35 protein-coding genes and 2 pseudogenes (1 of these 37 only partly in view) are annotated in these 44406 nt (G+C 61.3%); 17 read left to right on the top strand and 20 right to left on the bottom strand.

Features of this window, described 5'->3' with window-relative positions:
- The 7 genes from JMV15_RS22470 to JMV15_RS22500 form a co-directional block, all read left to right on the top strand.
- Positions 1–980, top strand: the final stretch of a protein-coding gene (locus tag JMV15_RS22470) for an ATP-binding protein (protein WP_038452124.1). It extends 1366 nt beyond the left edge of the window; the window shows 980 of its 2346 coding nt (coding positions 1367–2346); its start codon lies beyond the left edge, outside the window; the stop codon is at positions 978–980.
- On the top strand, positions 980–3313 hold the full coding sequence (locus JMV15_RS22475) for an ATP-binding protein (protein ID WP_038449769.1): 2334 nt from the start codon (positions 980–982) through the stop codon (positions 3311–3313). The genes JMV15_RS22470 and JMV15_RS22475 overlap by 1 nt, the downstream gene beginning before the upstream one ends.
- A gap of 277 nt (positions 3314–3590) precedes the next feature.
- Positions 3591–4139, top strand: a complete 549-nt coding sequence (locus JMV15_RS22480) for a fimbrial protein (protein WP_038449771.1) — start codon at positions 3591–3593, stop codon at positions 4137–4139.
- 73 nt (positions 4140–4212) lie between these two features.
- Positions 4213–4959, top strand: a complete 747-nt coding sequence (locus tag JMV15_RS22485; RefSeq protein WP_038449772.1) for a fimbrial biogenesis chaperone — start codon at positions 4213–4215, stop codon at positions 4957–4959.
- Between the two features lie 33 nt (positions 4960–4992).
- On the top strand, positions 4993–7590 hold the full coding sequence (locus JMV15_RS22490) for a fimbria/pilus outer membrane usher protein (protein ID WP_201491921.1): 2598 nt from the start codon (positions 4993–4995) through the stop codon (positions 7588–7590).
- Positions 7587–8711 (top strand): fimbrial protein, encoded by a 1125-nt coding sequence (locus JMV15_RS22495; RefSeq protein ID WP_038449774.1) that lies wholly within the window; start codon positions 7587–7589, stop codon positions 8709–8711. Before JMV15_RS22490 ends, JMV15_RS22495 begins: the two co-directional genes overlap by 4 nt.
- Positions 8712–8722: 11 nt before the next feature.
- Entirely contained in the window at positions 8723–9169 is a 447-nt protein-coding gene (locus JMV15_RS22500) for an ANTAR domain-containing protein (RefSeq protein ID WP_038449776.1), read from the top strand.
- A 233-nt stretch (positions 9170–9402) separates the two neighbouring features.
- Here JMV15_RS22500 and JMV15_RS22505 read toward each other — a convergent pair whose 3' ends face one another.
- Entirely contained in the window at positions 9403–10095 is a 693-nt protein-coding gene (locus JMV15_RS22505) for an alpha/beta hydrolase (protein WP_038449779.1), read from the bottom strand.
- Between the two features lie 232 nt (positions 10096–10327).
- On the opposite strand from JMV15_RS22505, the gene JMV15_RS22510 reads away from it, so the two are divergent.
- Complete coding sequence (locus JMV15_RS22510; protein ID WP_038449781.1) at positions 10328–11167, top strand: DNA/RNA non-specific endonuclease; 840 nt, start codon at positions 10328–10330, stop codon at positions 11165–11167.
- 3 nt (positions 11168–11170) lie between these two features.
- Here JMV15_RS22510 and JMV15_RS22515 read toward each other — a convergent pair whose 3' ends face one another.
- Positions 11171–11389, bottom strand: coding sequence for a hypothetical protein (locus tag JMV15_RS22515; protein ID WP_038449783.1), 219 nt, complete (start codon positions 11387–11389; stop codon positions 11171–11173).
- A 234-nt stretch (positions 11390–11623) separates the two neighbouring features.
- Between JMV15_RS22515 and JMV15_RS22520 the strand changes: the two genes are divergently transcribed.
- Together JMV15_RS22520 and JMV15_RS22525 are read left to right on the top strand one after the other, a co-directional pair.
- A complete protein-coding gene (locus tag JMV15_RS22520; RefSeq protein ID WP_014718042.1) occupies positions 11624–12067 on the top strand; it encodes a DUF421 domain-containing protein in 444 nt (147 codons plus the stop codon).
- A 134-nt stretch (positions 12068–12201) separates the two neighbouring features.
- Positions 12202–12351, top strand: a complete 150-nt coding sequence (locus tag JMV15_RS22525; RefSeq protein ID WP_019821498.1) for a hypothetical protein — start codon at positions 12202–12204, stop codon at positions 12349–12351.
- A 282-nt stretch (positions 12352–12633) separates the two neighbouring features.
- Here JMV15_RS22525 and JMV15_RS22530 read toward each other — a convergent pair whose 3' ends face one another.
- The 4 genes from JMV15_RS22530 to JMV15_RS22545 form a co-directional block, all read right to left on the bottom strand.
- A complete protein-coding gene (locus JMV15_RS22530; RefSeq protein ID WP_038449785.1) occupies positions 12634–13974 on the bottom strand; it encodes a c-type cytochrome in 1341 nt (446 codons plus the stop codon).
- Between the two features lie 16 nt (positions 13975–13990).
- On the bottom strand, positions 13991–16228 hold the full coding sequence (locus JMV15_RS22535) for a xanthine dehydrogenase family protein molybdopterin-binding subunit (protein ID WP_032903499.1): 2238 nt from the start codon (positions 16226–16228) through the stop codon (positions 13991–13993).
- Positions 16228–16686 (bottom strand): (2Fe-2S)-binding protein, encoded by a 459-nt coding sequence (locus tag JMV15_RS22540; protein ID WP_038449786.1) that lies wholly within the window; start codon positions 16684–16686, stop codon positions 16228–16230. Before JMV15_RS22540 ends, JMV15_RS22535 begins: the two co-directional genes overlap by 1 nt.
- Before the next feature lie 172 nt (positions 16687–16858).
- Positions 16859–17788 carry a LysR family transcriptional regulator gene (locus tag JMV15_RS22545; RefSeq protein WP_038449788.1) on the bottom strand — a complete coding sequence of 310 codons (930 nt, stop codon included), beginning with the start codon at positions 17786–17788 and terminating at the stop codon, positions 16859–16861.
- Positions 17789–17896: 108 nt separating this feature from the next.
- On the opposite strand from JMV15_RS22545, the gene JMV15_RS22550 reads away from it, so the two are divergent.
- Entirely contained in the window at positions 17897–19396 is a 1500-nt protein-coding gene (locus tag JMV15_RS22550) for a CoA-acylating methylmalonate-semialdehyde dehydrogenase (protein WP_020303231.1), read from the top strand.
- Between the two features lie 174 nt (positions 19397–19570).
- The gene (locus tag JMV15_RS22555) at positions 19571–20347 is read left to right on the top strand and encodes an ABC transporter substrate-binding protein (protein ID WP_014718054.1); all 777 of its coding nucleotides are present in this window, start codon (positions 19571–19573) and stop codon (positions 20345–20347) included.
- 155 nt (positions 20348–20502) lie between these two features.
- On the opposite strand, the gene JMV15_RS22560 is transcribed toward JMV15_RS22555, so the two are convergent.
- From JMV15_RS22560 to xylA, 8 genes are all read right to left on the bottom strand, one after another.
- A complete protein-coding gene (locus JMV15_RS22560) occupies positions 20503–21129 on the bottom strand; it encodes a helix-turn-helix transcriptional regulator (RefSeq protein ID WP_003190517.1) in 627 nt (208 codons plus the stop codon).
- Complete coding sequence (locus JMV15_RS22565) at positions 21129–22262, bottom strand: NAD(P)/FAD-dependent oxidoreductase (protein WP_038449790.1); 1134 nt, start codon at positions 22260–22262, stop codon at positions 21129–21131. The genes JMV15_RS22560 and JMV15_RS22565 overlap by 1 nt, the downstream gene beginning before the upstream one ends.
- Before the next feature lie 117 nt (positions 22263–22379).
- Complete coding sequence (locus JMV15_RS22570; protein WP_038449792.1) at positions 22380–23321, bottom strand: ornithine cyclodeaminase family protein; 942 nt, start codon at positions 23319–23321, stop codon at positions 22380–22382.
- Positions 23322–23526: 205 nt separating this feature from the next.
- Entirely contained in the window at positions 23527–23835 is a 309-nt protein-coding gene (locus JMV15_RS22575) for a DUF6124 family protein (RefSeq protein ID WP_003190524.1), read from the bottom strand.
- An 838-nt stretch (positions 23836–24673) separates the two neighbouring features.
- Positions 24674–25810 (bottom strand): sugar ABC transporter permease, encoded by a 1137-nt coding sequence (locus JMV15_RS22580; RefSeq protein WP_014718057.1) that lies wholly within the window; start codon positions 25808–25810, stop codon positions 24674–24676.
- A complete protein-coding gene (xylG, locus tag JMV15_RS22585) occupies positions 25811–27364 on the bottom strand; it encodes a D-xylose ABC transporter ATP-binding protein (RefSeq protein ID WP_038449795.1) in 1554 nt (517 codons plus the stop codon). It lies immediately after the preceding gene.
- Entirely contained in the window at positions 27361–28362 is a 1002-nt protein-coding gene (xylF, locus tag JMV15_RS22590) for a D-xylose ABC transporter substrate-binding protein (RefSeq protein WP_019817280.1), read from the bottom strand. The genes xylG and xylF overlap by 4 nt, the downstream gene beginning before the upstream one ends.
- Before the next feature lie 101 nt (positions 28363–28463).
- The gene (xylA, locus tag JMV15_RS22595) at positions 28464–29780 is read right to left on the bottom strand and encodes a xylose isomerase (protein WP_014718060.1); all 1317 of its coding nucleotides are present in this window, start codon (positions 29778–29780) and stop codon (positions 28464–28466) included.
- Between the two features lie 139 nt (positions 29781–29919).
- Between xylA and JMV15_RS22600 the strand changes: the two genes are divergently transcribed.
- A complete protein-coding gene (locus JMV15_RS22600; protein WP_020302070.1) occupies positions 29920–31095 on the top strand; it encodes a XylR family transcriptional regulator in 1176 nt (391 codons plus the stop codon).
- Here the strand turns inward: JMV15_RS22600 and JMV15_RS22605 are convergent.
- The 5 genes and pseudogenes from JMV15_RS22605 to JMV15_RS22620 form a co-directional block, all read right to left on the bottom strand.
- The gene (locus tag JMV15_RS22605; protein WP_038449799.1) at positions 31092–32354 is read right to left on the bottom strand and encodes a carbohydrate porin; all 1263 of its coding nucleotides are present in this window, start codon (positions 32352–32354) and stop codon (positions 31092–31094) included. The two genes, JMV15_RS22600 and JMV15_RS22605, sit on opposite strands and share 4 nt — an antisense overlap.
- Positions 32355–32411: 57 nt before the next feature.
- Entirely contained in the window at positions 32412–34820 is a 2409-nt protein-coding gene (locus JMV15_RS22610) for a glucose/quinate/shikimate family membrane-bound PQQ-dependent dehydrogenase (protein ID WP_019817284.1), read from the bottom strand.
- Positions 34821–35015: 195 nt separating this feature from the next.
- Positions 35016–35552 (bottom strand): annotated as a pseudogene (locus JMV15_RS28795) (methyl-accepting chemotaxis protein); the annotation flags it as partial.
- 327 nt (positions 35553–35879) lie between these two features.
- A pseudogene (locus tag JMV15_RS28800) lies at positions 35880–36959 on the bottom strand (HAMP domain-containing protein); the annotation flags it as partial.
- Positions 36960–37097: 138 nt separating this feature from the next.
- Positions 37098–37988, bottom strand: a complete 891-nt coding sequence (locus tag JMV15_RS22620) for a bestrophin family protein (protein WP_003190542.1) — start codon at positions 37986–37988, stop codon at positions 37098–37100.
- Positions 37989–38317: 329 nt separating this feature from the next.
- On the opposite strand from JMV15_RS22620, the gene JMV15_RS22625 reads away from it, so the two are divergent.
- Both JMV15_RS22625 and JMV15_RS22630 read left to right on the top strand, forming a co-directional pair.
- Positions 38318–39169, top strand: a complete 852-nt coding sequence (locus JMV15_RS22625; protein ID WP_201491922.1) for a hypothetical protein — start codon at positions 38318–38320, stop codon at positions 39167–39169.
- Positions 39170–39171: 2 nt separating this feature from the next.
- Positions 39172–40200 carry a GGDEF domain-containing protein gene (locus JMV15_RS22630; RefSeq protein WP_014718066.1) on the top strand — a complete coding sequence of 343 codons (1029 nt, stop codon included), beginning with the start codon at positions 39172–39174 and terminating at the stop codon, positions 40198–40200.
- A gap of 10 nt (positions 40201–40210) precedes the next feature.
- Here the strand turns inward: JMV15_RS22630 and JMV15_RS22635 are convergent, their stop codons facing one another.
- Positions 40211–40510 (bottom strand): ArsR/SmtB family transcription factor, encoded by a 300-nt coding sequence (locus tag JMV15_RS22635; protein WP_003190545.1) that lies wholly within the window; start codon positions 40508–40510, stop codon positions 40211–40213.
- A gap of 90 nt (positions 40511–40600) precedes the next feature.
- Here JMV15_RS22635 and JMV15_RS22640 point away from each other — a divergent pair, with 90 nt between their 5' ends.
- Together JMV15_RS22640 and JMV15_RS22645 are read left to right on the top strand one after the other, a co-directional pair.
- On the top strand, positions 40601–41692 hold the full coding sequence (locus JMV15_RS22640; RefSeq protein ID WP_014718067.1) for an NADH:flavin oxidoreductase/NADH oxidase: 1092 nt from the start codon (positions 40601–40603) through the stop codon (positions 41690–41692).
- Positions 41693–41881: 189 nt separating this feature from the next.
- Positions 41882–44011 (top strand): TonB-dependent siderophore receptor, encoded by a 2130-nt coding sequence (locus tag JMV15_RS22645; protein WP_032903511.1) that lies wholly within the window; start codon positions 41882–41884, stop codon positions 44009–44011.
- The last annotated feature ends 395 nt before the right edge of the window (positions 44012–44406 follow it).

Below are 44406 nucleotides of genomic sequence, written 5' to 3' on the forward strand. Positions count from 1 at the left end.
GCGTCGGCATTTCAGAGGCAGTGCAGGCCGCTCTGTTTCAGCCCTATGCCCAGGCCCGCGAGTCTTCCAGGCGCACAGGGGGTACCGGGTTGGGCCTGATGATTTGTCGACAGTTGGTGGATTTGATGCACGGGGCATTGACGCTGACCAGCGAGCAGGGCACGGGCACCACAGTGACTATCCGCTTACCGGTGAGCATCGGCGAGGAACCACCTGTCTTGCTGGCGCAAGCTGCACCCTCAACCCAGCCAACCTCGAGCGGGCTGCGAATTCTGGTGGTGGAAGATACTTATGCCAACCAGGAGGTATTGCGCGCGCAAATCAGTGCGCTTGACTGTCAACCAGTGATTGCTGCCAACGCTGCGCAAGCCTGGCCCCTGTTCAGGGAAACCGTCTATGACCTGGTGCTGATGGACTGCGATTTGCCCGATGAGGATGGCTATGGGCTGGTGCGCAGATTACGCGCCCTGGAAATACAATTGGGGCGCATACGCAGCCCGATTATCGCCATCTCTGCCCTGACCGGCGACCGTCATCTGCAACGCTGTATCGAGGCGGGCATGGACGCGACGTTGAGCAAGCCCATACGTCTTGGGCAGTTATCCGAGGTCATTGAGCGCTGGTGTGGGGTCAAGCTGGCTGCGCCGAGCACCAGCTTGATGGCGCCTTTGCTGGATCAAGCCTCAATCTACCGTGAAATGGCCGGCGACCTGGCAAACCTGATCAAAGCCGTCGCCCTGTGTGATCGCGCATCGGCGCAGCACGTGGCTCATCGATTGCACGGCGCGGCGTTGATCATGGAGTGGGCGGCACTGGCGCAGGCCGCTGAATACATGGAGCGTCTGCTGTACGGCGAACATGAGTGGGGGCCGGTGCACGCCCAAGCCTTGCAGCCGTTGCTGCTGCATTGGGCCGCTTTGAGCGGCGATACTGCGCTCGACGTGCTGCCGGCGACACCGGTGCAACGGACGGCACGCTGATGCGGCGCCTGCTGGTGGTACTGGCGTTAGTGTGCCTTCCGGCGTCGGTTGGCGTGTACGCCAGTTCGCCACCCATGGCGTTGACGCAACAGGAGGTGGCCTGGATCGCTGCCAATCCGGTGCTGCGTGTGGGTGTGTTTGAGGACTTGCTGCCTTTCGAATACATGAGCAGCGGCCAATTGCGCGGTCTTTCGGCCAAATACCTGAGGCTGATCGGCCTGCGTACCGGCCTGCATTTCGAACCGGTGCTGACCACCACGCGCAGTGCCCGCAAGGACATGCTGATCAGCGGTGAGGTCGACATCTTGTCCACTCGACGCCGCTCCGACGACCCGGCCCAGGATCGTGGGATGCTTTACACCCTGCCTTACAACACCAGCTCGACGATCCTTGTCAGTCGTTTCGGCGATCAGCCCCTGGCAGGTCTGCAACAGCTCGCTCACAAACGGTTAGTCATGTTGGGACGCGAAGTCTATGGCGCATTCCTGCGCCACGAGGCCCCGGGAGTCACGATCATCACCGCGCAGAACGCCGTAGACATGATGGCCATGGTCAAGGACGGCAAGGCAGACGCCGCAATCGCTTCGGAGTGGTTGTTGATCCCGTATCTTTCCCGCCAGTACCAGGGCGTATTGCTGATATCCGGCGTGGTGCCCCAATTGCACACGGGTGTCAGCATGGCGGTGCGCGACAGCGATGAAATCCTGCTGTCGATCCTGGAGAAGGCATTGACCTCGATCACCGGCGATGAGCGCAAGGCGATCTTCGACGCCTGGTTTGCCGACATGAACCTGGATATCCCGACCATCAGGTCCATCGCCGCACATTACGCGGGTGAGTTGTGGCTGTTACTGGCCATTGTGCTGTTACTTATCATCCTGGTGTGGCAAAGCCGGTTGCAGCGACGGCGCGCGGTGCAGCGCGAGCGCGAGAAAGCGATGTTCCTGGCGGTCATGAGCCATGAAATCCGCTCGCCGATGAACGCAGTGCTGGCGGCAGTTGAGCTGCTTGAGCACACACCGCTGGACGAACAACAGCGGCACTTCACGGGCCTGGCCAATACCGGCGCCAACACCTTGTTGCGCCTGGTAGACGATGTGCTGGATATCTCCAAAATGGAGGCCGGGCAATTGCGGCTCAACCTTGAGCCGGTGGACCTGTGGTCACTGCTGCAAGAGCAGGTGGATGATTACCGAGGCTATGCCGAGGAAAAGAGGCTGACGTTGACATTGACCGGTCAGCGTCCCGTTGTTTCAGCACTGCTCGATGACCAACGGGTGGCCCAGGTGCTACGTAATCTGATTTCCAACGCCATCAAGTTCACCGAGCACGGCGGGGTTGAGGTTCAACTGCTGCTGCCCGACGCACAGCCGGGGGCAACATCGCAGGCGTTGATACGCGTGGTCGACACCGGCATTGGCTTGTCCGACCAGGCGCAAGCTGCGCTGTTTCGGCCCTATGCCCGCGCCAGGCAGTCATTCAAGCGCAGTGGCGGCACCGGTTTGGGGCTGGTGATCTGTCGCCGGTTGGTGAGGTTGATGCAGGGCGAGCTGACGTTGAGCAGCGTGCCGGGGAGCGGCACCCAAGTCGAAGTGAGGTTGCCCGTCGAGTGGGCTGGCGCGCTTGAGTCGCCAGTGCGGGCGGCAGATTCTGTCGCAGCGCCTATAGAGGTTTCATTCTGGGTACTGGTGTTGGAGGCGGAGTACGCCGATCAGCAAGCAGTGAAAGCCCTGCTTCAAGGTTTTGGCCTGGGCGTGTTGTCGGCGGACGATGATGAAGAGGCGCTGGCGCTCTTCAATAAGCACAGGGTTGCTCTGGTACTGATCGATGAGCATCACGCGTTCAACCTGAGCCGCGCTTTGCGCGACGTGGAGCGCCAACAACAGTACGGGCATTGCCCAATCATTGCGATGTCGCAGGTGACCGGCAATGCCTATCTCGAACGCTGTTTTGCGGCTGGCCTGGACGGCGTTCTGAGCAAGCCGGTGCGTCAGGACAAATTGCAGCAAATGATTGAGTTGTGGTGCGATCAGGTGCCGGTAGCCGCGACGCAGGTGCACGGTGCCTCCAGGCATGAGCGGGAAGGGCCGCAGGAAGCGTTGCGCCCGGATATGAACCGTCTGTTCAGCGCTGTTGCCCTGCGTGACCGCCCGGTTGCCATGCAGGCTGCGCATCGCCTCCAGGGCGCTGCGCAGACGGCAGGTTGGGCGGCGATTGCGGCCGGCGCCGAAAAGGTCGAGTTGTTGTTGCACGATGAAGTGAGCTGGCCAACGGTGGCGGTCGCGCGTCAATTGAGTCTCATGATGGATGACTGGACTGCAGCGAGTTATTAAATAGTCTGCGTTGCGTCGATAGCCAGCTTTTTAGGACCACTCCTATAGACGAAGTAATGAGCAGCCCAATAAAAAAACATAAGTTGAAGGGGTAAGTTTACACCGAGGGAAAGAGGCGTTAATTGTTTGAAATATTGAGTGGCTTAGTTGTTTTTAGGAGCACTCCTATATTGGGTTTTGCGTGGACTCCCTACACTTCACTGCGCAACAACACAGAAGTTCTCCAGCACCGGAAACTTCTTCACTTACCTGGTATATCGCTCTCTCGGAGTTACTCATGAATTACAAAGCTCGCGTCCTCGCTGCACTGGTCGCCGCCACCGCCACCTCCGCTGCCATGGCGTCGGACGGCACCATCAATTTCAACGGCGAACTGAAGGCCGAGACCTGCCAGGTTGCAGTGAATGGGGCGGCCGGCTCGGCAGGCACTACCGTCACGCTGCCGACTATCTCCACTGCCTCGTTGACCTCGTCTGGCCAAGTGGCCGGCCAGACCGGTTTCAGCATTCAGTTGAGCAAATGCTCGGCAGCGCTGAAAACCGCAGCTGCGTTCTTTGAAGCCGGCGGTTCGGTTGATCCGGCCAGCGGCAACTTGAAGAACATCGGCGGCGGTGCTACCAAGGTTCAACTGCAACTGATCGACGCATCCAATGGCAAGTCCATCAAAGCCGGTGACACCGCACAAGTGGCTTCCACCAGCCGTATCGCCATCGACGCCACCGCACTCAGCGCAGACCTGCCGTACGCTGTTCAATACTACGCCCAAGCCGCGACCACGCCGGGCACCGTTATCAGCAACGTGACTTACTCCATCAATTATCAGTAAGTCGCCGGTAATGACTACACGCCCTGTTGAATAGTTAAAGGGCGTGTTTTCGGGGCGGCATTGGGACTACGTCATGCCTTGCATACTTCCATTTAAACAAATGCTTCTGGCAAGTCTTGTGGCAATTGGGTGTTCCCAGGCGCTGGCAGGTGTGGTGATCACCGGCACCCGCGTGATCTACCCGGCAGACCAGAAAGAAGTCACAGTAAAACTCAATAACAACGGTACTCAACCCGCGTTGATGCAAGCGTGGATTGATACCGGCAGTGTGGAGTCCACGCCCACCAGCTCCAAGGCGCCGTTTCTGCTTTCGCCTCCGGTGGCGCGTATCGACCCGACCAAGGGCCAAAGCCTGCGCGTATTGTTTACCGGGGCAGCGCTGCCCCAGGACAAGGAGTCGGTGTTCTGGCTCAACGTGCTGGAAATACCACCCAAACCTGAGGCCGGGGCAGACCTGAATACTCTGCAAATGGCCTTCCGTTCGCGGATCAAATTGTTCTACCGCCCGACGGGCCTTGCAGGCACCGCCAGCGAAGCGATCGAGCAGGTGCAATGGCAACTGGTGACGGCCCGCGATGGCCAGGGCCTGGCTCTGCGAGCGTTCAATCCATCGGCTTTTCACGTATCGCTGGTTGAGCTGGACTTGGTGTCTGGCAGTCAGCGCGCGCGCAGTGAGGACGGCATGGTGGGCCCGGGTCAAACCCGGCAATTCCCGCTGCCGACGCTTAAAACCCGACCAGCCCCAGGCGCACAGGTGGAGTTCAGCGCAATCAACGATTACGGCGCGCTGATCCCGACTCGGACAGCACTCAAGCCCTGAACCATTCCTGACGTCTTTACCCGCGAGTCATTTATGCAGACCTCTTCCCGCTCCAGGCCGCCCCTGGGGGCGCAGCCTCGCTTCGCCCTGAATCCGCTCACCCGCTTGATACTCAAGGTATTGGCCGCCGCGCCATGCGCCTGGGGGGGCCACGCCGCGTTGGCGCAAGAGGTGCAGTTCAACGATGCATTCCTGCCGGAAGACTCACGCAATCTTGACCTCGGCAAATACCAGGCCGGCAACCCGGTGACCCCGGGGCAGTACCGTGCGGACGTTATGCTCAACGGCCAGTTGAACAGTCGCCAGGACATTCGTATCGAGGCTCAGCCCGACGGCAGCAAGCCGGTGGTGTGCATGGATCATGGCCTGCTTGAGCGCCAGGGCGTGAACATCGCCAAACTGTCACCCGAAGCCAGCCTGGCGCTTGAGGGTCCAGGCTGCACGGCGTTGGGCAGTTTGATTCAGGGCGCCAGTGCGAACTTCTCCCCGGAGAACCAGGCACTTGACCTCAGCATCCCTCAGGCGGCCTTGAAGCGTAACTCGCGTGGCTATGTCAGCCCTGAACTGTGGGACCGTGGCGTCACTGCAGGGATGCTCAGTTATAACTTCAATGCCAATCGCAACCGCACCCGCAGCGGCACCAATGACTCGGCGTTCCTGGGGCTCAATGCAGGCCTCAATCTGGGCGACTGGCGCTTGCGTCACAATGCCTCGATGAGCTGGCAATCGCGCAACGGTAGCCAGTACCAGGCGTTGGACAGCTACGCGCAACGCGATATCACTGCGCTGAAAAGCCAGCTGACTGTAGGTGAGTCCAACACCAGCGGTGAGATCTTCGACACCTTGTCTTATCGCGGCGTACAGTTGGCCAGTGATGACCGCATGTTGCCCGACTCCATGCGCGGATATGCGCCGGTTATCCGTGGCATCGCCCGCACCAATGCGCGTGTCACCATTCGCCAGGCCGGCAACGTGCTGCTGGAAACCACGGTCGCCCCCGGCGCCTTCGTCATCGACGACCTGTACTCCACCGGCTACGGAGGCGACCTCAACGTGAGCGTGGCCGAGGCGGACGGTACCGAACAAAACTTTATCGTGCCCTACGCCTCGGTCAGCCAGTTGCTGCGCCCTGGCACCTCGCGTTTCAGTGTCACCGCCGGGGAAACCCGCAACAACTTCGTTGACGAGCAGACGCGCCTTTTGCAAGGCACGCTGCAATATGGTCTGAACAACACCTTCACCGGGTTTGGCGGTGTGCAATCAAGCGATGACTACGCGGCCATCCTCACAGGCGTAGCGTTCGGCACGCCGATTGGCGCGATGGCGGTGGACGTGACGCACGCCCAGACCGATCTGGCTGCCGGCCGGGCGAAGGGGCAGAGCATGCGCCTGTCCTACAGCAAGAACATCCTCAGTACCGGCAGTAACTTTTCGGTAGCGGCCTATCGTTTTTCTACCCGTGACTACCTGGACTTCAGCAATGCCGTGCAGCTGCTCGATGCCGAGAAAAACGGTTGGGACACCAGCGAGTTCGGCCGCCCGCGCAGCCGCTTGTCAGTCACCGCCGACCAAAGCTTCGGGCCCTGGGGTCAGGTGTCGATCAGCGGCTATGCCCAGAACTACTGGAACCAGCAGGGCAGCGACGTGCAGTACCAGTTCAGCTACAGCAAGCAGTTCAACCGGGTGAGTTTCAGCCTGAACGCTAACCGCAGCCGGATGGGCCTGGGCGATATGGAAAACAGTTTTCTGCTGACCATGAGCATGCCCCTGGAATTCGGCGGCCCGGGCTATGGGCCGCAAGTGACGGCACAGCTGGGCCGGGACCCCCGAGGCCATTACAGCGAGCAGGCGGGTATCAGCGGCACCGCCGGCGAGGACCGCCAGTACGGCTACGGCGCCACCTTCGGCCATGACGGTGGCAGCAATACCAAGAGCGCAGCCCTCAACGGCCAGTATACCGGCGCCCGCGCCATGCTCAGTACCGCCCTGGGCCGGGGCGATGGCTATACCAGCGCGTCGGTGGGCGCCAGCGGCACGGTGGTAGCCCATGTCGACGGGGTGACCATGACGCCTTATCGCGGTGAAACCATGGCCGTGGTCAGCGCCCCAGGCGCCGAGGGCGCGAAGGTCTCCGGCTACCCGGGCCTGAGGCTCGACGGCAGCGGCAACGCCGTGGTGCCCTACCTGCGCCCGTACGAATTGAACGAGGTGGCGATCGACCCGATCGGCAGCTCCCTGGACGTAGAGCTAAGTGAAACCAGCCAACAGACCGCGCCGCGTGCCGGTGCCGTTGTGCACCTCAAATACGCCACCAACCAGGGCCGCGCGGTGCTGCTCAATGTGCGCCTGGACGACGGCAGCAGCCTGCCGTTCGGCGCGGGCGTGACCGATGGCGAGGGTGCCACCGTGGGCGTGGTCGGGCAGGGCGGTCAACTGTATGCGCGGATCAAACCCGAAACGCGCCGTTTGCTGGTCAACTGGGGCAGCCAGGCGCAGCAGCAGTGCGCCCTGACGATCCCGCCGGGCCCCGGCGATGGGCAACAGCTGCAACAAGTAGACGCCGTGTGTGCGGCCGGCAAACAGGTCGCTGACAGCGTGCGGCCCAACACCCAGCAAAAGGTAGCGTTATGAACATCGGCTCTTTGATCAAACTGGGGGGGCTGGGCTTGGCCTTGTGGGCGTCGGCCGGCACGGCCATGGCAGTCACCTGTTCCTATATGGACGGTACCCGGCCTGCCGTGGGCTCAATGCCGTTGCAGATCTCGGCGATCACCGTCGGGCGGGATGTGCCGGTGGGCACTGAGGTCTACCGTCAAAAGTTCAGCATGGCCTCAGGTCAGGCGGTGAAGTTGGAGTGCCTTGTCGCGCCGTTTCAGCAGTGGACCGACCTTATCGTTGAATCCAGCCAGGCTCTGGCCAATGTAACCAGTGGCACCTATGCCAATAAAGTCTACAGAACCAGCATCCCCGGATTGGGCGTTGCTTTCAACAGCAACGGTGGCCTGCTGCCCAGGCAAAGCGCCAAGGCATGGACCTCGTGTTCGGCGGGTTTCAGATGCATCGTGCCTTTTGACGGGCCTTCGAACTTTGAACTGATCTTGATTAAGATCGGCGAGGTGACGCCAGGTGTGCTGGTGGGCAGTACATTGCCGATCGTGAGCCTGTTCGGCAATTTCGGCGACGCCAGAATGAGCGGCTTCAGGATGGGCATTTCCGGGAGCATCCAGATTGTCTCGCGCACCTGCAGCACACCGGATGTCTCGGTACCGATGGGCACCCACCTGGTCAACAAATTCACTGGCCTCAACAGTTCCACCGGCTGGACGGACTTCTCCATTGCGCTAAATGACTGCCCGGCGTTCAACGGCATATTCTCCGCCGCGGGTCCCGGCTGGATTTCGCAAGGTGGTAACTCACCCTCAGGCACCGGCACCAGCGGAACCCGCGTCAACAACACACTGCAATACCGCATCGACCCGGCTCGGACTGCCATCAATGCAAGCAACGGCATCCTGAGCCTCGACCCGAGCACCGCCGGCAACGCGCCTGCTGCGACTGGCGTCGGCATTCAGGTCGCCACCAGTAACGGCGTTGCCCTGCCGCTGGCAAGCAACCAAAACACGGGCCTGACCCTCAGGAGCACCGAAAGCAGTTATGCCATCCCACTGCGAGCGCGCTACCTGCAAACCGGGGCCAAGGTCACGCCGGGGCCGGCGAATGCGTCGGCAACCTTCACGATCATTTATCAGTGAGCGGTGGGAACATGACCAATAAAGCGCTACGCATTCTGATTGCCGATGGGCAGCATTTCTACCGCTTGAAAATCGAACGGGCGTTGAACCAGCTGGGCTATTACCGCATCGCGCCGATACACCGGCTGGATGAAGTATTGAGTGCAGTGGATTTCGGCGATACGCCGCTGGATGTGCTGATCATCAATGCCGCCCTGGCGCACAGCGTCAAATTCGATTTGCTCTGGTTCATCAGGGACAACCCACAGATTCGTCATGTGTTGATCTATGGCCAGAGCGAACGCGCTTCGCCCGCGCTTGCGTGGTGCCATGCGCCCAACGTGCTGACCAGCACGGCGCCGTTGCCTGATCTGCAAGCGCTGGAGGCGTTTATGAGAAAGGTTGATGGCAAGGCTGGTTGGGATAATCAGGGCAATGGGTCAAATAAGCCATCGGGCGCTAAGCACATCACTTTTTGAAGGTGACCTGTGTGTTCGTCCCGATGCTCTCTGAGTACGATAAAGCTGTGCTTTTTGTTGATGCTCTGGTGCGACAAACAGCGCCGCCAGAGTGTCTTCATATACGCAACTGAAACCCAGTGTTGAGAGTGCTCAGAAGGGTGACCGGCAATGTTGTGGGAAAGGGATACGGCGCGTTCAATTGGAGGCAACGCTGAACGCGCCATTGGGGACAGCCATGTCTGATCACACCATCACGACAACGAACGCGCCGCCCTATCGATAAACGCAGCGACCTCTACCGGCCTGGACGCCAGGGAGGCGTGGCTGGCATCCAGGGTGATGGTTTCCCGGGTGCCTAGGCGTTTGGCCATGCGCACCTGGTTATCGGGATGGATCATGCGGTCCTGGCTCGAAATCTGGTACCAGGACGGTTTGTTCTTCCACGCCGGGTTGCTGATCACATCGCCAAAGGTGCTCGCTAGCGGAGCCTTTTGGGTGACGCCCATGACTTGACCTTCTTGCTGGGGCAGGTCCTGGCAGAAGCTGTCGTGGAACTGTTCAGGCTTGACCCACAGATAACCGTCGCTATCAGGCGCCAGGTTGGGGGCGGCTTCTGGCAGATGTTCCTGGGTGATGCCGCCTGGGCTTTCGCCGTCATCCGGGGCGAATGCCGCGATGTACACCAGGCCTGCGACATTCGGTTCATTACCCGCCTGAGTGATGACGGCGCCGCCATAGGAATGCCCCACCAACAACACCGGGCCTTTGATTTGCGCAACCATCTTGCGGGTACGCTCGGCATCGTCGGCCAGCGAGGTCAGCGGCATCTCCACCGCATGCAAATCGGTATAGCCCTTTTTGTGCAGCTCGATAATCACCCGGTTCCAGTGCGCCGCACCGCCCCAAAAACCATGGACCAAGACAATTGCCGGTTTCCCACTCATGTGTAAGTTCCTTGTGCGTTGATGAGGTGATGCTATCGCCCGCCAAAGGGCGGCGTTATGGATAACACAGTTATGGGTGCGATGGCGCGCGCGGGGGGTACGTTCGTCGGCCTGATTGCTGTCGTTGTTTAGAAATGTTTATGTGATTCAATGGTCATCTCGGCTTGCGCAGGAAGCGCATCAGCCGAGGCCATTTTGATCTTTCAAGAAATTCATCCCAAGGAGTAACACCATGCAAGGAAGCACATCGTTCAAGTACCTGGCGTTTTCGTTGATCCCATTGATGGCCGCCTGTACCACACCCTCGCGTCAGTCCGCCGTCCTCCCTGCGCCACCTTTGTCGTTCGATAACTGTGCGGTTGGTTGCCCCACCGGTGGCAGCCCGGTGACGTTGAACCGCCAGGCCTACACGTTGAACAACAACGGCTCGACCAAGTTTGCCAACTGGGTCTCCTACAAGATCACTAAGACCACTGCCGCCAGCGGGCGCGCCCGTGACTGGCGCACCGACCCGGATATTCCAGCCGGGGAAACCCTGGACCCGGTGGATTACAACGGCGCCAACGTCGCGCTCAAAATCGACCGTGGGCATCAGGCCAACCTGGCTTCGATGGCCGGGGTGGCCGATTGGCAAACGCTCAACTACTTGTCGAACATCACCCCGCAAAAGGCCGAGCTCAACCAGGGGCCGTGGGCGCGCCTGGAAGACCAGGAGCGCAACCTCAGCAAGGAACCAGGCGTCGATCAGGTGTATGTGGCTACCGGCCCGTTGTATGAACATTTTGTCGGCTCGTTGCCGGGCACGAACAAAGTGCACACCATCCCCAGCGGCTATTGGAAAATCATTGTGGTCGGCAGTTCGCCGGAAACGGGCCTGTACGCCTCATTCGTGATGAACCAGGAAACCCCCAAGGGCGCAGACTTCTGCGATTACCAGGTCACCGTGGATCACATCGAAGAGCGCTCCGGGCTGACGTTCTGGAGCACCTTGCCGCAAGCGCTGCAGGCCACGCTGAAGGCCAGACAGGGTCAGTTGCCGAGTCGGATCGGCTGTAGCCGAACCAAAGCCTGACGCCTAGTCGGCACACACCAACGAGGGCCTGCGGCTGTTGTTCTTGCCCAGGCGCTCATGCGTGGCGACGTCTGTGGCCTGTTCACGCAGTGCTTCTTCGAGCGCGTGCAGATGCTTGGAAAGGATTTTCACCGACCCACTCGGGTTGGCGGGGTCGAAGGGGATCCGGCCATTGGCAATCAGCACCATAGCCAGTTCCCAGGCGCGTTGTGAGTCGTTCATGACAGGGGTTCCTTCTTCAGCGTGATCGATATAGAGCTGTGACCCGCTGCCAACGCCCCGGTATCAACTGGGTTACTGCCGAAATTTCGATCATTTCAACGATTCAGTTGCGCTGAAACCATCATCTTTTTAGATGGTGGTCGAGACGTGTCGAAAGAATGAACCACCGCGGCGCGGTGGTCACCTAATCCGTATGAATCGGTCGTTTCCCATTCAATGATCCGAGGGGCAACCATGGACTCTGTACTGCGGGCTGTGGCGATTTACCTGGTGCTGCTGGTGCTGTTCAAAGTTGCCGGCAGGCGCACGCTGGCGGAGCTCACCACCTTTGACCTGGTGTTGTTGATGGTCATCGGCGAAGCCACCCAACAGGCGTTGCTGGGCGAAGATTTCTCGATGACCAACGCCGTGCTGGTCATCGCCACCCTCATTGCCATCGACATTGGCTTCTCGCTGGCCAAGCAGCGTTCAGCCTGGTTCGCACGGGTGCTCGATGGCGGGCCGACGGTGCTGGTCGAGCAAGGCCAGGTGCTGCATAAAAGGCTCAAGCATGCGCGCCTGGACGAGGGCGACATTCTTGAGGCGGCCCGGTCTACCCAAGGGCTTGTCGAACTCAAGCAGATCCGCTTCGCGATTCTTGAGCGCAACGGCAAGATTTCGGTGATCCCGTTTGAATAAAACGCGGCCCCATTCGTCAGCCAAGGGGCTATTTTTTGAACGCCAGCGCTTCTGTTCCAGACAGATAGATCATGGGCGGACGAATTCTGCTTTCGTCACGCCGATAACACACACTTGCCAACAGGTGAACGATCATGAAGAAGCTTTATATGTGCGTGGGCCTGTGCAGCGCGTTCCTGCTGCACGGCTGTTTTGACAACGCCGACAACGCCACTAAAGACAACAACAGTGGCACCCAGTCGTCGGTGCAGATGCAGGAAGGCAAGGCGGACGAGAGCAAATAGAGCGGCCTGCCAGCCGCCGCTTATATCATTGATGCTCATTGCCGAATGTGGGAGCTAGCTTGCCTGCGATAGCGGTGGTTCAGTTAACGATGCAGTGACTGACAGTCCGCCTTCGCGGGCAAGCCCGCTCCCACAGGGGACCTGTGCCAGGCGCTGATTTTGTGGGCAATGCATGGCCAGCGTGGGAGCTGGCTGGCCTGCGAATGGATCGACTCGGTTTACCTGATGAACCGAGGTGCTTGCATCGCAGGCAAGCCAGCTCCCACCGTTGATCGCGACCTATCAACGCATATGCAAAATAATCGGGCTACTGCTCGCCGGGTCGGTATGCCCACGCAACTTGCCCACGGCCTTTGCATCGACCGCGCCGCCGTGGTTGCCCCAGGTGCCGCGCACGTAGCTCAGCACGTCGGCGATTTCCGAGTCGGACAATTGTTCCCGGAACGCTGGCATGCGGTAGGCATCCGGCAGGCCGGCGGTGACCACGCGTTGTGAGCCGTTGAGGGTGATGTTGATCGCGGAGGCGTTTTCCGTGGCCAGGGCCGAGGTGGCGCCGGCCAGGGGCGGCATCCAGTCGGGCTGGCCTTTGCCGTCGAGCCCATGGCAGGAGGCGCAGCGGGTCGCGTAAATATGGGCGCCAGGAGCATCCTGGCGCGCTGTTGCCACTTGATACTGCCAAGGGCTGCCGTCACGCTGCGGGTCGCCGGGCAGTGACTTGAGGTAGCGAGCGATCGCGGCCAGGTCATCGTCCTGCATGAACTGCGTGGAGTTGTTGAAGGCTTCGGTCATCGAGCCATAGACCACGGCATGCTGGTTGCGACCGGTCTTGAGGAACTGCACGATCTGTTCCTCACTCCAGCGCCCCAGGCCGGTGTTGTGGTCCTGGCGCAAGCTAGGGGCGTACCAGCCGTCGAGCAGAGCACCGGCCAGGAACGGCGCGCCGGATTCGTCCAGGGCCTTTTCGTTGAACGCCAGCCCCCGTGGCGTGTGGCAACTGCCGCAGTGGCCGGGACCTTGGACGATATAGGCGCCCCGGTTCCATAGTGCGTCCTGGCCGGGCTTGGCGGCATAGGTCGCGGTCGGTGCAAACACACCGTTCCACAGGGCGATGGGCCAACGCAGATTGAGCGGCCACGGAATGTCGCTGGGGATATTAGGCTGGTTGGCCGGTTGCACGCCTTTCATGAAAAACGCGTACAGCGCCTGGATGTCATCGTCGCTGAGCTTCACATAAGACGGGTAGGGCATGGCCGGGTAGAGTCGTCGCCCACCCGGTGCTACGCCGTGGCGTACGGCGCGGTCGAAGTCGGCCAGGCTATAGGCACCGATGCCATGCTCGCGGTCGGGGGTGACGTTCGTGGCGTGGATCGCCCCCAGCGGCGTGGCCATTTCCAGGCCCCCGGCGAAGGGCGTCTTGCCTGGCAGGCTATGGCAGGCCACGCAGTCACTCACGCGCGCGACGTATTCGCCGCGACTGACCAACGCGGGGTCGAAGCTCGTGGCCTGTTGCTGTTCAAAAGGCGAGGCAGGCTCGCGGGTGACATACCAGGCCAGCAGGCCGGCGGCGACCACGCAGGGCAGCACCAGCCACCCTGCGGTTCTTGCGAATCGGCGGTTATTCATGGGCATTCCCTGTCGGTTAGCTGAAGGTGTAACGGCTCAAAGGCAGACTGCGGATGCGTTGGCCGGTCAGCTGCGCCACGGCATTCGCCACGGCCGGGGCCACAGCCGGCAACGGCGGTTCGCCGATACCGCCCATTTTTTCTCCGCTCTCCACGATCTTCACGTGGACCTGCGCCATACGCGAAGGCGGCAGCACCGGATAAAGGTCGTAGTTGCGCGCCCGTGGCTTGCCATCCACGTACACCGCTTCCTCCAACAAGGTTTGCGACAGGCCCAAGGCCACGGCACCGTTGACCTGCGCCTCTACAATCGCCGGGTTGACGATGCTGCCCGGGTCAATCGCTTCCCAGATGTGATGAACCTTGACCTGACCGTTCTCGATCGACACCTCGGCCACCACCGCTGCATGGGAGCCAAACGGCGAGGCCATGGCCACGCCGCGTGCACGGCGGGTGCCGTCTTCGGCGGTGTAGGGCCCACGCTTCCAACCGCCAGACAGCTCGGCGGCCGCTTGCAGCAGGGTGGTCAGGCGCGGGTTGTCGCGCAGCAGGTGCAGGCGCAGTTCATAGGGATCATGGCCGCCTTTGTCGGCCAGTTCGTCCAGGAAGGCTTCGTAGAAAAAGTCATTGAGCGAGTTACCCACCGAGCGCCAGTAACCGAGCATAGCCGGACCTTTGACGTAGATCTGCGCAATGCGTTTGTTGGGGATCGCATAGCTCTTGCCCGACAAGCCTTCCAGGGCAGTAGGGTCGATAGCGTCGCCCTGTTTGCCGGCGATGGCTTCGGTGGGGCCTTCGGTGGCGCTGACCGCTTCGATGGCTACGGGCAGGCCTTTGTCATCCAGTGCGGCGCGGAACTTGACCACGGCGACGGGGCGCAATACATCGCGCACGAATTCTTCTTCACGGCTCCAGATCAGCTTGATCGGCCGGCCCACCGCCTTGGCCAACGCAATGGCTTGCGGGTAAGGGTTTGCCGAGTCATACAGGAAATGCCGGCCGAAAAAGCCGCCCAGCAGCGGTGAGTGCAGGGTGATTTGCTCAGTGCTCAGGCCGGTGCGCTTGGCGATGTCGGCACGGAACATATCCGGCGCCTGGTTAGGCAGCCACACCTCCAGCGTGCCGTCGGGGTTAAAGCGTGCCAGGGCTGAAGGCGGTTCCAGCTGGGCATGGTTGAGGTACTGGTTGTGGTAGGTGGCTTCGACGCGGGTTTTGGCGCTGGCCAGTGCGCCGGCCACATCGCCTTCGTTTTCGTCATCGCGGGCCGGGCCTTGCTGGGCGGCGAGGAAGTCGCGGTACTTGTCGCTGGAAAAATCCGCCGGCATCGCCCGCACGGTGGAGTCGGCGGCGGCTTCAAGCCACTCCACCTGGATGGCTTCGACGGCCCGCTTGGCATGCCACCAACGCTCGGCTACCACGGCTACGGCGCCGGGCAGGGTGTGAACCGAATGCACGCCTTTCATGGCTTGCACCTGCGCCTGGTTGCGCAGGCTGCCCACGGTCATGCCCAGGCGTGGCGCATGCTGGACGGCGGCATGGAGCATGCCGTCGATTTTCAGGTCGATGGTGTACTGCGCCTTGCCGGTGGATTTGTCATAGGCATCCAGGCGCTTGACCGGCTTGCCGATCCAGCGGAACTGGCTCGGGTCGCGCAGGGTGATGCTGGCCGGGTCGGGCACCGGCATATCCAGGGCGGCACCTGCCAGTTCGCCGTAGCCCAGGGAGCGGCCGGAAGCGGCGTGCACCACGCGACCGGGCTGGGTGGTCAGCTCGCTGAGCGGTACGCGCAGTTGCTCGGCGCCGGCTTGCATCAGCATCGCGCGGGCGAGGGCGCCGAGGCGGCGCATGGTCGGGTAGCTCATGCGCACCGACATGCTGCCGCCGGTGATGCGCAGGCCATTTTCCATCACCACATAGGCTTCGCCGGGCGGGGCCGCTTCGACAATGAACGTGGCCGGGTCGGCATCCAATTCTTCACCGACGATCTGCGCCATGGCGGTGTGAGTGCCTTGGCCGCCTTCCATGAAGGGGCTGAGCAGGCGCACGCTGCCGTCGGGGCGAATTTCCAGGAAGGCGGGTACTTGAGTGCCGCGTTCAGCGGCGGCGCCGGTCGCGGCTTGCACGCGGGAGGTGCCCAGTGGCAAGCCGAAACCGATCACCAGCGCGCCCACCGCGGTGCTGGCCAGGAAGCGGCGACGGGACAGGTTGATCGGTTCGCCCAGGGTCACGCCGGGAATGATCTCGTTGGTGTTCATCAGGCGGTCTCCTTCCCGGCGGCCAAGGCATCCATGGCGGCATGGATGGCGTTGTAGGTGCCGCAACGGCAGAGGTTGACCATCGCCGCGTCGATCTGCACCTTGGTTGGCGCGGGGGTGTGCTTGAGCAGCGCCGTGGCCGCCATCACCTGCCCGGACTGGCAGTAACCGCATTGCGCTACTTGATGTTCGACCCAGGCCGCCACCACACGCTTGCCCACGTCATCGGCCTCGACGGCCTCGATGGTGGTGATCTCGCGACCGACCACGCCGGCCACGGGCGTCACGCAGGCGCGCACCACATTGCCGTCCACCAGCACCGAACAGGCGCCGCACTGGGCCAGGCCGCAGCCGTATTTGGTGCCGGTCATGCCCAGGTTATCGCGGATCACCCACAACAACGGGGTGTCGGCTTCGGCATCGACCTGATAGGCCTTTTGGTTGATACGTAATTCCATGCGGGCTCACCTGCTGATCATCGGTTGGTGGTGCTGAGTTCTTATAGGAGCGGTGCGACTGGAAGTCGCCCATCGTCGAACTCTAGACCAACGCGCAAGGGCTATCTATCCGATTGCCCTCAAGTTCAGAGGATCAGGCAAGTATTTGACAGGATTAGGCCTGCGCTCCCACCTATTGGAACCCTCCCGACAGCTGCGCCTTCAAGTAGGCTACCAACGCACTCACCGACTTGGGCACATGGGGTGAGTAGGGCCGAATCAGGTAAATCTCATCGGCAAATGCGCCTTTGAGTGTCCAGTCCTTCAATACCTGCACCACTTTGCCAGCGGCCAGCGCCGCCTGGGCGCTGAAGTCCGGGAGCAGGGCGATGCCCAGGTGGTTGAGTGCGGCGTCGCGCAAGGCTTCGCTGTTATTGGTGGCGAAGCTGCCGGCGATAGGCACGGTGAGGCGCTCGAGGGGCTGGCTGCCGCGTTCAAAGGTCCAGGCGGGCTGGTCGGTGCCGCGTGGGTAAAACAGGCAGTTGTGGGCCGACAGGTCGCCCGGCTCGCGGGGTTCACCGTGGTGTTGCAGGTAGTCATGGGTGGCGACCAGTACCGAGTTGGTGTCGCACAGCTTCCAGGCCACGTGGGTTTCGGGCACCTGGAAGCCGTGGCGCACCGCCAGGTCGTAACCCTCGGCGGCCAATGAGCTTAAGGCATCGGAGACGTCCAATTGGATACGCACCTGAGGGTACAGCTGCAAAAAGCCGGACAGGTGCGGCACCAGTTGTTGCCGGGCGAACGCCACGGGGGCGGTCAGGCGCACCAGCCCGCGTATTTCCCCGACCGAGTCGCGCACCGAGGAAAAACTGCGGGCGATCTGCGCGTAGGCGCTGCGTACTTCGCGGGTCAACGACAGCCCCGCATCGGTCAGCCGCACGCTGCGGGTGGTGCGCGTCACCAGCCGCGTGCCGGTGGCCTTTTCCAGGTCGGAAATGCGCTGGCTCACCGCCGATTTACTCACCCCCAGGCGCGCGGCGGCAGCGGTGTAGGTGCCTTGTTCCTCCAGCACTGACAGCCAGTGAATGTGGGTCCACAACCCTTCGATCTCAGCCTTTTCCATGGGTGTATTGTTCGCATATAAGGACAATAAGTTCTGGATTCTGCTCTGGTTCGGAACAAAGCGAAAGCCTATCGTGTGGACCAACGCCACCCATCTGGATCGACTGCCATGACTGCAACCATCGAGCACTACATCAACGACCAGCGCGTCAGCCGCGATGACCGTTACCAGGACGTCTACAACCCGGCCACCGGTGAAGTCACCGCCCGTGTGGCCCTGGCCAGCCGCCAGACCGTGGCCGAAGCCGTCGCCGCCGCCCAGGCTGCGTTTGCCGGCTGGGCCGACACCCCGCCGATCCGTCGCGCCCGCGTGTTGTTCCAATACCTGCACCTGCTGCGCGAACGCAAGGACGACCTGGCGCGCATCATCGTCGCCGAGCACGGCAAGGTGTTCACCGATGCCCAGGGCGAAGTCGACCGTGGCATCGACATTCTCGAATTTGCCTGCGGCATTCCCAACCTGCTCAAGGGCGAACACTCCGACCAGGTCTCCCGTGGCATGGACAACTGGACGATGCGCCAGCCGCTGGGCGTGGTCGCCGGCGTGACGCCGTTCAACTTCCCGGTGATGGTACCGATGTGGATGTACCCCATCGCTATTGCGGCGGGTAACACCTTTATCCTCAAGCCCAGCCCGACTGACCCGAGCGCGTCGCTGTTCATGGCCGAGTTGCTGCATGAAGCCGGCCTGCCCAAAGGCGTGTTCAATGTGGTGCAGGGTGATAAAGAATCGGTGGACGCGCTGATCGAACACCCGGACGTCAAGGCCGTGAGCTTCGTCGGCTCCACGCCGATTGCCCAATACATCTACGAGAGCGGCGCCCGCAATGGCAAGCGCGTGCAAGGCCTGGGCGGGGCGAAAAACCATATGGTGGTGATGCCCGACGCCGATATCGAACGCACCGTGGATGCGCTGATGGGCGCCGCCTACGGCAGTGCCGGCGAGCGCTGCATGGCGATCTCGGTGGCGGTGCTGGTGGGTGATGTGGGCGACAAGGTGATCGCCGCTTTGACCGAACGCGCCAAGTTGCTGCGCATCACCGATGGCCGCGATCTCAAAGCCGAGATGGGCCCGATCGTGTCGCGGGCCGCGCTGGAACGCATCAGTGGCTACATTGAGCAGGGTGTACAAGCCGGCGCGCAGTTGCTGCTCGATGGCCGTGACTACGTGCCCACCGAACCCGGCCTGGAAAACGGCTTCTGGCTCGGCGCGACCTTGTTCGACCACGTGACCCAGGATATGAGCATCTACCGCGAAGAAATCTTCGGCCCGGTGTTGGCCTGTGTGCGCGTCAACGACTTTGCCGAAGCGGTGAAGTTGGTCAACGACCACGAGTTTGGCAACGGCGTCAGTTGCTTCACTCGCGATGGCAACATTGCTCGTGAGTTTGCGCGGCGTATCGAGGTGGGCATGGTCGGTATCAACGTGCCGATCCCGGTGCCCATGGCCTGGCACGGGTTTGGTGGCTGGAAGAAGAGCCTGTTCGGTGACATGCATGCCTACGGCACCGAGGGTGTGCGCTTCTACACCAAGCAGAAGTCGATCATGCAACGCTGGTCGGAGAGCATCGAGCAGGGCGCGGAGTTTGCAATGCCGGTGTCCAAGTAAGGTTTAAGCTGTGCTGCTGGATCTGATGTGGGAAGGCTCAAGCCCTCCCACATTTTTTTTGCCTGTTGACGGTGAAACACATAAAAGTCCAGTATGGAATTATAAGTACAAAATAGCTGCTGCACGTTTTTCTTCACTCTTGCCAAACCAACAACAACTTGCGAGAACCCCTCCATGAAGAAACGCCATCTCCTTCCCGCCCTGGCCCTGAGCCTGTTTGCTTCCAGCCACCTGCTGGCCGCCGAGAAAACCCTGCGTATCGGTATCGAGGCGGCTTACCCCCCGTTCGCCTCCAAGACCGGCGACGGCAAGATCGTCGGTTTCGACTACGACATCGGCAACGCCCTGTGCGCGCAAATGAAGGTCAAGTGCGTGTGGATCGAAGGGGAGTTCGACGGGCTGATTCCGTCCCTCAAGGTCAAGAAGATCGACATGGCGTTGTCGTCCATGACCATCAACGAAGACCGCAAGAAGTCGGTGGATTTCACCCACAAGTACTACTTCACCTCGTCGCGCCTGGTGATGAAGGACGGCGCCGTGGTGGATGATCAGTACGCCAGCCTCAAGGGCAAGAACGTCGGTGTACAGCGCGCCACCACCACCGACCGCTATGCCACCGAGGTGTTCGAACCCAAGGGCATCAACGTCAAGCGCTACAGCAATAACGAAGAAATCTACATGGACCTGGCAGCGGGGCGCCTGGATGCGATCTTTGCCGACACCATCCCCCTGAGCGACTTCCTGTCGATGCCGCGCGGGCAGGGTTATGCCTTTGTCGGCCCGGAGCTCAAAGACCCGAAATACGTGGGTGAGGGGGCCGGCATTGCAGTACGCAAGGGCAATGGCGAGTTGGTCAGCGAATTGAATGCGGCGATCGACGGCATTCGCGCCAGTGGCGAATACCAGAAGATTTCACAGCAGTACTTCAAGGCCGATATCTACGGCGACTGATGCAAAGACGCGGTCAATGTGGGAGCTGTCGAGCTTTAGCGAGGCTGCGAAAGCGGTGGGTCAGGCGATGCAAATGTTGACCTTGCCGGCCCCTTCGCAGCCTCGCCGGGGCTCGACAGCTCCCACAGGGAATCGGCGCCGTGGTCAGAAAGGGCTCAACCCTTGAGTTCCTTCAAGTGCTTGTAGACCGTCGCTCGCCCCATGCCCAGCACATTGGCCACATAGTTGGAGGCGCTCTTGCCCTTGAATGCGCCTTCGGCATGCAGCGCCAGCACCAGTTCGCGTTTGTGGTCGCGGGTCAACAGGTTCAGGCTCAACTGACGCTCGCGCAGCCAGGCATGCAGGAAGGTGTTGATGCGTTCCTGCCAGTCATCACGGAACAGCGCGTCCGGCTGTGCGATCAGCTTGCTTGGCGACAGGAATAAATCCAGCGCCGCCTTGGCTGTTTCGAACATTGAAATATTCAGGTTGATGCACAACACAGCCAGCCTGCGCCCTTTGTGGTCGTGCAGCACGGTGCTCAGGCTGCGGATTTTCTGGCCATCCCAGTTGAGCTTTTCGTAAGGGCCGATATTCACCTCGCTGACGTCACCGTCGAGCATGTCCTCCAGGGACGAGTCGTCACCCAGGCTGCGTTTGGACAGGTTATTGGCGATGTAATCCACGGTTTGCGTGCGCAGGTCATGCAACACCACTTCCGCATGGGGAAAGAACAGCGTGGCGATTGCATCGGCAATCGCGCGGAAGTTCTGCATGACCTTGTCTTGTTCGGCGGTGTTCATCAATGGGGCTCCAGGCGGACCGGGGAGAGCATACCAGCGTCCAGCCCGAACCGGGTCAGTGCCTCCGGCAGCGGTTCGCCGCGCACCAGGGCGGCGCTTGCCTGGCCCATGGCGGGTGAGGTCTGGATACCATAGCCGCCTTGCGCTGCCACCCAGAACAGTCCCGGTACTTGCGGGTCAAAGCCCGACAGTAAATCACCGTCCTGCACAAAACTGCGCAGCCCGGCCCAGGTGCGCGTGGGGCGGCGGATGGTCAGGGTGGTGGCTTCCTCGATCTGGTAAATGCCCATGGCAATATCCAGCTCTTCGGGTTGCACATCCTGGGGTTCTACCGGGTCGGCGTTGGCCGGCGAGCCGAGGAACATGCCGGCATCCGGTTTCATGTAGAACGCTTCGTCGAGGGCCACCAGCATCGGCCAGTCGTGGCTGTCCATGCCCTCGGGACCAGCAAAGACAAAGGCCGAGCGGCGCTTGGGCTGCAAGCCGATGGACGCTGCGCCCGCCAGCCCGCCGATATGGTCGGCCCAGGCACCGGCGGCGTTGATGATGACCGGCGCGCTGAAGATTGCAGCCTGGGTGCGCACCTGCCACAAGCCATCGGCGTCGCGGCTCAAGCCCAGCACATGGCTGTCGGTGCGCACTTCGCCCTGGTTGCGGCGGATACCGCGCAGGTAGCCTTGATGCAGGGCGTCGGTGTCGATGTCACAGGCGGTAGGGTCGTAGATTGCCCCGTGGACTTTTTCACGGCGCAGGATCGGCAAGCGTGCACAGGCTTCATCGACCGTCAGGCGCTGCACCTGCGCCACGGTGGCCTTGGCGCTCAGGTACTGGCTGTCGAGTTCGGCCGGGTCACCGTTGAAATCCACGGTCATTTCGCCCCGGGGCGTCAGCAGTGGGTGTTCGCAAAAGCCTGCGGGTGGCTGGTCGAAGAAGGCCCGGCTGGCCAAGGTCAGCGCCCGCACTTGCGGGGTGCCATACGCGGCGGTGTAGAGCGCCGCCGAACGCCCGGTGGAGTGATAGGCCGGGTGATTTTCACGCTCCAGCACCAGAACCTTGCCGTGCTGCGACAACCAGAACCCGGTGGACGCGCCGGCGATGCCGCCGCCGATAATGATGAAGTCTGCCTGGCTCATGAAGATCTCCTGAAATAAGCATTGTAGGAGCGAGCTTGCTCGCGAAAAACGTTAACGATAACGCGCCCATCCTGTGTAAACGCAGTAGCTGTGAGGTCTTCGCGAGCAAGCTCGCTCCTACAGTCGGTACAGGGCATTGGCCAGGGCGATGTCTTCCAGGCCCAGGCCAATGGAGCGGAAAAACACGTGACGATCGTAGTCCGGGCGCTGGGCCATGTCGCTGAACAACTCGGGCAGGTCGCCGACAATTGTGCGTTTGTCCCAGCCGTGCTGTTCGCTGGCGATCAGCATCTCACCGGCCGAATCCGGGGTGGTCTGGCGGTAGTCGCAGAACACGTGCATCTGGTTGAGGCAGTGCGGCGGCACTTCATGGGCGCGTGGCGCGTTGGTGCTGATGGAGGTGATCAACGCGGGTTTGCTCAAGCGTGACGGGTCGATGACCGGGCCAGCGGACGAGGTGCACAGCAGGACCACATCTGCGTCTTCAAGGGCGGCCTCGCAGGTGGCGGCGAGGGTCAGGCGCGGGTCCAGGCAGGCCAACTGCGCGCGTGTTTCGGCGCTGGCGCTGTCCAGGCTCGGTGAGTACAGGCAGATTTGCTGCCAGTCGCGTAGGTTCTGCACATAACGCAGGTGCGCTTGGGCGACCTTGCCGCTGCCGATAATCGCCAAACGTTGCGCCGCCGCCGGAGCCAGCGCATCCACCGCCAAGGCCGTGGTGGCGGCGGTGCGTGCGGTGGTCAATTCAGCGGCATCGCACAACAGCAACGGCTGGCCGCTGTGCATCGACATCAACAGGGTCCAGGCCGTCACCAACGGGCCTTGCTCACGCACGATGTAGGGCGAAGTCTTGACCCCGTACACCCCGTCTTCGGCCAATACGCCCAAGTAGTTGATGAAATCCCCGGCACCCTGGGGAAACTCCACCAATTGTTGCGCCGGCTGCACCGCGTGCCCGGCGGCGAGGTCGCGGAACAGCTTGCGCAGGATCAACGGCACGTCGACTTGAGCCAGCAAGGTACGGGCCTGGGCTTGGTCGATAACGAGGGGCGTCGTGGACATGGGGTTCTCCGTATAAACTAATTTGTCCATTATGGACATTTAGTTTTTATCCGCAATAACCCGAGGGAAAAATGAGATCAATGTGGGAGCCATGAAGATCAGATGTGGGAGCTGGCTTGCCTGCGATGGCGTTAGTACAGCAGCAAATGCAATGACTGACACACCGCCTTCGCAGGCAAGCCCGCTCCCACAGTTTTAACCGCGTTTAGGCAGTGGCCTTGGTGCCGGTCAGGCACTCGATGGAGCGATCTACGGTGGTTTTTGCAATTTCCAGCAAATGCCACACCGCCAGGATCTTCGCCCGCTCAGGGCTTTGCAGCAGCTCGCCGCAATCCAGCGCCGTGGCAGAGGCACTGTCGAGCAGGCTGGCGGTGTAGAGCAGGGCGTCCTCGAAACTCAGGTCTTCGTTGACACAGTGGAAGCCTTGGGTAGGCAGGTAATGGTCGATGGCGCGGTTGAAGGCGGCGCGGTCTTTTGCGGGATCGATGGGTGGGTCTGGTAGTACTTTATTCATGGTATAGCTCCGGAATGTTCATGGAGCCGACACGCTTCGCGACTAAACGTAGGGTGGCGGCTGTACGCAGGTTAGTCGACCGGTCCAGAGCATCCGGCGCACCCGAGGGCGCCCCGCGCACAGCCACCATAAAAACGTCATGGGACCAAACGCTTGCTCGAATCCGGGCGACTAAACCCGATCACTGATTTGGCAGTGACGGACCGCAGACTAGCCACCGATTCCAGCAGGCACAAGGCGGCAAGGATTGTCTAGGAAACGTCCTGCAATTTAAAGGGACACGCCTTGCTGGCCCTTTACAAACCATGACCAAATGCCACTAACCCACGCTGCAATACGATCAATGTGGCTTGCCTGCAATCGCCGCTAACCACGATGCGAAGCGAGCCGCTCTTGATCTTGATCTGCTTTTGATCTTAAGCGCCCCGTCAAACCACGCTGGCCGGAATTCGACAGTGATTTGGGGGGTAAACCGGCAGGGATGCCGGTTTAGCCGCCCCGCGCCATGGATGGCGCGTGGCGGCGGCCCCCCAAATCACTGGCGGATTACGGGCACACCGAGCCTAGGCGAGGTGCCGAGTGGTGGGGCAAGAGCCTTTTGCTTACTTTTGGGCTCTTTTCAAAAGTGAGCCGCTGTCAGAGCGGAACCCTAGGTGGCCGTTACCGCAGGAATGGATATGCACACAATTCAACTGTGTTGACTGCCAGGCCGCCTTCGCAGGCAAGCCAGCTCCCACAGTTTGACCGTGGGGTGTCAGGTAGATGGAGATCAGCTGTCAGGCCGTTATTGCAGGCAAGCCAGCTCCCACAGGTAATCGATGATGTTCTGGCGGACGAGTTATCGCCTGCCCGAGCGCGTGCTCACATCCACCCACACCGCCAGCACCAAAATGCTGCCCTTGACGATCATCTGCCAGTAGCTGTCCACATCCAGCATCGACATGCCGTTATCCAAACTGGTAATCACCAACGCGCCCAGCAGCGCGCCATACACCGTGCCCGACCCACCGCGCATCGAAGTGCCGCCAATAAAGCACGCGGCGATGGCGTCGAGTTCGCCCATGTTACCCGCCGACGGTGAGCCCGCCGCGAGGCGCGCGGTGTTGACCAGGCCGGCGAGGGCGCACATCACGCCCATGATGCCGAAGATCCACAGTTTCACCGCTTGCACATTGATGCCCGACAGCCGCGTGGCCTCCATATTGCTGCCCACCGCATACACCCGGCGGCCGAACACAGTCTGGTGCGTGACATAGCTGAACACCCCCAGCAGCGCCAGCAACAGCAGCACCGGCACGGGGATGCCGTCGTAGCGGTTGAGGGTGGTGACAAAGCCTGCGAGCACCGCGCCAATCAGCACCACGCGCAGTGCATCGCGCAGCCGTGAATGCGCGGCCAACCCATGCAGCGCACGGTTGCGCCGTTGTTTCCAGGTGAGGAACAGTGTCAGGGCAAACAACAATACGCCAAGCCCGATGCCGACGTTGTGGGGCAAATACCCCTGGCCCACATACACCAGCGACGGCGACACCGGCGCAATGGTGGTGCCGCCGGTAATCCCCAGCAGAATCCCGCGAAACGCCAACATTCCGCCCAGGCCGACGATGAACGAGGGGATGCGCAGGTAAGCGGTCATGTAGCCGTTGGCCAAGCCGATCATCAAGCCGCACAGCGCCACCAGGCTCAGGTTGGCCAATAGCGGCACGTGATAGACCACATCCAGAATCGCCGCCAGCCCGCCCAACAGTCCGAGCAACGAGCCCACCGACAAGTCGATCTCGCCGCTGATAATCACCAGCACCATGCCGCACGCCAATATCCCGGTGATCGACATCTGCCGCAGCAGGTTGGAGAGGTTGCGCGGGGTGAGAAAACCACCCTCGGTCTGCCAACTGAAAAACAACCAGATGAACGCCACGGCGATCACCAGCGCGAGCATCTTGTAGCGGGTAAAAAGGTGTTTGACCTGATTCATCTACGCGGTCTTCCGATTGTTATTGTTTTGGCTGAGCGCAGCGGCGAGCACCTGTTCCTGGGTGAGCCCGTCATTGATGAAATCCCCGCGCAACTGGCCGTCACCAATTACCAGTACGCGGTTGGACACTCCGAGCACTTCGGCCAATTCCGAGGACACCATGATGATCGACACGCCTTCGGCCGCCAGTGCGCCCATCAGTTTGTAGATCTCGTACTTGGCCCCAACGTCCACGCCACGTGTAGGTTCGTCGAGGATCAGCACCTTGGGCTTGGTCATCAGCATTTTCGCCAGCACGGCCTTTTGCTGGTTGCCGCCTGAGAGGCTGGTGATCGGCAGCGACGGGCTGGCGGTCTTGAGGTGCATGCGGCTGATTTGCTGGTCGATGCTGCCCAGTTCGGCTTCGGCGTTGATGCGGGTCAGGTGCGCGTAGGTGTCCAGCACCGCCAGGGTGATGTTCTGGCCCACGCCCAGGTCGGGGATGATGCCTTGGCGCTTGCGATCTTCGGGCACCATGCACAGCCCCGCGCGGATCGACTTGAGCGGCGTGCGCGTGTCGATCACCTGACCCTCCAGCCACACCTCGGCGCTGTAGCGCCCGGGGTAGGCACCGAACAACGCCGAGACCAACTCCGTGCGCCCGGCCCCCACCAAGCCGGCGATGCCAAGGATTTCACCGAGCCTGAGCACGAAGGAGATGTCGTCGACGCGCTTGCGCTTGGGGTTGTCGACGTCGTAGCAGGTGACGTTACGAGCTTCAAAGATAACTTCGCCCACCTCATGGGGCTCGGTGGGGTAGAGGTTGCTCATTTCGCGGCCGACCATCTGCGTGATGATCCGGGGGATGTCCATGTCTGCCATGGCGGTGGTCGCGATGTGCTTGCCGTCGCGAATTACTGCAATGGTGTCGCACACCGCCGCCACTTCATCGAGCTTGTGCGAGATATACACACAGGCCACACCCTTGGCCTTGAGGCCCCGGATAATGTCCAGCAGCACCTCGATTTCGCCACGGGTCAGGGCCGAGGAGGGCTCGTCAAGAATCAACAGGCGCGCCTGTTTGTTCAGCGCCTTGGCGATCTCCACCAATTGCTGGTAGCCGCCGCCATACTGCGACACCGGCAGCGCCACATTCATGTCCGGCACCTTGAGTTCACGCATCAACGCCTCGGCGCGGTGCAACATCGCCGGGTAGTTCATGCGCCCACCGGGCAGGGTCAGTTCGTGGCCCATGAAAATGTTCTCGGCCACCGACAGGTCGGGCACCAGGGTCAGTTCCTGATGAATGATGACAATCCCGGCGGCCTCGGTTTCGCGGATGGACTGGGCCTTGAGCGGCTGCCCATCCCAGACGATTTCCCCCTCCCAGGTGCCGTGCGGGTAGACCGCCGACAGCACCTTCATCAAGGTGGATTTACCCGCACCGTTTTCACCGCACAGGCCCACACACTCCCCAGGTTTGACCTTGATGTCGATGCCGTTAAGGGCGTTGACACCGCCAAAGCGTTTGACGATGCCGTTCATTTGCAGCAGGTAATCGGCGGCCACGGTCATTGCCCGGCGATCTGCTCTTTGGTGTAGAAACCGTCCTTTTCCAACAGGTCGATGTTGGCTTTGGTCAACGGCGTCGGCGTAAGCAGGATGGTGTCGACCTTCTTGCTGCCATTGTCGTATTGCGAGCTGTATGTCGGCTGTTCGCTGCGTGCCAACTGCACCGAAAGTTTGGCCGCTTCGGTGGCGATCAGCTTGAGCGGTTTGTACACGGTCATGGTCTGGGTGCCATCGATCACGCGCTTGATCGCCGCGAGGTCAGCGTCCTGGCCGGAGATCGGTACCTTGCCCGCCAGTTTCTGCGCGGCCAGGGCCTGGATCGCACCGCCGGCGGTGGCGTCGTTGGAGGCGACGATGGCGTCGATCTTGTTGTCGTTACGGGTCAGGGCGTTTTCGACAATGCTCAAGGCCTCGGTGGGGTTCCATTCCTTGACCCATTGCTGGCCGACGATCTTGATATCGCCTTTGTCGATGGCCGGTTGCAGCACCTTCATCTGACCTTCGCGCAGCACCTTGGCGTTGTTGTCCGTCGGCGCGCCGCCCAGCAGGAAGTAATTGCCCTTGGGCGCCGCTTGCAACACGCCGCTGGCCTGCATCTCGCCGACTTTTTCGTTATCGAAGGAAATATAGGCGTCGACGTCGGCATTGAGGATCAGGCGATCATAGGACACCACCTTGATCCCGGCCTTCTTGGCTTCAGCCACTGCGTTGGTCAGCACCGTGGCGTTGAACGGCACGATCACGATCACATCGACGCCACGGGAGATGAGGTTTTCGATCTGGGCAATCTGCTTCTGTTCGTTGGCATCGGCAGACTGCACGAACACCTTGGCATCGAGCTTTTGCGCGGCGGCGACAAAGTAATCACGGTCACGAGACCAGCGCTCCAGGCGCAGGTCGTCGATGGAAAAACCGATTTTGGGGTGCGCAGGGTCGGCCATCACCGGCAGGGCGAGCAGTGCCAGGGCTGCGGCGAGCAGGGCAGGTTTGAATGACTTCATGGTGGTGCGTCCTTTTATTGTTGTTGGAAAGACACAGCGTGGTGCGGGTTGAACTGTAGAGCGTCACTCGACGCTCTGTGCAGAGATTTGTCGTGCAAATGTCACCGATAGATAAACCGATTCACAACGCCTTCAAGCATCTCCTGGCGCCCACTCACCGCCTGTGGGTCCAGCGCGTTGGCAAAGGCATGTTCAGCCAATGACTCCAGGCTGAACTCACCGGCCAACACCGCCTGGCCCAATGGTTGGCTCCAGCCGGCATAGCGCTGGTCCTTGAACTGCTGCAAGCGGTCGTCCTGCACCATCGCCGCCGCACGCTCCAACGCCAGGGCCAGCACATCCATGGCGGCGACATGCCCATGGAACAGGTCCACCTCGTCGAGGCTCTGGCGGCGCACCTTGGAATCGAAGTTATAGCCGCCGTTCTTGAACCCGCCCGCCTTGAGGATTTCATAGGTGGCCAGGGTCATCTCCTCGACGCTATTGGGGAACTGGTCGGTGTCCCAACCGTTCTGCGGGTCGCCGCGGTTGGCGTCGATGCTGCCGAAGATCCCCAACGACACGGCGGTGGCGATCTCATGATGAAAACTGTGCCCGGCCAGCGTCGCGTGGTTGGCCTCGATGTTCACTTTGATTTCGTGTTCCAGGCCGTACTCATGCAGGAAGCCGAACACGGTGGCGCTGTCGTAATCGTATTGGTGCTTGGTCGGCTCCTGGGGCTTGGGCTCGATCAACAGGTCACCCGTAAAGCCGATCTTGTGCTTGTGCTCCACCACCATGCGCATAAAACGCCCGAGCTGTTCGCGCTCGCGCTTGAGGTCGGTGTTGAGCAAGGTTTCATAACCCTCACGACCACCCCACAACACATAGTTGGCGCCCTTGAGCCGCAGCGTGGCATTCATTGCACTGAACACCTGGGCGGCGGCGAAGGCGAACACCTCTGGGTCTGGGTTGCTCGCCGCCCCGGCGGCAAAACGCGGGTTGCTGAAGCAATTGGCAGTGCCCCACAGCAGCTTGATGCCGGTCTGTTCCTGATGGCGCTCCAAGTGGTCGACCATCTGCGCGAAGTGGTTGCGGTACTCCTTGAGCGAGCTGCCTTCGGGCGCCACATCGGTGTCGTGAAAGCTGTAGTAGTCGATGCCCAGCTTGGAAAAAAACTCAAACGCCGCCTCGGCCTTGCCGATCGCCACCTCCATCGGATCGCCACTGCGCTGCCACGGGCGCTTGAACGTCCCCATCCCAAACATATCCGCCCCCGGCCACACAAAGGTATGCCAGTAACAAGCCGCCATGCGCAGGTGCTCCCGCATGGGCTTGCCGAGGATCAGCTTGTTGGCGTCGTAGTGACGAAACGCGAGGGCAGAGGTGCTGGCAGGGCCTTCGAAGCGCACCTTCTCGACACCGGGGAAGTACGGCATGGGGTTTTCCTTATTGTTCTGAGCGGTGTCTGGATACTAGCAATGGCACCTGGGAGGCTGATTATGAAAATCACCAAGGTGTAGTGCGATTTTGAGTGGTGAGGGTTAGTCTGTCCCTACCGGCCTAAGGACAAAAACAATGAAAACCCTACCGCCCGTTCACCGCATCGCCTTGCTGTTCAACGGCAGCAAAATCTACGACCGCGGCATCATCGCCGGCATTGGCAATTACCTGAGCAGCACCCGCGCATCCTGGGACCTGTTCCTGGAAGAAGACTTCCTCTGCCGCCTGCGCGGTATCGAGCGTTGGCAGGGGGACGGCATCATTGCCGACTTCGATGACCCGCTGATTGGCGAGGCGCTGGCCGGCAGTCGGCTTCCAGTGGTGGCGGTGGGTGGCTCTTATGAGGATGTCAGCAAGTACCCCAAGGGCATTCCTTATGTGGCCACCGATAACCATGCCCTGATGAAGCTGGCCTACGAGCATCTGGTGGAGGCGGGGTTGACGCGGTTTGCCTGTTTCAGCCTGCCCGAAGCCCAGGCCAATCGGTGGGCCCAGGAGCGTGAGAAAGCTTTTCGCCGCTTGATGCAGCGCGATGGCTTGCAGGTAGAGGTGTATCGCGGCCTGGGCACCAGTGCGCCGTTGTGGGACAGCGCGGTGGAGCAGCAGATTGCCTGGCTGCACAGTTTGCCCAAGCCTATCGGCATCATCGCGGTGACCGATGCCCGCGCTCGGCAATTGCTGCAAGCCTGCCTGACGGCGGGTATTGCGGTGCCGGAGGAGGTGGCGTTGATCGGCATCGACAACGACCCGCTGACCCGTACCCTCACGCGGGTGCCGCTCAGTTCGGTGATCCAGGGCACCGAGACCATGGGCCGCACCGCTGCGGCGCTGTTGCATCAGATGCTGCACGGCAAACCCTGCACGGGCACGCAGGTGCTGGTGCCGCCGGACGCCATCAACGTGCAGGCCTCCAGCCTGCATCAACCCCTGGGCAATCCTTACGTGATGCAGGCCTTGTTGTTTATCCGCCAGTACGCCTGCCAGGGCATCAAGACCGATCAGGTCGCGGCTTATGTCGGTGTTTCCCGCTCGTCCCTGGAAGCGCATTTTCGCAAGGCCCGCGGCTGCAGCGTGCATGATGAGATTCTGCGCTTCAAACTTGCCGCTGCCGCCAAAGGCCTGGAAAACCACAGCCTTGCGATTGCCGACATTGCTGCACGCTGTGGCTTCACCTCTGCGCAGTACCTGCATACGGTGTTTCGCCGCGAATTTGGCTGTACGCCGCGTCAGTATCAGCAGGGCACGAACTAGAACACCGCTTTGACCTGCAAGCCCAGCACCAGCGCATTGTCGATGCTCTCCCCGGAAAAAGCCCCCGGCTCGATGATGTATTGCACATCCGGGCGCAAGGTCAGCCAAGGCGTGGCCTGGTAGCCATAACTGAGCTCGATCAGCTGTTCGGCCGTGTCCAGGTCGGGATAGGCCGTGCCGGTGTTGAACGCTGCCAGCTCCTGTACATCACGGCTGCGCGGGTTCGGCACCGCGCGGCCATAGCCCAGGGCGACGGTATCGCGCGGGCGACCCTCGAACGGCTTGTACAGCACCACGCCTGCGCCATACCACTTGGTGAACGGCGAGGCCGCTTGGCTGGCGGCAGAGTACTGGCCGAAGGCGTGCAAGCTACGGCCTTGGGATGATTGTGAGGCCCACACAGCCTGGTCGATCAAGAGGTAGTGACCGCCGCGCCCGCTGACGTCCTTGTTGCTGCCAATGCGTTTTACATCGGAACTGTCGTAGTAATACCCGAGCTTGTATTCACCGGGCAGTGCGCCCGCATGCTTGTAGATAAGCTCGATGGGCACCACGGTGCCGGTGGTGTGCTTGGGTCCCAGGTGCCAGGCACGGCTGGAGTTGCCGTTGCTGGACGGGTCGACATTGAACGCCGCCACGCGCAGCTGCCAGTTGGGCGAAAAGTCGTACTTCAACCGGGCACCGAGGTGCGCATTCGGGTAGTTGGCCCAGCCACTGCCGCCGGACATGTTCAGCGGATGCCCGCAGAAGCCGGCGTTCATGAAGTTGCACAGGATGCCGCTGTCCAGACCGCCGAGGTCATTGCCCATGGCCATATAGCCCAGCTTGAGGTTCAGCGCCGGGGTGAACAGCGTGCGCTCGTAGCTCAGTTCGGTGAGGCGCGTGTAGAGGCCACCGTAGTTTTCCTGGATCGGCAGGCGGTTGCCCACCAGGTCCTCGGAGGCGCTGTTGCCGCGTCGGTCGTTGATGGTCAGCTGGATGCGGTCGCCGTTGGTAAAACCGTAGAGCTTGCCCAGGTCGAACTGCACGCCGAGCTTGACGTTTTGCGAGTAGCGCGCCGAACGATGCTGGCCGCCGTGGGCGTTGTAGGCGGCCTCGCCGCTGTAGTCACCGGTAAAGCGCACACCTTGCGCGTCGAGTTCGCGGCGCAGGCCGCCCCAGTCGCCGGTCAGGGTGGTGTCGTCGGCTTGAACGGGCAGGGCGGCCGCAAAGGCCAGGCCCAGCGCCAGGCGCCAGGCGGTATGAGGAGTAGGGGTCATGGGGGATCTTTCCAAACACAAAGCGCGGTGCCGGAGCACCGCGCGAACAGAGGGCGGTTACGGCAGGGCGTAGGCGATCACGTAGTCGCCACGGTCGGTGGACTGGCGTGCGCCGCCGGCGGTGACAACGATGTATTGCTTGCCGGTTTTCGGCGACACGTAGGTCATCGGCCCACCCTGGCTGCCGACGGGCAGGCGGGCTTTCCAGATTTCATCGCCATTGCCGCTGTTGAAGGCGCGCAGGTAGAAGTCCTGGGTGCCGGCAATAAAGATCAGGCCGCCTTGGGTGGACAGCGTACCGCCCAGGGTCGGCAGGCCCACCTTGATCGGCAGGTGCATGCGGATACCCAGGGGGCCGGTGTCTTCAACGGTGCCCACCGGTACTTGCCAGGCGACCTTTTGCGTCTTCATGTCGATGGCGGTCAAGGTACCGAACGGCGGCGCCTGGCACGGAATGCCGGCCACCGACAGGAAGCGGTTTTTGTTCACCGCATACGGCGTACCCTTGAGCGGCACGGCGCCCATGCCGGTGTTCAGCGCTTCACCACCGGAAGAGGCCTGGGCCTTGTTCTGCGACGGTATCATCTGGATCCACAGGCCCAGGCGCATGTCGTTGACGAAGATAAAGCCGTGCACCGGGTCGGTGGAAATGCTGCCCCAGTTCATGCCGCCCAGGGAACCCGGGAAACTCAGGGATTTATCGGTGCCCGGCGCGGTGTACAGGCCGTCGTAGCGCATGCCCTTGAAGTCGATGCGGCACAGCAACTGGTCATACGGCGTCGCGCCCCACATGTCCGATTCGGTCAGGGTTTGCGCGCCGATCTGCGGCATGCCCACGGATTTCGGCTGGGTGAGGGAATACGGCTCGTTGGGAATGTTCGCGGCTTTGACCGGAACTTCCTGCACGTCCGTCAGCGGCTTGCCCGTGGCGCGGTCGAGCACATAGATCTGCCCGGCCTTGGTGCCGATGACTACGGCGGGTACAGCCTTGTCGCTGCCTGGCGGGGTGAAGTCGATCAGGCTGGGCTGCATCGGCAGGTCGAAGTCCCAGAGGTCGTTGTGGACCGTCTGGTACACCCACTTCTCGGCACCGGTGGAGGCGTCGAGTGCCAGCACCGAAGCACCGTATTTGTGGTTGAGCTGGGTGCGCTCCACACCGTAGATATCGGTGGACGAGCTGCCCATCGGCAGGAAGACCGTGTTCATCAGCGGGTCGTAAGACATCGGCGCCCAGCTGTTCGGGGTGCTGCGCACGTAGGTGGCGTCGCCCGTCGGAGCCTGCTTGTCTTCAGGGTTGCCTGGGTCGAACGCCCAGCGCATTTGACCCGTGATCACGTCAAAGCCACGGATCACGCCACCGGGCATATCGGTCTGCACGTTGTCTGCCACGCGACCGCCGACCACCACGGTGGTGCCGGCCATCAGCGGCGCCGAGGACAGTTGATAGTAGCTGTCCGGCACATTGCCCAGGCCGGCCTTGAGGTCCACCTGACCATGGGTGCCAAAGTCTTCGCAGAACTTGCCGGTGTCGGCGTCTACGGCGATCAGGCGTGCATCAATGGTGTTGGTCAGCAGGCGACGCTGGCACTGCGCACCGACAGGCACGCTGGCGGTCAGGATCGGCGAGCTGTTGGGCTGGGTCGGCTGGGCAATCGGCGCGCTGGCGTCGAAATACGCCATGCCCCGGCAACGCTGCCACACTGCCGACTTGGCGTTGACTTCGTTTTTCCACAGTTCTTTGCCGGTGTCGGCATCCAACGCGATCAGGTTGTTGTGCGGGGTGCAGATAAACACTTTGTTGCCGACCTGCAGGGGCGTCAGCTGGTCTTCGGCACCGTTGCCGTCGCTGATGGCCACGTCGCCGGTGTGGTAGGTCCAGGCGACTTTGAGCTTGTCGATGTTGTCGCGGTTGATCTGGTCCAGCGCGGCGAAACGGCTGCCACCTTCGGTATTACCGTAGTGGGCCCAATCTTTCTGCGCATCGGCCGCCGCCACCGGGGTCATGCCCGGGCCTGCACCGGTGGGCGCAACGCTTGGGTGCGCGACAAACATATTGCCCGCCGCCACCGCCACGCCCAGTGCCAACACGGCGGCGACGCCATAGGCACCCCGCGCCGGTTTGCCGGCCAGCAATGGATACACCAGCGCCACAACCACGCCAATCACCGCAAACATGAACAGTCGCGAGAACAGCGGCCAGTATTCCAGGCCCACGTCGGCCACCGCCCACACGGCAGTAGCCACTAGAAACGCGGCGAACAACCAGGCGCCGGCAGGCTTGCAGCGGGCAATCAACAGCCCGGAAATGGCCATGGCCACGCCGCCGAGCAGGAAGTACCAGGAGCCTCCCAGGCTGACCAGTTTGGCGCCGCCGACGGCCAGCGCAAGGCCGAGCAGGGCGATGACGACGCCCAGGCCCAGGAGTAAGAATCTAGAGACGCCAGCGGCGCGCGATGCTCGTTTCATGTCGAATGGACTCGAGTGAGAGAGGGCAAAGACGCGATTTTAGCAAGATAAGTAACCAGTTAGTACATTTGAGTCCTGCAATAGACTGTTGCAGGTACTGCGATGATGGCGCGGCCCTCTTCTGAAGGGGTCAGTAGGTAGCCCAGACAATCGACAAACCTCTGTGGCGAGGGAGCAAGCTCCCTCGCCACGGCATCAGAACTTGAAGCGCCCCACCAGCCCATTGAGCTGGCCGGAAATATCCGTCAGCCGCCCTGAACCGGTCTGCGCCGAATGCGCAAAGCCTTCCACCAACTGCGCGTCGGCGTGGATCTGCGCGATATGCCGGTTGATCTCTTCGGCCACCTGGTGCTGCTCTTCGGCGGCGGTGGCGATCTGGGTGTTCTGGTCGCGAATCGAGTCCACCGAACCACGGATCTTGTCGAAGCTGTCGCGGGCCTGCTGGATGCGCTCCACGCTGGTGTTGGACACCAGCAAGCTGCCTTGCATCTGCTGGGTGACTTCCTGGGTGCGGCGGGCGAGGTTGCCCAGCAGGCTGTCGATTTCGCCGGTGGAGTCGGCGGTGCGACGCGCCAGTGCACGCACTTCATCGGCGACCACCGCAAAGCCGCGGCCCTGGTCGCCAGCGCGGGCAGCTTCGATCGCGGCGTTGAGCGCCAGCAGGTTGGTCTGTTCGGCAATCGAACGAATGGTGTCGAGGATGGTGTTGATGTTCTGGCTGTCTTGCTCGAGCAACTGCATGGTCTGTGTGGATTTTTGCAGGTCTTCGCTGAGCTTGAGCACGCTGCCGGTGGCTTCGCCGATGTGCTGCTGGCCGGTGTGCACGTCGCGATAGCCCTCATCGGCACTCGTGGCGGCGGCGCTGCATGAGCGCGCGACTTCGTTGGCGGTGGCGACCATCTCGTTGAACGCAGTGCTCACCAGTTCCACGGCTTCGCGCTGGCGGCCGGCGGCCTGGTTCATATTGTTGGCCACGGCGCTGGTGTCGGCGGCGGCGGTTTGCAGGTCTGAGGAGGCGTTGCCGATGCGCTGCACCAGTTGCGCGATCATGCTCAGGAACTGGTTGAACCAGCCGGCCAGGCTAGCGGTTTCGTCCTTGCCTTGCACTTTGAGCTGGCGCGTGAGGTCGCCTTCACCTTCGGCGATTTCCTGCAGGCCGTCGGCCACACCGCGAATCGGACGCACGATCACACGGGCGAAACTGGCACCGACGATTGCGAACACCACGGCCAGTACGGCGGCGATCGCAGCGATCAACCACGTCAGGCGGGTGGCGCCCGCCATCACTTCGTCACGCTTGATCAGGCCGATAAAGCGCCAGCCCAAGTCTTTGGAACTGACCACGTTAGCCATGTAGGCCACGCCATCGATGCTCACTTCGGTCACGCCATCGCCGTGCTTGGCCAGTTCGGCGTAGTTCGCGCCCAGGCCCGCCAGGGGCTTGAAATTGTGCGTGGCATCGCTGGGGTCCACCAGCACGTTGCCGTCGGCTTCCACCAGCATCAGGTAGCCGCTGTCGCCCAGCTTGATGGTGCGCACCAGCTCGGTGAGTTGCTTGAGCGACACGTCCAGGCCAACCACCCCAAGGACGTTACCCGTGGCATCCGCGACGGTGCGCACGGTGCCGATCAGCACCACATCGTCCGGGGCCCAGTAGTAGGCGCCTGTGCGCACGGTCTTGCCTGGCGCTGCGATGGCGGCCTGGTACCAGGGGCGGGTGCGCGGGTCGTATTGCGTCAGTTTGGCGTCGTCTGGCCAACTGGCGTAGCCGCCATCGCTCAGTCCCAGGGACAGGTAGGCGGTGCTGGGGTGGCTTTTGGCGAACTGATCGAAAATCGCCAGCAGCTCTGTGTTGGTCGGCGTAAGCGGGATTTGCGCGGCATCGGCGCCGGCATAGCTTTTGAGGTTCTTGGCCGCGATCACGCGCGGGTCCTTGGCGACGAAGTCGACATTCTGGCTGATGCCGTCGAAAAACTGCTGCATGCCATTGTCGATCTGGCGGATCTCGCGGCCGCTGCTGTCGAGGAAGTTGGCCAGCGCACCCTCGCGCAGATTCAGCACCACGATAATGGCGACCAGGATGACCGGCACGCACGCGATGGCCGCAAACGCCCATGTCAGCTTCTGCTTGATATTCATGACTTCACCCGCGGGTATTTATAGTTTTGGCAAGGGGAGAAAAATTAGTGCTGCGTGTCGCAGGCGTTTTTGTGAGAGGCGAGGCCATGCGTACCCTCGGTATATCGGCCGAGGGAGTTGGCACTTGAGCAGGGGGAATCAGGCGATCGGGTCACCGACCAGGGCATCGCGGCGCATCGACTGCAGGTTCTTCTCGATGGTTTCGCAGATGCTTTCCATCTGGATCTGGTGTTCGCTGGAATTGAACGGGCTTTGCAGGTCGGTGCCGATGCGTTCGATGGCCAGCAGCATGAAGCCCACGACTGTGGAAGCCAGCGGCGTGAACCAACCGAGGGATTCCACCAGGCCCACCGGTACGATCAGGCAGAACAGCGAAATGAATAGCCGCGGGAAGTACACGTAAGGGTAGGGCAGTGGCGTGTTGGCAATCCGCTCCATGCCGCCCTGGGCGTTGGAGAGGTCCACCAGGGTCGACTCCAACCGCGCCAGGCGGATGCTGTCCAGGCGCCCGGCCTGGTATTCGCGCGCCAGCAACGAGGCTGAGCCGGTGAGGATGTCATTGGCGAAGTTATTGGTGGCGCCGTTGCGCGCAAATTCTTCGGCGGGGATAAAGGCTCGCACTTCCTCCGGGCACGGCTGGCCCTTGAGGTGCGCAGCCAGGCAGTTGACGTAAGCCACGTGACGGCGCAACAGCGTCGACTTCACCGGGTTCACCTCACCGGGGGCGTCATCGAGCAGGGTCAACACTTGCCGGGCAAAACTGCGCGAGTTGTTGACCATCGCACCCCACAGCGTGCGTGCTTCCCACCAGCGGTTATAGGCGCTGCTGTTGCGAAAACTGATCAGCACCACCAGTGCCGAGCCGAGCAAGGTCAGGGGCATCAGCGGCAAATTGATCTTGGCGGTGAGAAACAGCATGAAATCCACCGTCACCGCCACATCCCACAACAACAGCCAGAACAACGCCCAGCCCACATAGCCCATGGTCTTGATGATCAGGCGGTATTTCTTCAGAAGGGCAGCTTTCAAACGAGAACCTCGCGGCGGGCGGTTGGCAACAATCCCCTGTTACGACGCCGTCGAGGAAGGAAGGTTCGCAGTGTGCTGAATCGATTAGTCCTCTAACCGCCAGGCGGAGAGAATGTAACCAAAGGTTGCGCGTAAGTGTGTGCTACGCGGCATTTGACGGTGGAACAACTTTGGTACTGATGACGTCTTGTCCGGCAATCGCTGTACATTGCGTTCGAGGCAAAAAGCCATTAATGGCAGGAATTTTGAAGTGATTTGTTTTGGGGCCGGGCTGCAGGGATTTCGTAGCTGAGATCAGTGGCATCAAGTTGGATGATCAGGGCTCTTTCATGCGTGTCAGTTCGTTGAAGTTGGCTATGTGTAATACCGCGCAAGCGCTCGAACGTCATAAGGATTTTGAATCGTGCATGAGAGCGCATTATCACGTGCTGCTCGTGCCCTATTCGAAACGACCGTTTTTCTACAAGAGTGCCCTTAAATACAGCCGCTTGATGGTGTCGTTTGCATTATTGAGCCAATACTTTTCCACACCGCTGCCGTTGTTGGCAGAAGTTAAAGCCTTGTGCGTAACGCGCAAATACTGTTCGAAAAACAGCCTGGAATCGATTTTTTTGCTATTCCGGGCCCTGGGTTTCATGGAGGTTGCGCCGCACCCCGAAGACAGTCGCTTCAGGGTGTATGCACCCTCGGATGAAGCCTGCCGCGAAGCGCGGTTGATGCTCACCGCCCTCACGGAGTCGTTGGCGCTGCTCTACCCCGAACGGGAAGTGTTCCGGCAGATGCGTGACTTGGATGACCGTGAGTTCCTGGCGCTCTTTTTCAAAGGTTTTGCCATGATTCTCGCGGCCGAGTTGACGGTGGATGTCTTGCTGCCCGAATGTTATTGGCTGGTGAAACGCGATGCCGGCCATCTGTTGATGCTGGCGATCTACAACGATGCCTTTGCCCCTGAGAACGACCGCGCCACCTTCCGGTCGTCTTCCTACCTGGCCTTGGCCAAGCAACTTTCCGTGTCCAAGACCCACATTATCCGTATGGTGCAGGAGGGGGTCGAAAAGGGTTATTTCAAAGCCCACTCCAAAACCCGGCTGGAAGTTCTGCCACCCTTTGCCAGCCTGGTAAAGCGGTTCATGGCCTTTTCATTTGCGATGGGCCTGCATGCTATTGAGATGGGAGCGTAAGGATGCCTGCTAACTTGAAGTTGCGGCCCAGAATGCGCAGTTTGTTGTCACCTGCGGTGACCCAAGCCGAATGGGTCGGGATTATTGCCTGGGTCGGCATGCTCCTGATTCCTGCGGCCCTGAAGTTGGATTTTTATATGTTGGCCGTCACGGTGGGCCTGCTGATTGTTTGCCGGGTACATGCCACCACCACGAACTTTCTGCTCTGGCGAGTGCTGGGAGTCACCTATATGGTGTTGTTGTCCGTCGGCTTCGCTTATCTGATTCATATGCACGCAGAGTTGCGTATCTATGGCTTGCCGTTGGCGGTGACCCTGGTGGTGGGCAGTGCAATCTTGTTTATCAGTGTCCAGGATTATCTGGCCGATGCGCTATTGATCTGGCTGATCCTGTGGCCGCCCATGCAGGCGGATATATACGCCGGCACCGAGGTGTATTTGCTGCTGTTCTGCGCGGCGTCGGTGTCCATCGGGTTTATCTTGAGTTATTCCTACTTGAAGAACCTGCGTTCGGTATTGCTGGTGGAAAGCGAGTTTCGCGCCTTGGCCGAGACCGACTACCTGACGTCCATCCTCAACCGGCGCGCCTTTATGCAGAGCTTCGAGAAGTTGCTCGGTGGGGAGCGGGGCGGCTACTTCATCATGTTGGATATCGACAGTTTCAAGGAAAAAAACGACCTGTATGGCCACGACGTGGGGGACAAGATTCTGCGCGCCATGGCGCTGTGCCTGAAAAACGCCAAGGGCAGCCACAGCTTCGGACGGATCGGCGGGGAAGAGTTCGGCGTGTTATTGCAGGGCGACGATGTGGAGGTGGCCTGTGATTATGCCCTGGACTTGTTGCAGGCGATCCGCAGCAGCGTGCCTGCGCCCCACCATTACACCTGCAGTGCGGGGATGGCGCGTTTTTCGCCAGGCGACGAGTTGTCGGCCGTACTCAAGATGGCGGACAAGAACCTGTACGGCGCCAAGCGCAATGGCAAGGATTGTGTGCACCTGGACGGCGCATTGCTACAGGCGGTCTTGTCCTGACGCGTGCCGTCTAGTGCTGTGACAGAACGCTCGCCAGCAACCCAGGGAAGCGGCTTTCCAGCTCGTCACGGCGCAACGAGTTCATATGGGTGGTGCCCACATTGCGCGTGTGCACCAGGCCGGCATCGCGCAATACCCGGAAGTGATGGGACATGCTGGACTTGGGCCGCCCCCCGTCGAGTTCGCCACAGGTGGCCTCTGGCACGTTGGCCAGGTAGCGCACGATGTCCAGGCGCACGGGGTCGCTCAAGGCGTACAGCACACGCTCAAGCGTCAGTTCTTGGGGGGTAGGGTGTTTGAAGGCTCGCATGGGGCGGATCATAACAGGGGGGTAGCGTTCAATACCATAGTTCGATTACCATCGAACTATCGAATCACCCACCCCTTCCTGGAGTTCTCAATGTCGGCTTTGTTCGAACCGTTCAAACTCAAAGATGTGACCTTGCGCAATCGCATTGCTATCCCCCCGATGTGCCAATACATGGCCGAAGACGGCATGGTCAACGACTGGCACCACGTCCACCTGGCCGGCATGGCCCGTGGCGGTGCCGGCCTGCTGGTGGTCGAGGCCACCGCGGTCGCCCCTGAAGGACGCATCACCCCAGGCTGCGCTGGGATCTGGAGCGACGCCCACGCCCAGGCATTCGTGCCCATGGTCAAAGCCATCAAGGCCGCAGGTTCGGTGCCGGGCATCCAGATCGCCCACGCCGGTCGCAAAGCCAGTGCCAATCGCCCCTGGGAAGGTGATGACCACATCCCGGCCTCTGATGCCCGTAGCTGGGAAACCATCGCGCCGTCGGCCATTGCGTTCGGTGCCAACCTGCCCAACGTACCGCGTGCCATGACCCTGGAAGACATCGCCCGTGTGCAGCAGGACTTCGTCGACGCGGCCCGTCGCGCCCGCGATGCCGGTTTTGAATGGATCGAACTGCACTTCGCCCACGGTTACCTGGGCCAGAGCTTTTTCTCCGAGCATTCCAACCAGCGTACCGATGCCTACGGTGGCAGCTTCGACAACCGCAGCCGCTTCCTCCTCGAAACCCTGGCTGCGGTGCGTGAAGTCTGGCCGGAAAACCTGCCGCTCACCGCCCGGTTCGGCGTGATCGAATACGACGGTCGTGATGAGCAGACCCTCACCGAGTCCATTGAACTGGCGCGCCGTTTCAAGGACGGGGGCCTGGACCTGTTGAGCGTCAGCGTCGGCTTTACCATTCCTGACACCAACATCCCATGGGGCCCGGCCTTCATGGGCCCGATTGCCGAGCGAGTGCGCCGTGAAGCCGGTATTCCGGTGACCTCGGCCTGGGGCTTCGGCACGCCGCAACTGGCCCAAGGCGCTTTGCAGGCCGGGCACCTGGACCTGGTTTCGGTAGGGCGTGCGCATCTGGCCGACCCGCATTGGGCCTACTTTGCTGCCAAGGAGCTGGGCGTGGACAAGTCCTCCTGGACCTTGCCGGCGCCTTACGCGCATTGGCTGGAACGCTATCGCTGAGGTACGCCTGCGCGTTGCATGAGCCACTCGATTGAGTGGCTTTTTTTCGCCTGTCGCTTTTCGCGACCTACGCGGTGAAAAATAACAAATGAGAATCGATGTCAAACGAGAATCCGCTGATATATGATGCGCCGCGAATTCTTGGCAGGTTTGCCGTCCCATCTGGCTCATTCACTAGGTTCTACACCCATGCGTCGTACCCTGATTTCCATCTGTGTGCTCCAGGCGTTTTCCCCCTTCGCGTGGGCAGAGCAGGCACCTGCCGAGAACGCCAGTATCGAGCTGCAAGCGACCAATGTCACCGCCACCGCGGACCTTGAGTCGGCCCAAGGCCCCGTGCAGGGCTACCACGCCACACGTTCAGCCAGTGCGACGCGCACCGACACCGCCATTCATGAAACTCCACAGTCCATCAGCGTAGTGTCCAAGGACGTGGTCGAAGACCTCGGTGCAACGCGCCTGCAGGATGCCCTCGATTACGCGGGCGGCGTGGGCCGCGCCAACAATTTCGGCGGCCAGGGCCTGACTACCTTTACCGTGCGCGGCTTCACCACCGGTGAGTTCTACCGCAACGGTTTCCCGATCAACCGCGGTTACCCGAACATGCCGGACGCCAACACCATCGAGCGTCTTGAAGTGCTGCGCGGCCCCGCGACCATGCTCTACGGCCGTGGCGACCCAGGTGGCACCTTCAACGTGGTGTCCAAGCAGCCGCTGGCCGAACGCACCGTCACCCTGGGCAGCCAGCTCAATGACCAGGGCATGAAGCGCGGTACCCTGGATGCCTCCGGCCCGCTGGACGAGGAAGGCCGCCTGGCCTATCGCCTGAACGTGGTGGGCGAGGGCGGCGACACCTTCCGCGATCACGTCGAGACGGAACGCTACGGCGTGACGCCGGTGATCACCTGGCAGGCCACCGATGACACCAAGGTGACCTTCGAAGGCGATTTCATGCGCAACAACCACCCGCTGGACCGCGGCCTGACGCGTTTCCCCAACCAGCGTGGCACCCCCTCGCGCGATACGTTCTGGGGCGACAAGGATGCCGGCAAGCTGCACAACGACAACAACATGGCGCAGTTGCGTTTCGAGCACGTGCTTAACGACAACTGGACCCTGGGCGGCGGTTTTCAATGGTTGGACGGCAGCCTGAAGGGCAACGCCATTGAGGCCAATGGGCCGGGTAGCCTGGGCGCCGATGGCCAGACCCTGCAACGCAACTTCAACTACCGCAAGCTGGAATGGACCGACAAGGACTATCAGCTCAACCTGACCGGGCACTTCTCCACCGGCGGGTTCGATCACACCTTGCTTACCGGTATCGAGTACGAGGATTACGACTATAAGTCGATCATTCAACGTTCAAGCGACGAGGTGGGCACTTACCCGGTCGACATCTTCAACCCTGTGTACGGCCAAACGCGTCCGGCGCTGACCCGAACGCCGACCCACGATAAGGAAAACCTCAAGACCTACGCCGCCTTCGTACAGGACCAGGTCGCCCTCACTGAACGGCTGAAAGTACTGGCCGGTGCCCGCTTCGAGCGTTTCGAGCATGACTACCAGAACTATGTAGGTAAAAGCTGGCAGGCCGCCGATAACGCCGTCACCCCGCGCGTGGGTGTGATCTACGACCTCACCGACACCGTCGCGGTCTATGCTGACGCCGCACGTTCGTTCAAACCCAACGCCAGCGCCAGCCGCGAAGGCGGTGGTTTTGCGCCGGAGAAGGGCAAGTCCTACGAGATGGGCCTCAAGTGGGAGGCGCTGGACCGGCAGTTGAGCGTGGATGCGGCGATCTATCAGATCGAGAAGAAAAACGTGCTGACCCCCGATCCGGTGGACAGTGCCTTTAATGTCGCGGCCGGCCAAGTGCGCAGTCGTGGATTTGACCTGAACGTTGCAGGCAACCTCACGCCCGAATGGCGCGTGATCGGCGGTTACGCCTATGTAGATGCCGAAGTCACCCGTGATAACACTCTGCGCTCCGGCACTCGCTTGATGAACATCCCGCGCAACAGCTTCAGCCTGCTCAACGTCTACGAGTTCCAGGACGGCGCGCTCAAAGGCCTGGGCCTGGGCGCCGGCGGCAAGTACGTCGACCAGCGCGCCGGCCAGACCGCCAATACGGCATTCTCCATGGACGCCTATACCGTGGTCGACCTGCTCGGTTACTACAAGGTCAATGAGCGTGTGCGCTTGAACCTCGATGTGAAGAACCTGTTCAACCGTGAATATGAAGAGGGCGCGTTCGGCAATATCTACGCTTACCCTGGTGCACCGCGAACTGTGCAGGTGGGCATCGCCTACACCCTGTGATGAACAGCTGCGGTACCACGCAGGGCCTGTGGCGAGGGAGCTTGCTCCCGCCACGGCGCCTATCTACCTGACGCCCCGCGTTCCAACTGTGGGAGCTGGCTTGCCTGCGAAGACGGCCTGCCAGCCGACGCATTTCTACCTGACGCCCCGCAATCCAACTGTGGGAGCTGGCTTGCCTGCGATGGCGGCCTGCCAGCCGACACAGGGTGTCAGACCGAGTATATATCCATTCCTGCGGTAACGGCTGCTCAGGGTTCCGCTTTTACAGCCAGCCCTTTCAAGGTCTTTTCGTCTTGGCAGCCTTGATTATCCGGTCCGTTGAAACATGCGCATTCACCGCGGTGCCTTTAACCCATGTTTTGGGCTTGGGTACCTTGGGGCCACGGGGGCTTTTC

The sequence above is a fragment of the Pseudomonas paracarnis genome (assembly GCF_904063055.1).
GTDB classification, from domain to species: Bacteria; Pseudomonadota; Gammaproteobacteria; order Pseudomonadales; family Pseudomonadaceae; genus Aquipseudomonas; species Aquipseudomonas paracarnis.

Coding starts and splice junctions, on each gene's coding strand:
- JMV15_RS22475 (WP_038449769.1), top strand. CDS start 980: ATGCGGCGCCTGCTGGTGGTACTGGCGTTAGTGTGCCTTCCGGCGTCG.
- JMV15_RS22480 (WP_038449771.1), top strand. CDS start 3,591: ATGAATTACAAAGCTCGCGTCCTCGCTGCACTGGTCGCCGCCACCGCC.
- JMV15_RS22485 (WP_038449772.1), top strand. CDS start 4,213: ATGCCTTGCATACTTCCATTTAAACAAATGCTTCTGGCAAGTCTTGTG.
- JMV15_RS22490 (WP_201491921.1), top strand. CDS start 4,993: ATGCAGACCTCTTCCCGCTCCAGGCCGCCCCTGGGGGCGCAGCCTCGC.
- JMV15_RS22495 (WP_038449774.1), top strand. CDS start 7,587: ATGAACATCGGCTCTTTGATCAAACTGGGGGGGCTGGGCTTGGCCTTG.
- JMV15_RS22500 (WP_038449776.1), top strand. CDS start 8,723: ATGACCAATAAAGCGCTACGCATTCTGATTGCCGATGGGCAGCATTTC.
- JMV15_RS22505 (WP_038449779.1), bottom strand. CDS start 10,095: ATGAGTGGGAAACCGGCAATTGTCTTGGTCCATGGTTTTTGGGGCGGT.
- JMV15_RS22510 (WP_038449781.1), top strand. CDS start 10,328: ATGCAAGGAAGCACATCGTTCAAGTACCTGGCGTTTTCGTTGATCCCA.
- JMV15_RS22515 (WP_038449783.1), bottom strand. CDS start 11,389: ATGAACGACTCACAACGCGCCTGGGAACTGGCTATGGTGCTGATTGCC.
- JMV15_RS22520 (WP_014718042.1), top strand. CDS start 11,624: ATGGACTCTGTACTGCGGGCTGTGGCGATTTACCTGGTGCTGCTGGTG.
- JMV15_RS22525 (WP_019821498.1), top strand. CDS start 12,202: ATGAAGAAGCTTTATATGTGCGTGGGCCTGTGCAGCGCGTTCCTGCTG.
- JMV15_RS22530 (WP_038449785.1), bottom strand. CDS start 13,974: ATGAATAACCGCCGATTCGCAAGAACCGCAGGGTGGCTGGTGCTGCCC.
- JMV15_RS22535 (WP_032903499.1), bottom strand. CDS start 16,228: ATGAACACCAACGAGATCATTCCCGGCGTGACCCTGGGCGAACCGATC.
- JMV15_RS22540 (WP_038449786.1), bottom strand. CDS start 16,686: ATGGAATTACGTATCAACCAAAAGGCCTATCAGGTCGATGCCGAAGCC.
- JMV15_RS22545 (WP_038449788.1), bottom strand. CDS start 17,788: ATGGAAAAGGCTGAGATCGAAGGGTTGTGGACCCACATTCACTGGCTG.
- JMV15_RS22550 (WP_020303231.1), top strand. CDS start 17,897: ATGACTGCAACCATCGAGCACTACATCAACGACCAGCGCGTCAGCCGC.
- JMV15_RS22555 (WP_014718054.1), top strand. CDS start 19,571: ATGAAGAAACGCCATCTCCTTCCCGCCCTGGCCCTGAGCCTGTTTGCT.
- JMV15_RS22560 (WP_003190517.1), bottom strand. CDS start 21,129: ATGAACACCGCCGAACAAGACAAGGTCATGCAGAACTTCCGCGCGATT.
- JMV15_RS22565 (WP_038449790.1), bottom strand. CDS start 22,262: ATGAGCCAGGCAGACTTCATCATTATCGGCGGCGGCATCGCCGGCGCG.
- JMV15_RS22570 (WP_038449792.1), bottom strand. CDS start 23,321: ATGTCCACGACGCCCCTCGTTATCGACCAAGCCCAGGCCCGTACCTTG.
- JMV15_RS22575 (WP_003190524.1), bottom strand. CDS start 23,835: ATGAATAAAGTACTACCAGACCCACCCATCGATCCCGCAAAAGACCGC.
- JMV15_RS22580 (WP_014718057.1), bottom strand. CDS start 25,810: ATGAATCAGGTCAAACACCTTTTTACCCGCTACAAGATGCTCGCGCTG.
- xylG (WP_038449795.1), bottom strand. CDS start 27,364: ATGACCGTGGCCGCCGATTACCTGCTGCAAATGAACGGCATCGTCAAA.
- xylF (WP_019817280.1), bottom strand. CDS start 28,362: ATGAAGTCATTCAAACCTGCCCTGCTCGCCGCAGCCCTGGCACTGCTC.
- xylA (WP_014718060.1), bottom strand. CDS start 29,780: ATGCCGTACTTCCCCGGTGTCGAGAAGGTGCGCTTCGAAGGCCCTGCC.
- JMV15_RS22600 (WP_020302070.1), top strand. CDS start 29,920: ATGAAAACCCTACCGCCCGTTCACCGCATCGCCTTGCTGTTCAACGGC.
- JMV15_RS22605 (WP_038449799.1), bottom strand. CDS start 32,354: ATGACCCCTACTCCTCATACCGCCTGGCGCCTGGCGCTGGGCCTGGCC.
- JMV15_RS22610 (WP_019817284.1), bottom strand. CDS start 34,820: ATGAAACGAGCATCGCGCGCCGCTGGCGTCTCTAGATTCTTACTCCTG.
- JMV15_RS22625 (WP_201491922.1), top strand. CDS start 38,318: ATGCGTGTCAGTTCGTTGAAGTTGGCTATGTGTAATACCGCGCAAGCG.
- JMV15_RS22630 (WP_014718066.1), top strand. CDS start 39,172: ATGCCTGCTAACTTGAAGTTGCGGCCCAGAATGCGCAGTTTGTTGTCA.
- JMV15_RS22635 (WP_003190545.1), bottom strand. CDS start 40,510: ATGCGAGCCTTCAAACACCCTACCCCCCAAGAACTGACGCTTGAGCGT.
- JMV15_RS22640 (WP_014718067.1), top strand. CDS start 40,601: ATGTCGGCTTTGTTCGAACCGTTCAAACTCAAAGATGTGACCTTGCGC.
- JMV15_RS22645 (WP_032903511.1), top strand. CDS start 41,882: ATGCGTCGTACCCTGATTTCCATCTGTGTGCTCCAGGCGTTTTCCCCC.